The sequence below is a fragment of the Pseudoalteromonas piscicida genome (assembly GCF_000238315.3).
Lineage (GTDB): Bacteria > Pseudomonadota > Gammaproteobacteria > Enterobacterales > Alteromonadaceae > Pseudoalteromonas > Pseudoalteromonas piscicida.
Genome location: NZ_CP011924.1, coordinates 322,844 through 380,514, shown reverse-complemented (window position 1 = coordinate 380,514; position 57,671 = coordinate 322,844). Strand labels below are relative to the sequence as shown.

Genomic DNA, 57,671 nt, shown 5'->3' with positions numbered 1-57,671 from the left:
TTTCTGTAACGATAGTAATAAAGCATATTAACTACCCTGCTTTGGTGCTAAGGGAACAGAGCGAAATCCAACTTGTAAAAAAGGTTCAGGCTCATGACTTGTCATCAGCACCATGCCAGCGTAGTTTTGCGCAAGCTCAACGATATACTCGCAGCCTGCCGCGTCCAAAGCCGCTGTAGGTTCATCGAGCAATAAATAAGGGGTATTACGCATCAAAGCATTAATAAGCTGAAGCTTCTTTTTGTTACCAGAGGAGAGATCCGCGTAGCGCGTCATTAAAAAGGATTCAAACTGAAAGTCGTTTATAAGCTGCGAAGGAAAATCACATTGCCATGCGGTTGATGTGAGAGTTAATAACTCTTTTGCACGCAAAAAAGCAGGAAATGGAATATTGTCTGACGCAAGTGCAACAAGTGTTTGGCGTTTATCGATTTTTTTGCCTTGTAAAAGAATGTCGCCTTTGAACGCATCATCAAGCCCAGCAATCATACTCAGTAAGGTGGTTTTCCCTACGCCATTCGGCGCCGCTAAACAAATTCTATTATGATCAAACTGTTGTGAATAGTTGTCAAACAGTACCTCTTTGGAGAAACTTTTACTTAAAGATTTTATCGTTATCATCTTGCTCTACACTATAAATCCAAATAGGGATTTATATTTATGTTTAAAAATGTAGTTGTCATAAAACTTAACTTATTACAAAAGCCAATATTTATCACCTAGTTAGAAAGTAAAATGGCGAATACCACGTACCTTATTTTGTAACAAAGCCTTACATACTACATTTTCTAACATCTTATAAACATCATTAAGTAACCTTTCATTTTTCCATCCTATACTCTTGCTCCGAATCGCTTGAATAACGACCTATGTTCAAAATATTGATAAAGGAGATCAACTATGAACTTTCGTATCCTAACTGCAGCCACCCTATCCCTATTAGCGGTTGCCTGTTCGTCTGAAGATGTCGAGACCGCCAACTTCGGTTCTGACATCTATAAAAACCAATATAACTTGGTTAATGCCACCGATTATGAAATTGCATTTCACCTTGCTAACACTGAACTAGACGGTGATGAACGAAATGTCGCTGACGATAAATATCGCGTCAAAGTACTAGCTTCCGGTTCAGAACCCGTACGCATAACACACGAACATAACACCAACCGTGAAATCAGTTTTTATGCTGAGTCAGTCAACAAGCTTGGCATGGTAGAACAAGAAAAAATTAAGGTGAGTAATGACCGAGATTATCACTTTGTGGTAATGCAGGATAGCAACGATACCTTAGATATAAAGGTTGTTAGAAAGTCTAAAGATGATCACGATAATAAATTTACCGTACGAGTATTAGCTTCTGAAACAATGACATTAAATATTAACGGTTCAGACGTTGAATTTGATAAAGGAGAAGTCAGTAGCTGGTATCAAGTGGATGACTGTAATCAAGATATTATGATGGGTGATGAGGTTATAAGTCTTTGCAATGCATCGCTAGACCGCTCTTACTTACTCGTCGTCGGTGAAACTGGATTAATGAGCACCGTTTTAGAATACTAATTAATCACCGTCTTTGAGGCTGCCGATATTCCGGCAACCTCAACGGTTAGCCGTCTAGATTTATATTTATAACGCATTTTTTATTCACAAAAAATTCAACTTTCTGTCGAAATAAGTCAATTCTATTCATTTTCAGATCCGACCATACAAAATAGTGACATTTGTCATAAGTCAGTTTTATTAAACTTTCCACGTACAATAAAAATAGAGTTTTAGCTTTAAAAATCAATTAATTCTTTATATCTCATAGAGATAAAAAATAGCTATTAACAACTCCAAATTGCAATCATTTTATAACATTTCAATTATGTTAACGTTAGATTTAATTAACATTAAAATGTCAAATTTTTCGTGTTGACACCCTGAAAACTCAGGCTTAACCTAGCCGCCGTTCTTAAAACACAACAATCAAAAAATCACATTTAATATTTTTTATTTACAAATAAAATAATCTTGTAACAAAGATAGCGACAATAGTATCGCGACAAAGCCGACCAAGTTAACGGATTGGCACACACGGGACGTTGGTTAAGTAGTACTCGCCTCTAACAAGTATGATTGGGTTTTCTAAACAGTTTCCGGTCATACAAAAATATAAGCATTGTGAAAATCACAATCGGATTCATTATTTTAGTCAGAGTAGGAAAGTCATGAACCAGTACAACACAGAAAAGGAAGCAATTCAGGTCGAGAAAAAGCTCGGTAGTATTGTTTTCATCTCGCAAGATCAATCACTTTCTCTGGAGTCAGTGCAAGATTACGCAGCTCAGCCCTTATCCAAAGTAAAATTGGACGAGTTGGCATTAAAAGCTAGAATCGAGCAAAACCGTCAATACCTGGACAATAAATTAGCAAATCAAGAAGATATATACGGCGTGACGACTGGTTTTGGTAACTCAGCAAGTAACCGTATTTCGACTTCTCTCTCTGAAGAATTACAACAAAACCTCATTGCTTATCATGGCTGTGGTGTTGGTGATTACCTTTCAGAGTCTGATTGTGCCGCGACTTTATTGATCCGCATGAACTGTAATGCCAAAGGCTTTTCAGGCGTTAGTTGGGAATTGCTGGCGCAGATGGAAACCTTCCTAAACAACCGCATCATCCCAGCTATCCCTTCTATGGGTTCTGTGGGTGCGAGTGGCGACTTAACACCACTTTCTTATGTCGGTGCCGCACTTGGTGGTAAGCGTAAAGTGTACTATCAAGGACAACTGCGTGACACCGCTGAAGTATTAGAAGAGCTAAACATTGCGCCATACAAGCTAAAGCCGAAAGAAGGTTTAGCTATCATGAATGGTACTTCGGTTATGTCTGCTATCGCCACGAATGCGCTAAAAGACATCCGCCGCGGCATTGATTTAAGCTGTAAACTGATCGCGCTTTATGTCGAACTTATCGAAGGTCGTGCATCGCCATTCCATAAACGCGTACACGAACTTAAACCACACCGCGGACAGCAGATCTGCGCAGAAAAAATTCTAGAACGCTTAACTAACGTCGATCAGCGTTTAGGTCGCAGAAACCGCACCGATGACAACATTGAGTTTGGCAAGCAAGAAACATTCAGGTTACAAGATAGCTATTCAATTCGCTGCTCTCCGCAGGTGTTAGGTCCATTAATTGATGCTGAGATGTGGGCATCACAGATCCTAACGACTGAAATCAACTCAGTGAACGATAACCCACTATTTGATGATGAGAACGACCTTATCCTTAACGCGGGTCACTTCTACGGTGGTCACGTTGCAGCGGTGTGCGATACCCTCAAGCCACTTGTTGCAAACATGGGCGCGTTACTAGAGCGTGAATTAGGCATTTTGGTTGATGACCGCCTTAACGGTGGAATTTCTAACAACTTGGTTGCGCGTGAAGATCTTGGCGACAAAGCTTGGGTACACCACGGTTTCAAAGCAATGCAAATTACCTCTTCTTCTCTTGTTGCAGAAGCACTTAAAAATGCAGGCCCTATGTCAGTATTTTCACGCACAACAGAAGCACTTAACCAAGACATCGTCAGCATGGGCACTATCGCCGCACGTGACCTTCGTCGTATTGCAGATCTCATTAAGCCAGTTATTGCTATTCAGGCAATGGCGATCCGCCAGGCATTTTATGTTGACGGGAAAGATGCGAAAGCAGAGAAACTCAACGCACTTTCTCGCGAGTTTTTCGACGAAATTAGCAGCAACTTCCAACCAGTCATTGAAGATAGGCCGATGGATGTCGAAATCAACAATATGGTTAACGCCCTGTTTAATGAGCAGTAACCCTCTCTAAGTCATTTTTGAGATGACGATAACGCTATAGCTGGCAGCTTCACTGCAGCCAGCTAGGGCTTGTTGTTGCTCAAAAACCACTAATGAGACGTAAACTACACACCAAAGAAACTAAAAAGGATATAAAAATGAGTAGCTTAGAATCAATAACACAATTTATTAAACAAGACATCATTGTAGATAATTTAGAAGTGGTAGATAGCATTGATGAAATCGAAGATGATGCTCAACTTATCGGTGACGGTCTAGATCTAGACAGCATCGAGGTGCTCGATCTTGTGGTATCTATCGAGAAAAAATACAACCTTAAGTTCAAAGATTACCCAGAACAAACCATTCAAGAAAAAATGAAAAACGTCAGTACCTTAGCTAGCTTTGTTCACGAACAAGTTGAAGCACAAACAACAGCTGAAGCTTGTTGATCTGACCGTAACCATTTTCGCTTGGAAGGACACCATGCAAACATACAGTGCCATTCGTTCAACACTCATGCAACTGATTGAAGCTGAGTTAGAAGTAGATAAAGAACAACTAGACGTACTAAGTGACGACGCCAATTTAATTGAGGCGCCACTGTTTCTCGACTCGGTCGACCTTATGCAGTTATCTGCTGCATGTAAAAAAGCGTTCCAATTAAAAGACTTGGGCGAATTGAGCACTGTAACTTTGGCGACACTAACACGTCAAATAGCGTTAAACTTAACGCAACAAAAACAAGCAGCACCCTTGGAGACTTGGGCAGATCAAGTCACCTCTCTCAAAGAGACCGATTTACTAGCACTGATACAACGTAGTCTAGAGTGTGAGATCATCGGTCAGGCTCGCCTTATCAAAGACAGCACGCCCTGCGATATCATTGTGAGCACTATGGTGTTATTAGCGCACAATGTCACTCCGGTATTAAGTGCAAATGCGGCCGCGAACGCCAATGCGTTTAGCTGGCGAGAACTCACGCTTGCCAATCAAGAGGTAGAAGTTCCGTTTCATTCCATGACGGCATTTTTACAACAGCATAGCGATAAGACAATTGGCTTTGAAACGTCAGGCAGCACAGGCAAGCCACAAACTTGGCATAAATCCATCGCCTCACTCCATGCAGAAGCCGTCACCTTTGCTGACACTTTCTCGTTTGACGCAGTAGATTATTTCTGTGCCTGCGTTGATATCCGCCACATGTTCGGTTTTATTTGGGCATTTATGCTCCCTCTGCGACTTGGCAAACAGGTGTGTTACGAACTTGGTTCTACACCGGACTTACAACCAGTAAGAGATAAACAGGTAGGTGTGATCTTAACGCCAACTATGTTTGACTTTGTGGCCGATCAGTTAAGTCAAAACCACTGTTACTTAATAAGCTCAGGTGCACCATTCAAAGGTGAGAAAGAGCAAAAGCTTGCCGACCTTATTTCTTCCCTATCGCTTTCAATACAAGCTTTTGAGGTACTAGGCAGCACTGAAACCGGCGGTATCGGCTATCGTCCATTAGGCAACAACGAAACGCACTTTACTAAGTTCACTGCCGTCGACATTTATCAAAATGGCGAGCACAAAACCATGTTGAGATCGCCGTTTTTAGTGGCTAATTGTGAAGAGTTTGAGCTCAAAGATAAGCTGATTTTCAGCAATGAAAATCAATTCACACACGGTGGGCGCGCAGACCAAATATTTAAATATGCAGGTAAACGCTACTCGCTACAAAGTATAGAAAAAATCCTCCAAGAACGCTTTGTGGGACTTCGCCATCGCGTGTTTTTTATCGAGGACAATAACAATAATAAAGGGGGCGAGCTGGTCGCCTTTGTCGAAGGACTATCTTGCATCCCTACCCTTCAGGACATCAGAAGTTGGTTTAAAGATTTACCCACGCCGCAGGTTCATTTTTTGGCGCAATTTCCAGAAAACGAACTCGGCAAAATCACCCTCTCGGCACTACAGGAATGCGTACATGAATAATAAACAACAAACTTTCATTACTGGTTATGGTGTGCTCTGTGCAGCAGGCGAAAATCGCCAAGCGCTGCTAACTAGCATCAAGGAAAACCGCACTGGTATTGACCGCATTAATCGTTTCGACACACAGGGACTAACACACAATGTTGGGGCGCTCGCTATCAACTACGAGCACCACAGCGCAGAACATTTTGATATGGATCTGGCGAGCCAATACGCTATCCATGCCGTTACAGAAGCACTTGAGCATGCAAATTTAGCCTTAAATCAGATGGACAGTACCCGTGTGGCATTTATTCTCGGTAATGCAAACTGCGGTATGTTTTCATTGATGGAGAGCCTTAAAGGTCAGCACCAACTGGGGTTTAAGTTTTATCCACCACATCAAATTGCAACCGATGTCAGCCGCCACTTCGGTATTCAGGGCCCTGTAATGACTTTCACCTCGGCCTGTACCGCAAGTAGCAGTGCCATTGCTTTTGCTAAACAACTTATCGAAAACGACCAAGCAGATGTCGTCATTGCTGGCGGTGCGGATGCCCTGAGCGAGCTGGTTTACGGCGGCTTTCAGTCGGTACAGTCCTTGAGTCCTGAGCCTTGTGCTCCGTACAGCGAAAAAATGGGATTAAGTTTAGGTGAAGGCGCAGGTTTTTTAGTCTTTGAATCGCAAACACATGCCAATCAGCGTAACGCAACGCTGCGATATCAACTGCTCGCGACAGGGTCGAGCTTAGATGCTCACCACGCTACAGCGCCTAACCCCGAGGGCGATGGTGTACGCCGCGCTTTTACGCAGACATTGTCCTATGCGCCCGTTGCAGCAAGTGATATTGAATATATCAACAGCCACGGGACTGGTACGCCAGCAAATGATGGCGCAGAGCTAAAAGGGATCCAATCAGCCATTGGTGAACAGGCCATGCGCGACGTCTCGGTTTCAAGTAGTAAATCTTACTTTGGTCATACCCTTGGTGCCGCTGGTGCCGTAGAACTTATTTCAACTTTGGTCAGCCAGGATGAAGGACTTCTACCAGCAACACTGGGGGTCGACTCAATAAGGTCGTGTTGCCATGCGTATCAATTAGTGACCAATCAGGCCAGACCTCAGGTTGTTGATGTTTTTGCGGTGACTAACTCAGCATTTGGTGGCCACAACACCAGCATGCTACTCAGTAAACATCAGAAAACGTCGATTAACACGGCGTCAAAACCGGTGTATCTACTTGCTGCCACCAGCCTGTCTGATACTGAAGTATACAATGCTCGACAAAATAGCACCGACCACTTTGCTGAATTTAACTTAAAACAGCAGTTCCCTGCACTTTTCCAGCGCCGTACACCGTGTGTTGCACAATTTGCCTTAGGTGCTTGCCAATTTACCTTACAAGACAGCGATCTCAATTTAGCACAATTACCACTGCCAGAATTCGCAGCCTACTATGCTAATCCCATTGGCTCGCTGGAAACCTTAGATAAAAACCTCGCATCATTTCAAGATGGCATTGCAGAGCTAAAAAGTACGCACTTCCCCAATACCGTCGTCAATGCCACATTAGGGCAACTGGCGCTCGGCTTTGGCTTTAAAAACTCGGCCACTTGTGTGAGTGATTTAGGCAATGACTTTTTACATGCGCTTTGGAGCGCAGCACTTGATATGCGTGAAGGTCGAAGTCGATATGCGATGGTATGTAGCTCGCAAGACGATACTGCACTCTCGCAGCAAGTCTGGGCTACACATCAATTCCAAGCAGATATCGGTCATTTTTCCAGCGCAGCACTCTTGGCAACCAGCGAGGTGTTACCGGCAGGCTACCGACCTCTCGCAGAAATTATTGATTTCATTCAAATCAATGATGCGCAGCAGCATCAAGCACTAGACAGATTATTGGCAAGCAATGCTAGGAAGCTAAGCCAAGTGGGCAATGTCGTGTTAAGTACTCATCACGACGAAGCGTTTGCCACCATTGCAGCAAGCTTGGACAGCCATTTACCACAGGCTCAACTTATAAAATATCAACCACAAACCACGCCTCTACACAGTACAGAATTAGCAGTGCGTGCGCTAATGCATGCACTCAACACCCCAGCTGGTGATACCGAGTTAGATCAAACCCTACTCCTAAGCGTTAATCTCGCGGGAAGTATGACGGGATGTATTTTACGAACAGTAAGGAAATAAGATGACGACCGTGATCGAAGTGAAGAACTTAAGGAAGGTCTACAAAAGAACACGAAAAGTTGCCGTCGACGACGTCTCTTTTAGCGTTAGCGAAGGCGAATGTTTTGGACTCCTTGGGCCCAATGGCGCCGGAAAAACCACGACGTTGGAAATACTTCAGGGCTTGCGTAGTGCAACGTCAGGTGAAGTGACGTTATTCGGTCTTAATTGGAAGCAACACGAAACCAAACTTCGCAGCCTTATGGGTGGCGTGATGCAACACAATAACCTCTACGAAAAACTCAAAGTAAAAGAGTGCGTCGAGCTATTTGCCAGCTTTTACCCAAGCTACACGCCAATTGATACGCTGCTTGAGCGCTTCAATTTAAGCGAGAAAAAGGACGCTTGGCTAAGCGAACTCAGCGGTGGACAAAAGCAACGCGTATTTTTGGCGATGGCAGTGGTTGGCCAGCCCAAGTTGGTGTTTTTAGATGAGCCAACTACGGGACTTGACCCCACGAGTCGCCAGGAGTTTTGGCACATCATTAAAGATCTCAAAGAAGCTGGTACCTGTGTGATGTTAACGACGCACTACATGGATGAGGCAGAGTTCTTATGCGACAACTTAGCCATCATTAATTCAGGTCAAATCATAGAGTCAGGCGCGCCAAGCGACATTATTAATCGCACCTTTGAGACTCCGGTGATTAAAGAACCCAGAAAAGCCACACTCAACGACGTATTTTTGAAACTCACAGGTTCCACGATGGAGAGGGAAAGTTATGCCTGAGTTAAGTCAAACTAAGTTATATCCATTTTGGCAATTAATGATGGTCAATATTCGACCTTTTTTCCGTGATAAAGCGGTATTGCTATGGACATTCGGTTTACCTATTTTTATCGCCCTATTGTTGATCCAAGCCTTCTCCGGTGGACCAAAAATGTCTCCTATGAATGTGGTGGTGATGCATGGCGAGCAAATTGAACAGAAATGGCTTAAAGCGATGGAGGAAGATCCACTCGTTACCGTTACCCGCCTCTCACAAACCGATTCAATTGTGCTGGAAGACAGTTTTGCTTCTGCTCAGCTGGCGGAAGTGATCAGCTCACCAGGCTCAGTGCTACGTAAGCTGCAAAATGAGGTGAGCCCTGAAGTTTACCTCGCCCCCAATGCTATGTTTTCTACTCATAACTCCGATGAGTCGTTAATGGCACGTAACTATCTATTGCGTCTTAAAGCGCAAGCTAACGGCGAAGAGATGCGAAGCAATGTCATTAGCGTCAAAGGTTATCGTTACACTGACTGGTTGATCCCTGGGATCATCGTGTTACAAGTCCTTGGTTTAGCACTGGTGTCGATTGCCAACAGTTTAGTGTCGGACAGACAAAACGGCTTTTTTAAACGTCTACGCCTTTCTCCTTTCAAGCGCCGTGATTACATCATTGGGATCGTGCTCGCACGCTTATTCTTGCTGGTGTTCCAAATGCTGATTCTGTTCGTCGCCTTTCACTTTTTATTTGGTTACACGCTGCAAGGAAACGTGCTGGATATCATTGCGGTAATGGCACTCGGTTCATTTTGTATCTGTATGCTCGGCGTGTTGGTCGGCGCCCGTAGCCAACGGGTTGAAGTCTCATCAGGGATAGCTAACTTACTTTACTTTCCGTTGATGTTCTTATCAGGCATTTATTTCGACACCGCTAACTTTCCCACTCTACTGCGAGAAATAGTTTCGTTACTGCCAACCACTGCGTTTTTGGATGCACTGCGCTTAGTCGCAAACCAAGGCGTTGAACTGGCTGCGGTAAGTCGTCAACTGATTATTTTAGGCGTCACCAGCGTGGTGTTCTTCCTCATCGTTTACTTCTGCTTTGACTGGGGAGATGAAAAATCATGATCACCGATAACTTGCCGCATAAGGCACCATTTAAGTTTGCAGACAAGATAATCGAACATTCACCGGGAGAGATGATTGTTGGATTGAAGTTCGTCTCGCATAACGAGCCAGGCCTGCAAGGACATTTTCCGGATGAGCCTATTTTCCCTGGTGTGTTAATCATTGAGACCATGGCGCAGATCAGCGGCTTGTGCTGCAACAACACGCACAAAGGGGGCATGCTGTCTTCCATAGAAAAAGCCAAATTTAGTCGCCCTGTTCGCCCCGGCGAAATCATTAAAGTAACGGCAAAACTAGAAACTGAATTTGGTGCGATGGCGCGCTTTAAAGCACAAGCACATGTTGAAGATGAGTTGGTTGCAAAAGCCGAACTCACGATTGTTTACACGGATTAAGGAACTTGGTTGTGTTTACTGGAAAGACAGTAGTAGTGACTGGCGTATCCAAAGGGATAGGCAAAGGCATCGCACTCGCCTTTTTGCAAGGTGGTGCTCGAGTATACGGTATTTGTCGCACACAAACCCCCATCGCGGAGTTACATAAACCTGAGTATCAAGCTCGTTTCACTCAACAAAGCGGCAATATTACCGACAGTGAGTTCGTCAATTCCGCTATTCGCCAAGCGATAAGCGACACGGGTCGGGTTGATGTGTTGGTGAATAATGCTGGGATCACGGATGATAGCTTGTTCTCTCAGATGTCGTACGACGCTTTTCATAACGTGTTAGATATCAACTTCAAGGGTACATTGCTGTGTTGCCAAGCGGTATTGCCAGTCATGACTAAGCAAGGTGCAGGCAAGATTATCAACATGGTGTCGCAAAGCGGAATAAGCGGACGAGAAGGCCAAGCCAACTACGCGACCTCAAAAGGCGCAATTATTGGCCTCACTCGGACTATTGCACGGCAATATGGTCACTGTGGTATTTACTGTAACGCACTCGCTCCGACGTTTATTGCAACCGATATGATTGATGATATCCCCGCAAGCATTATCAACCCGGTGCTTAAGCATACCGCACTAGGTCGTGTTGGGAGTGTCAAAGAAATTGCCGATGCCACGCTATATCTCGCTTCTAGCGCCTCTAACTACCAAACTGGAAATGTGCTTCGTTTGGATGGAGGACTTGCGGTATGAATGCTCAAGCGTTTATTTTACTTTATCCAACAAGTGAGTTTGATAGCCACTTCGTTACCCATTTGCTGTCGCAAAAACATCCGTTACTCCTTATCAATGCAAGTGCTGAGGTGCTCGCGCATAATCCAGAAGCGAGCCATATCCAACTTAGCGCTCCCCTCTCGGAGTTAAATACCACTACATTACTAGATTGGTTTGAAATCAATAATAATCAGCAAGAAGTGATGGTACTGCATTGTGCCAATCACCTTGATGAAAGCAACCTACTCGAAGACATTGCCGTTGGTGAGCAAGTGATCGCACGCCTAGAAAGCGCATTTTCGGCACTCAGAGTCATCGCCGACAACCTCAGAATGAGTGGTGGAAACCTCGTCTTTTTAACGCAATCAGACACCTTAAATTACGAGTTAGAGGCCACCGCCAGTGTCTGTAACCACGCTCATAACGCATTGATGATGACGCTCGCGCGCGAATATCAAGGTAGCAAGCTGGCAGTTAACAGTTTTGTGTTACCGCTACTGGCTACCGATAGCAAAGCCGCAAGGATCCAAAAGCGCAACCTAAAAGGAGGCGTACTGGGTGCACGACCTGCGGTATACAGCTATCAAGACTTGGTGGAATACCTAGTCAACTTTATGAAAACCAACTCCATGCTCACCGGTCAATCCATCGCATTCACACCAACGCTGGAGCTCAAGCTATGATGCCGGTTGACTTATACTGTTTCCATCACGCAGGTGGCTCTTCTTTGTTTTTTAGGGAGTGGGCCAAACATTTACCTGCGCATTGGCAACTCCACGGCATCGACTTACCGGGCCGTGGTACTAAAGCAGGTATGCAATCTTTACGGGACTGGGATGAGGCACTTAGTCACCTAAGTAGTAGCGCGCAACTTCAGCCGCGTAGTGAGCGGCTGTGCGTTTTTTTTGGTCACAGCCTTGGCGGAATGGTGGCTTATAAGCTTGCCGATCATCTTGCTAAACATGCACTGACAACACCGGATTTACTCTGTCTATCTGGGTGTCGCGCGCCAAGTATTCCCTCGGCTACCCAGTACTCAAAATTGACTGACTCGGACTTGCTCACGACTTTATATCATCTCGACATGCTGCCTAAACATCGTTTAACGAAGGACGTAGAAGCGGTTGTGGCTGCCATGTTTAAAGACGACTTTATGCTAGCCGAGCAACCTGTCAGTACAGACATTACGTTGACGATGCCGGTCGAACTGATCCTCGCCACACAAGATCACTTGGTTAAGCCTGAGTCACACCAAGCTTGGTCCGAGTACTGCGAGAACCATTTTCAGCACCATTATGTCGATGGCGGTCATATGTATTTACAACAACGCCCAACGCTGGCGTGTGAGGTGATTGTCGCCGCTGTAGCGCGACACCTAACACGCTTGCAGCAAACAAAATACCAAAAAGCAAACTGGCAAAAGCCGTTGTGTTAAGGCGAAAAAACAAGGATCACGCAATGAACTCACAGTCCAATTCCGCCAATTTCAAGTCACTGACAACGAGGCAACTTCACGTATGGCAAGCCCAACAGCTTGATTTGGCAAATCCAGTATATAACATCGCTTGCGCGGTACAATTTACCGGCGGGCTCACAGCCGAGGCACTAGAGCAAGCCTTGGTGTTGCTATTTGCAAGGCACCCAGTTTTATCGAGTCGTATTGATGAGGCTCAAGGCGAACCACAACTCGAATTATTAGCCAGTGCCCCTAAGTTATTAGCCGTGCCTGATGAGATTGCCGCTTTTAGTGACTCTGTCACCGCCAAAACTTTAATTGAGCAAGCTATCGATATCACTAAAGAGACCTTTCAATTCTACGCTTGTAGCTCAGAAACTCGGTTGCTATTGACCATCAAAGGGCATCACATCAACTGTGACCAGTGGGCATTGCAAGTACTGATGAGCGATTTACTCGCATGTATAGAAGCGGTGCTTGATAACTCTGAACTTGATCTCGCCCCCCTTGATTATCAAGTGATGTTTGAAGAAAAGCCTGAGCGTGCAGCAACTTCACAACAGAGCGAACTCTATCCTATCGATTTTTACCAGAGTAATACTGAGGCACTAGCGCACCATTATGACGGCATCGCGTTTCGTGAAGAAAACCCAGAGGCACTCAAACAAGTAAAACAGGCAGCCTCTCAAGCTGGTGTTACGAGTTTTAGCGTCGTGCTTGCCAGCGTCTTTTTGACTTTATTTCATACCACTGGGCAAACCGATTTGACCATAGGGATCCCGATGGCTCGCCGCACCCGTAAAACACGCGCGATCTTAGGTCATTACTCAGACGTTGAAACGGTTTCTATTTGCGATATTGAGCAGTACACAGGTGCATCGCTTATCAGTGAAGTCAGTAACCAGCTCACCCAATTACTGCTTTCAGGAAATAATAATAAAGACGCTGCAAAGCATATTAATGTCACCTGTAACTACTTAGCCAAGCTAAAAAGCAATGGTATTCGTCCAGGGATCACCCCGTTGATGATTGGTCGCCAAGGGTACGAACTTGCTTTGGGCACAGCGGGAGATACCATTATCAAAGGGGTATCCATTGAGCCTGGTGTTTCACAATTTGATATCGAATTTACGCATTTTGAAACAGAAGGAGGCCTTTGTCGTAAAGTGGTCGCCGCTAAGTCTGTCTTTTCTCGCGTGGCAATGACACGGATCACCGATATTCAGGCGCGCTTTATTGAATTACTTACCCACTCTAGCGACCTTAATATTGCCGAACTGCCGGTACTGGATGAAGAAGAGCAAAAGCTTATCTTGGCGCGCAGCAATCAAGACAATGAAACGTTCTTTTCCGACACCACTTTAAATCACTGGTTTGAACAAACGGTAAGTAAGCACCCAGATCAAATCGCGCTACAAACCCAAACACAATCTATCGATTATAAAACCCTTAACGCCAGAGCCAACGCCCTGGCCTTGCATTTACGGGAGCAATATCAGTCTCAGTATCAACAACCCCTCACTGCCGATACGTTAATTGCGCTGTACATGCAGCCTTCTATCGAGATGCTGATTGCAATTCTTGCTGTCACTAAAGCGGGGGCGGCATATGTGCCGCTGTCTCCCGACCATGCCAGCGAGCGAACAACCTTTATTCTAAGTGATACCAACCCAAGCCTGTTGATCGTCGACGAGCAAGAGTATGCCGCCGCACAAGACAAATGCAGTTTGGCGGAGGTGGCTTGCCCATTAATTACGCCACTTAATGCTCAGCAACAAAGCGACACAGCACCTGTCATCAGCCAATCACCGCAGGACTTGGTATACATCATTTATACCTCAGGTACGACTGGCCAACCAAAAGGCGTGATGCAAACTCATGAAAACGTCGCTCGATTGTTCACGGCGACGGAGCAAGATTATGGCTTTGACCATCACGATACTTGGGTGCTTTACCATGCCTATACTTTTGACTTTAGTGTATGGGAAATGTGGGGTGCCCTACTTTATGGCGGTAAACTCTGTATTCCTGACAACAGCCTGATCCGCGATTTTGAGGCCTTTGCAGACTACTGCTCAGACAATCAAGTGACTGTGCTTAATCAGACTCCTGCCGCATTCTATGAATTTAGTGCAGCGGCACTAAACGCAAAATTGAATTTTGACAAACTGAGGTATGTGATTTTCGGCGGTGACAAACTCAACCCCGAAATGCTCAACCCTTGGTGGAACTGCTACGGCGATGAACAGCCGCTATTGGTCAACATGTATGGGATCACTGAAACCACGGTGCATGTAACCTATAAAGCACTCACGCAACAATCAAGTTCTAAAGCCTCTCATATCGGTAGACCCATATTAGATATGAAAGCGTACGTGCTAAATTCCAAATTGCAGTTGGTCGAACCCGGCGCCTGCGGTGAGTTATATATTGGCGGTGCAGGTCTTGCTCGTGGTTATTTAAACCGCGAAGCGCTCAGTCAAGAACGCTTTATTAGCAGCCCATACGCAAGCGAACAAGACATTCAACAAGGACGAGCCAGACTGTATAAAACCGGTGACTTGGCAAGACGCCTACCGGATGGTGAGTTGGAGTATATCGGTCGTAACGATAATCAGGTGAAGATCCGTGGCTACCGTATTGAACTGGGTGAAATCGAAAGCGTGATCAACCAATTGCCAGAAGTTGCCCAAGCGGTGGTTATCGACCGTACCTTACAAAATGTTCCCTACCTAGCCGCTTATATCAAGTTTAAGCCACAACATCACGGCCAAACTGCCCAAGTGAAAGCCCACGTAAGTCAAGCGCTCCCCAGTTATATGCAGCCAAAAACGTGGACTGAGCTTGCGGAAATACCTTTGACTGGCAACGGTAAATTAGACCGTAAAGCGTTGCCAGAGCCTGAATTGGTAAGCCAAAGCGAATATGTGGCGCCGCAAGACGAAACGGAAGCGCAACTGTGTGAAGCATTTAAAACTTTGCTTGGTGTTGAGCAAGTGAGCACCAAAGATGATTTCTTTGCCATCGGCGGCGATTCTATTCTCACGATTCAACTCGTTGCTTTACTCAGAAAGCAAGGCATTGAACTGCAAGTAAAAGATATCTTTGACTGTCCAACTGCAGCGGCGTTAAGTCAACGTATTGTTAGCGTACAAGCGACTCAACGAGAGATAACACAAGAGCAAGGCCTACTGAGCGGACGCTTTGAACTACTGCCAATTCAACAATGGTTTTTCAATAAAGCACTACCGGAGGAGAATCATTGGAATCAAGCATTTGCAATTAGGATCCCAAGCGGCTTTAGCCAAATTCAATTACAAGAGGCACTACACAGTTTAAGTGATCAACATGATATGTTGCGCACAACCTTTATGGAATTTGAAGGCCATATTACGCAAGAATATAACGATGTTAGTACGATGGCGCCACTCAACGTCCTTAACGGCAAGTCACACGATGTACAAGCAGAGCTCAACGCGCGACAAAGCCAGTTCGATATTTGTAATGGCCCACTTTGGCAAGTTACACATATCGAAGCGTTTTGCGAAGACTACGACCTGCTTCACTTTGCGCTTCACCACTTAATCATTGATGCGGTTTCTTGGCGGATCATCGCGCAAGATCTGCAAACTCTTTTAGCGCAAGGAGAATTGCTGAGTAAACGTACCAGCTATCGTCAATGGGTAGAAATGATGCAAGCGTACCCAGCAGCACACCCGCAAGAAATGGCATTTTGGCAGCGTTTAGCAACCAACTTGCCAAGCTATCCGCCAAGCATGGCTGCAACACCGTCAACCGCGTGGTTAGAGCTAGACGCGCAAACCACGGCCCGCTTAATACGTGACGCGAATGCAGGCTTCAATACGCAAGGTGAAGAGTTACTACTGGCTGCTTTGTGCCAAGCATTGAGTAAAACCTTTAAGCAAACTCAGCATGCTATCACGTTGGAAAGTCATGGTCGTGAAATGTGGCGTGATGATGCTGATATCAACCAAACAATTGGCTGGTTCACTTGCTTGTACCCGCTACGCCTAACTCAACAAGCGACACTAAGCGACACCATTATTGATGCCAAAGAAGCGCTACGCCAGATCCCAAATAAAGGTCTTGGTTTTGGTAGCGCTCAACTGCAAGACACCAGCTTAACGTTGCCAAATATTAGCTTTAACTACCTAGGCCAAATGGGTGGGCAAAGCGATGCGCTTTGGCAGATAGACAACCAACTGCAAACCGAAACAAGTTCCACACAAAACGGCTCGGATCTGATCCTCGATATCAATGCGCTGGTTCAGGGCGAGCAACTCAGGATCAAAGTGGATTCATTACTAGATGGCAATCTTACCGATGCCTTCGCTAATCACTTAACACAAGCGCTGCATGATGTATTAGATACGGCGATCGAGGCGAAAAAGCGCGGCGGTGTAAGCACCCCTAGCGATTTTGGCGCGGGCTCGCTTTCTCAGGAGCAACTAGCTGCACTGCAGTCCCAGTTAAGTGAAACACAACTAGAACAAACCACGACTCAGTCTGAAAAAACACAAGAATTAGAGATTTAAACCATGTTGAATTTATGCCAATCACTTGCAAAGGATAACATTGCGCTTTGGGCCAATGGAGACAAACTTAAGATTGTCCATGGTGAGCAAGGACTCAGCCAACAATGGGTTGACTACCTCAAAGCAAATAAAGCCGCATTATTAGATTACCTTGTATCGCAGCAAGTTTTTTCCGAGCAAGACTTTGAACAGTTACTAGCGGCTGAGCGTAAAAAAGCATCTGAGATCCGTGCCATCTTTGATGCTAACAGTATGCAAAAAGGTTTTATTTATCATCACCTTGCCCAACCAAATGACGATGCTTACCGCGTTCAGTTAGTCATCGATTACCATCAAGCACTCGATATCGATGCTTACCAACAGGCTTGGATCTTGGCATCAATGCGTTACCCTGCGCTACGTACTGCGTTCAACTGGGAAAATGAAATCATCCAAGTGATCAAAGGAGGAGCCGGATTTACCGCAAATCACTTCCGTTTTCACGACTTCAGTACGTTAGACCACATTGAACAACAGACGCGTATCGATAAGCTCATTCACGACGACCGTAATACGCCTTTCGATTTGACTCAACCGGGATTAATGCGCTTTGCTATCGTTAAACGCGCTGATGCACATTACACCCTAATTAAAGCAGAACACCACAGCATCAGCGATGGCTGGAGCTTTCCGGTGATGCTGCAAACCGTGCATCAAAACTACGCCAAACTAACCAAAGGCGAGCCGGTCATTGTTGAAGAAGAAACGGCTTACCTACAAACACAAGCGCGCTATCAGCAAAATCAAAAATCTAGCGATAGCTATTGGCAAACCCAAAAGGCACAATTTGGTGAGCCCAATGATATCAACCGCTTATTGAGTAAAAATATTGACCAATCTGGCTCGTCACAGATCCAAAAAGCGGCGGCGAGCGAATTAAAGCTCTCTTCAGAGCGCCATCAACAGCTCAAAGCATTTGCTAAACAACACGGACTAACGCTGAACGTCTTAATGCAATTTGCTTGGCATAAAGTACTGCAATATTACTGCGACGCTGAGCAAACCATAGTAGGCACAACGGTCTCGGGTCGTGAACTACCCATCGACGGGATCCGTGCCAGTGTTGGTTTATATATCAATACCCTACCTCTTTCCCTTGATTGGCAAGAAACGGCCAGTATTCGCACCCAGCTTACAGCGCTGAAAGAAAAAATTGCAGAACTTAACGGCAACAGCAGTGTTTCACTGTCGCAACTACAAGAGCCGAATGCTCGCCTGTTCAACAGTCTATTTGTATTTGAAAACTATCCGACGCCAGCGGGACAAGACGTACTCGAATGGTCATTCGATAAGATGATTGAAAAAGTAGACTATCCGCTCACCATCAGCATTGTTGAACAACAAGATATCTTGCTACTTAAGTTGAGCTTCTGCGAAACCATGCTGGCACCAAGCAAAGCACAGCGATTGCTCACCCAAATGACATTGGTGTTAGATGCCATTATTGCTGATGAAAACCAGCCGCATAGCCAAATTTCTTTGTTAAGTAATGATGAGCGAGCACCAATGGTTGAGATAGACGAGCATGCGGATTATTTGCACTCTACTATTCATGAATTGGTTGCTCAGCAAGCACAAAAAACGCCAACTCGAATAGCGCTAGTTGAAGGCGAAATGCAGCTGACCTATCAAGAATTAGAACAAAGCGCGAATAAGCTTGCCGCCTACATTAAAGATCATGTGGACGTTGGCGCTAGCCATCGCTTCGTTGGGCTTTTCTGTGAACGCTCTATTGCAATGGTAATCGCAAAACTGGCTATCCTAAAAGCGGGTTGTGCTTATGTACCGCTTAATCCTGATTATCCAGATCAGCGCATAGAGTATATGCTCAACGACACGCAACTTGGTTTGATTTTAACACAAAGCGAGCTGCGCCCGCGTATCGAAACACTCGTTGCAAGTTGTGATGCAGAGCCGAAAATTACCTGCTTAGATAGCTTGTCTTTGTCTGATGCAGCGCCCGTACTGTCAGGTGCACATGCACAAACCGAAGCCTATGTGATCTATACATCGGGTACGACCGGTGAGCCAAAGGGCGTGGTCGTTCCACACCGTGGCGTTGTTTCTTTGGTACAAGATACTGATTTAATTAACACGTCAGAAAACGACGTGTTTATTCACCTCTCTAATCCAAATTTTGACGCCGCAACGTTTGAAATTTGGACACCACTGATAAACGGCTGCAAATTGGTTGTAGCAAGTGCGCAACAAGGTGCGGATCCTGACAGTCTATCAAGGTTAATTAAACAGCACGGTGTTAGTGTACTTTGGCTAACGCGCACACTGTTTGATTCGCTGTATTTACAACAACCTGATATTTATGACAATGTCCGCTGCGTACTAACAGGCGGAGAGGCAATCACTCCAAGCATAGTCAAACGCATTCTCGCCAGAGATACGCGACCAGAGTTGGTGATAAACGCGTATGGCCCAACTGAAAGCACGACATTTACCACTTTCTATCCATGTGCCAATATTGATGGCCCGGTGCCCATCGGCCAAGCCATTAATCATCGCCAAGTATTATTGCTTGATAAACATCTTAATCCAGTGCCATACGGCGCGACAGGCGAGATATTTATAGCGGGTGCCGGACTTGCCTGTGGCTACCTTAATAAACCCGAAATGAGTGCTGCGCGCTTTATCGATAACCCGTTTGCAAGCACAAAGGCCAAACAACTCGGCCTAGATAAACTGTATAAAACGGGAGACTTAGGACGTTGGTCCGAGTCTGGTGTGCTAGAGTTTTTAGGCCGTAACGATCACCAAGTGAAGATCCGCGGGTTTAGGATTGAGCTTGCTGAAATAGAAGCACAGCTCAACGAATTGGCGCAAGTGAAAGTCGCCGCTGTGGTGGTATTCGAACAAGCGGGCAACAAGCAACTTGCCGCATACGTGGTGCCAGAACACGGCGAGTTAGACCTAAATGCAGTAAAACAGGAACTGGCTCAGGTTTTACCTAGCTACATGATCCCAAGCTACTTTGAAGTGATGTCGGCGTTACCGTTTAACAACAATGGTAAGCTGGATCACAAGCAATTGCCTACTCCAACCGTTGTGGATGAAGACAACTATCAAGCACCGAGCAGCGAATTAGAAAAACAATTGTGTGGTATTTGGCAGTCAGTCTTGGGGCTAGAACAAGTGGGCGTGAATGATGACTTTTTCAAAGTCGGTGGCGATTCTATTGTCAGTATTCAACTTGTGTCTGCGCTGCGTAAAGCTGGCTTTAACCTTCAGGTTAAAGACATCATTGACGCCCCAAGCGTGGCAGCGCAGGCCTATTTAATTCAACACGTTAGCACTGAAACCATTGAGCTTATCACGGAGCAAGGTAGGTTGAGTGGCGAATTTGCACTACTGCCAATCCAACAGTGGTTTTTCGATTTAGGGCTACCAAATCCACACCATTGGAACCAAGCATTTACCCTTAACTTGCCTGAACACATTGATTACAAAGGGTTGACTCAAGCTATTCAAGCGCTGAGCGAGCATCATGACATGCTACGTTGTCACTTTGTTCAGACCAGCAACGGGGTAAAACAAGCGTACCAAGCGGCAATAGAGCTTGAAGTCCCATTACTTGATGCAACGACTCTGAGTAAAGACGCGTTATTTAACGAATTGACCAAACTACAAAGCCAATTTGATTTATTCAATGACCCCCTGTGGCAGGCAGCGTTGGTGAAAACGGCCGAGGGAAGTCAGGTATTCTTTGCCTTCCATCATGCCATTATTGATGTGGTATCGTGGCGGGTGTTAAGCCAAGACTTACAAACCCTATTAAGTGGTGAAGCACTAACAGACAAGCTTACCAGCTATCGTCAGTGGGTGGATGCCATTGCCACCTACCCTTCGGCTCACCCTGAGCAAGCGTACTATTGGCAGCAGGTACAAAAAGGCTTTACTAGCCAACCCACTTACTCAGCACAATCACAATACAGCATCACGTTTGAGCAAGAAACGACCGCTAAATTACTACGCGATGCCAATCTTGGTTTGAATACTGACATTAACGACTTGCTTTTGGCGGCACTCAATATTGCCCTACACAGCACTTTTGACAGTACCGTTAATCATATTCAACTTGAAGGTCATGGTCGTGAAAATATAGATCCGCGCTTGGATGTGTCGCAAACTTTAGGCTGGTTTACCAGTATGTATCCTGTGCGCCTTGAACACCACGACGACGTTATTGCAACCATCGCAAACACCAAAGAAATGCTGCGCCACATTCCGGACAAAGGCGTGGGCTATGGCGCTTTTGTGCAAGCAGACAAAGTCAGCGCAATTCGCCCTCAGGTGAGCTTTAACTACCTAGGTCAATTGAATCAGCAACAACAGCAAAGCCGAGACTGGCAGCTGGATGATACTCAAGCAGGCTATGTGATGACTGAGGCAAACGCTCAGGCTGACAATGCACCGCTACTCAACATCAATGGCGCAGTTCGCGGTGACAAGCTTCACTTTGATGTGGTTTCGAGGTTGAACCAATCACAGTCGCTGGCATTTGTTGAGCACTTTGAAATGGCGCTTCATCAGGTCATTAATGCAAGCTGTGAACTAGCCGCGCAAACACCACAGCAAACCCCAAGCGATTTGGGATTAAGCGACTTGTCTTATGGTCATTATCAAGCGCTGAGCAAACACTATAATATCGAAGCACTTTACCCTGCTAATAGCTTGCAACAAGGTTTTATCTATCATGCTGTTAACTTCCCAACGGATGATGCCTACCGAGTGCAATTGGTCATGGATATTGAACAAGCGCTGGAGGTTAAACATTTTATTCATGCTTGGCGTTTAGCGTCGCTTCGCTTCCCTATTCTACGCACCGCTTTTGATTGGCAAGAGTACCTACTCCAAGTGGTGTGTCGCGACGCCAGTATTGATGACAACCATTTCACCATAGTAGATCTGTCATCCCTTGACGAGCACCAACAACAGCAAGCCATCAGCAAAGCTCAAGCCGAAGATCGACAAGTTCCGTTTGACCTAAGTCAACCGGGGCTTATTCGCTTCACCTTATTTAAGCGCAGTGAAAACCTCTACACACTTATCAAAACCGAGCACCATGCCATTAATGATGGCTGGAGTGGACCGTTAATGCTGCAAGCAGTCGCTGAGTATTATCGCCAGCTTTGTGCAGGGAAAACACCTGAGGTGCAAGCGCAGCAAACCTATTTAGAGGCGCAAGCTTATTACCTTAAAAATGCCAAGCAAACTCAGACATACTGGCAGCAACAACAAGCCGAATTTGATACCGCAAACGATATTAACTCATTACTCGGTGGTCAGTATGACTTGTCGCAAAGTCGAATCGTTGAGCAAGTGCAATCGCTGCAGTTTAGTCTTCAAGGCGAGGCGTTTAGGTCGCTACAACATACTTGTCAACAAGCTGGCGTAACCCTCAACGTTGCACTGCAATTTGCTTGGCATAAGTTACTGCAAACCTATTCTGGTGATAGCCAAACGATTGTTGGTAGCACAGTTTCCGGTCGTGAAATTCCAGTCAATGGGATTGAACAAGCGGTCGGTTTGTTCATCAACACCTTACCTTTAGTGGTGAATTGGCAAGCAGAAGCAAGCTGTAATGACATCCTCAAAGCCATTCAAAAAGGCGTCGCTGCACTCAATAGCCACAGCGATATGAGCTTGTCGAAGCTGCAGCGTGATGGTCAACGCTTGTTCCACACCCTCTTTGTATTTGAAAACTACCCGACTCCAGAAAATACTGGCAGCTGGAAGTTCAGAGAATCAATAGAGAAAGGCGACTATCCGCTTTCTGTGGTGGCCCAAAGCGAGCAAGACCGCTTAGACTTTGTGATGCACTACAACGGGGAATGGTTAAGCACAGCTCGGGCAGAGTGGATCCTTGACCAAGTACAAGCTATTTTAATTCAGCTTGGGGAGCGACTAACACAAAGCCATCAAAGCATTAGCTTGGTCAATAACCAAATGCAGACCACGCTCAGTCAATGGCACGACAACGCAGAATCGTTTGCCATCGATAAAGATTTGGCCAGCTTGATAGAGCAACACGCCGCTAACACGCCAAAGCAGACCGCCTTGTTAACCAGCAGTGGTGAAGCGCTGTCTTATGCCGAAGTGAACGGTAAAGCCAATGCACTTGCACAGCAAATCATTGCTCAGCATCCCAAAGCCCAAGCTGGCCTATTGCCTGCCGATACCCCTATCGCCCTCTACTTTTCTCGCAGTAGTGAGATGCTCGTTGCTATTTTGGCCGTGCTCAAAGCCGGTGGTGCCTATGTGCCTGTTTCACCAGATTATCCCGAAGCTCGGGTTGAATTTATTTTAACCGACACCAACACCGACTTAGTGCTAACGCAGGAGAGCCACTTGCCATCACTTAACCCTGTACTTGGAAAAGCCACTGCGCTCAGTGTCAATACCCATGCACTGGCGGTGGAGCATCAGAACTTAGTGCGTACAACCGCGTTGGCTAACTTGGCTTATATCATTTACACCTCAGGGACAACCGGACAACCAAAAGGTGTGATGCTCACTCAGCACAATGTGCTTTATTATCTTCACGCCATAACCTGCCAGTTAGGTGACAAGTATCGTAACATCGACTTTTCTTCTAACTACTGTTTTGACCTGTCGGTGACCACCACCTTATGCCCGCTCCTTGCTGGACAAACGGTATGTGTCTATGAAGGCGATATTCTTGATGCCGCCGCTTTTAGAGCTCACCTAAGTGCCGCGAATGTTGGCTTTGTGAAAACCACACCCAGTCTTGCCATGGCGCTATTGCCTGGCAGCGATGCTCATGTTGATACCCTAATGCTTGGCGGTGAAGCGCTGACTGAGCAGGCCATTGATGCGTTAAGCGGCCATGTGAACGCTATCTTCGATGAGTATGGCCCAACGGAAGCAACGGTCGGTGCGATGCTAGCGCAGGCCTACCCACGCCTTCATCAAGGCATAGGTAAAGCCTACCCTAACGTTAATCTTCATGTGTTATCTGAATCGCTCCAGCCCATGCCCATTGGTGCACCGGGTGAGTTATATATTTCAGGCCTTGGGGTTGCCCGTGGTTACTTAAACCGCCCTGAACTCAATGCTGAACGCTTTATTGATAATCCATTTAGTCACGACCCCGCCCATAGCAAGCTGTACAAAACCGGTGACCTTGCCCGTTTCCTAGACAACGGCGACTTGGTGTATCTCGGTCGTAACGATGAGCAGGTGAAAATTCGTGGTTATCGCGTCGAATTAGGCGAGATTGCCGCTGCTATTGTCGACCAGCAAGGCATACAAAACGCGGTAGTGATTGATGTACCTGCACCGCAAGGCAAAGCGCTGGCCGCTTACCTTGTTGCAGAGCCTGACCTTGAAATTACCGAATTAAAGCTCGCCCTAAGTGCTGCTTTACCTGAATACATGGTGCCCAGCCACTTTACCCTAATCGAACAGATTCCACTCACTGGTAACGGTAAGCTTGACCGCAAAGCACTCCCCACACCGGAGCTTCAAGCTGACAACCTCTATGTGGCACCGCGTAATGACTTAGAGACCCAGCTTTGTGAGATTTGGCAACAGGTACTTGGCCTTGAGCAAGTGGGTATTGAAGATAATTTCTTCAGTATTGGGGGGGACTCTATCTCGGCTATCCGGTTGATGAATGCTTGTAATAAAGCACTGGATTTAAACATCCCAATTTCAGCCCTGTTTGAGCATACCCATATTGCCGCAATCGTCGACAACTTAGAGACGTTGAGTGTGGATATCGAAATTAAAGCAGACTCCGGATCACAACAAGAACAAACTAATAGCATGAGGATTTAACCATGTTGTCATTGCTCGCTGAACTGAAAGATCACAATCTCTCAATCTGGTTGCAAGACGGCGGACTAGAGCTGTCATTTGGCGCGCAAGCGCCAGATGCTGCACTTGTTGCAAAGTTAAAGTCAAACAAAACGCAGCTAATGGATTACCTTGAAGCAAAAGCAATTTTTTCAAAGGATGCGTTTAATACACTGCCAGAATTAAACCGCTATCCGCTTTCGTTTGCGCAAGAGCGTTTACTCTTTATCGAACGGTTAGAAAATGGCACCAACGCTTATCATATTCCGTTTTTGGTTAAACTCTCTGAGCACACCGAGCTTGCACACTTAGAACAAGCGTTGAATATCGTGTTAGATAGGCACGAAGTCCTTCGCAGTGTCTATCGTCAAGACGAGCAAGGCCACGACTATCAAGAAGTGTTGAGCGCTTGTATTGAGATTACGCCCAGCCCTGTGGCTGACTTAGCTGCGCTTAATACGGCTGTTAAACAAGCGATCAGTACACCATTTGACTTAGCCAATGAGCCTATGTTCAAGGTTTGCTTTTGGACAGTAGGCGCTGAACGTTACGTGCTATTTATGTGGCACCATATTGCTTTTGATGGCTGGTCCACCGAAATCTTTATGCGTGAGCTACACCAAGCCTATTTTATGCTAGCTTCAGGCAAAACGCCTGAGCTACCAGCGCTTGAGTTACAGTACCAAGATTACGCAAAATGGCAGCGCGAGTACCTCAGCGGCGATACCTTAACTAAGCTTTTAGACCACTGGACTGATGCACTTGCAGGTGCTGAGCAGCTTGAATTACATTCGCCACTACCAAGGCCAAATGAATATCAATATCACGGTGCCGATCACCGTATTCATTTGGGTCAGGAACGAAGCGAAGCCCTAAAGGCCATAGCCAAAACGCAACAAACCAGTCTTTATGTAGTACTGCTCAGCAGCTGGGCATTGACATTACAAGCAACCAGCGGTCAGTCAGATTTAGTCATAGGTACGCCATCTGACAACCGTCACCTAAGCCAGACACAAAATCTTATTGGCTTTTTGGTCAATAGCTTAGCCCTGCCAGTTCATATTGATAACGCACTCGACTTTAATACCTTAATCCAACAAGTGCACCAAACCTTAAAAGCGGCAAAGGCGCACCAAGATCTGCCATTTGATAAATTGGTCGACGCCCTAAAATTACAACGAGATCCGTCTCGCCATCCGCTATTTCAAATGATGTTTGCGCTTGAGCAATTTAAAAATAATAGTGATGACAGCAGCCAACAGCTGTTTACGCCAGTGGATGAGTCACAAGTAAAAGCGCTTCATAAAGTGGCTAAGTTCGACATTAGTTTGCTGCTACAAAATGGTGACGAAGAAGTATTTGGTGATATTAACTACGCCACCGCACTATTTCCAAGTGACTGGATCGCAACTCTTGCTGAGCGCTTTATCAATATTATCGATCAAGTGATCGCCAGAACCGCACAACCACTAGCAAAAGTAGCCCTACAAAATAGAACTGAGACTGACACAATACGTGCTTGGCACAACAACGCCGAGTCATTTGCCACCGACAAAGATTTGGCAAGCTTAGTAGAGCAGCACGCCGCTAACACCCCAGAGCTTACAGCCTTGTTAACCAGCAGCGGTGAAGCGCTGTCTTATGCCGAAATGAACGGTAAGGCCAATGCCCTTGCGAAGCAAATTATTGCTCAGCACCCCAAAGCCCAAGCAGGCCTATTGCCTGCCGATACCCCTATCGCCCTCTACTTTTCTCGCGGTAGCGAGATGCTTATTGCTATTTTGGCCGTGCTCAAAGCCGGTGGTGCCTATGTGCCTGTTTCACCAGATTATCCCGAAGCTCGGGTTGAATTTATTTTAACCGACACCAACACCGACTTAGTGCTAACGCAGGAGAGCCACTTGCCGTCACTTAAGCCTGTGCTTGGAAAAGCCACAGCGCTCGGCGTGAAGGCGCTCGGCGTGAATGCGTTCGGCGTGAAGGCGCTCAGTGTGAGTACCCGTGCGCTGGCGGTGGAGCACGAGAACTTAGTGCGCCCAACAGCGTTGGCTAATTTGGCCTATATCATCTACACCTCAGGAACAACCGGGCAACCAAAAGGCGTGATGCTCACTCAGCACAATGTGCTTTACTACCTTCACGCTATAACCCGCCAGTTAGGTGACAAGTATCGTAACATCGACTTTTCTTCTAACTACTGTTTTGACCTGTCGGTGACCACCACCTTATGCCCGCTCCTTGCTGGACAAACGGTATGTGTCTATGAAGGCGATATTCTTGATGCTGCCGCTTTTAGAGCTCACCTAAGTGCCGCGAATGTTGGATTTGTGAAAACCACACCGAGTCTTGCCATGGCACTCTTACCTGGTAGCGATGCACAAGTTGATGCCCTAATGCTCGGTGGTGAAGCGCTGACTGAGCAGGCTATTGATGCGTTAAGCGGCCATGTTAATGCTATTTTCGATGAATATGGCCCCACGGAAGCCACCGTCGGCGCGATGCTAGCACAGGCTTACCCTCGCCTTCATCAAGGCATAGGTAAAGCCTATCCTAACGTCAATCTTCATGTATTATCTGAGTCGCTTCAGACTATGCCCATTGGCGCACCAGGTGAGTTGTACATTTCAGGCCTTGGGGTTGCCCGTGGTTACTTAAACCGCCCTGAGCTCAATGCCGAGCGTTTTATTGATAACCCGTTTAGTCACGACCCCGCCCATAGCAAGCTGTACAAAACCGGTGACCTTGCCCGTTTCCTAGACAACGGCGACTTGGTGTATCTCGGTCGTAACGATGAGCAGGTGAAAATTCGTGGTTATCGCGTCGAATTAGGCGAGATTGCCGCTGCTATTGTCGACCAGCAAGGCGTACAAAACGCGGTAGTGATTGATGTACCTGCACCGCAAGGCAAAGCGCTGGCCGCTTACCTTGTTGCAGAGCCTGACCTTGAAATTACCGAATTAAAGCTCGCCCTAAGTGCTGCTTTACCTGAATACATGGTGCCCAGCCACTTTACCCTAATCGAGCATATTCCACTCACAGGTAACGGTAAGCTTGACCGCAAAGCACTCCCCACACCGGAGCTTCAAGCTGACAACCTCTATGTGGCACCGCGTAATGACTTAGAGACCCAACTTTGTGAGATTTGGCAACAGGTACTTGGCCTTGAGCAAGTGGGTATTGAAGATAATTTCTTCCAAATTGGCGGCGATTCAATTGTCAGTATTCAGCTGGTTTCACGCTTAAGAGAAGCTGGGTTAACGGTACAAGTTAAAGAGATATTTGCCGCTCCAACTCCCGCGCGGCTGGCAAAGCTTATCAGTGCGAATGGCGACAAGAAGGTTACGATAAAAACCGAACAAGGCCAGCTTGAAGGCGAGTTTGATCTACTGCCTATCCAGCAGTGGTTCTTCGCAAATCAGTTTGCTAACCCCGCACACTTTGCCCAAACTTTCGCTACTGTGATGCCAAGTACAATCAGTGATGAGCGATTAGTTGCGCTATTGTCCGAGCTTGCTGAGCAACACGATGTGCTACGCCTTGTGTTCAATCAAAAGACGGCGCATATTACCCAGCAGTACCAACAAAATAGCACCATGGCACCTTTAGTTAGACTTGATGCAGACACACTCAGTGACGACGAGCTTGCCAAGCAATTAACCCGCTTGCAGTCACAGTTTGCGTTAAATTCAGGCCCTTTATGGCAGCCAATTCGTGTCAAACGCCAAAGCCAAGATGTATTGGTACTGGCCTTCCACCACCTGATCATTGACTTTGTCTCTTGGCGGATCCTAATTGAGGACTTAAATAGCCTTTATCAAGGCAAAAAATTAGCGCAAAAAACCTCAAGCTATCGTCAATGGGTTGAGACCTTAGCCCAATATGCACATGTTCAAGCCGAACAAATTAACTATTGGCAAGAAGTACTTGATACTTGTCAAACACACTTAACAGCGAAGAACACACCGACAAACCAAGTGATTAAACTTGACTCTGCATTTACACAAACGCTGCTGTTTGACGCTAATCAAGGCTACCACACAGAGCCTCGAGACCTTGTCGTCGCCGCACTGTCCCTAACTCTTGCTCATATCACTGGTAGTAATGATCAGGTTATTGCGCTTGAAGGGCACGGTCGTGAACACATCGCCGAAGATATAGATCATTCACGCACCGTAGGCTGGTTTACGTCATTATATCCACTAGCACTCCATGCGGGTTCTAGTCTCGAAAGCGCTATTGTAAATGCAAAAGAGCAGCTGCGTAAATTGCCAGACAATGGCGTTGGTTTTGGTCAATTCTATTTTTCCAAACAAGTGGCGGGGACTTTACCAACCGTTGCATTCAACTATTTAGGCCAAATCGGTGGCACAAAAACGCAGCAACCCAGTGGTGACTTCTACTTAACTGAAGCCATTACAGGTCAACCAGTCGCAAGCGAAAATAACGGTCATTACGTTCTTGATATCAACGCGGCAATTATTCATGGTCAGCTTGTCTTAAATTGCACCACGGCGTTGTCTGAAACCGAATTTGCCCTATTCCAAAGTCAGTTCACTGCCAGTCTACAAGCCGTGCTCGACACAGCATTGTATACCAAAGCGCTTGGCGCCAAACAAACGCCGAGCGACTATAACCTGACAGGCGTCAGCTTCGCCCACTTAGATGCACTGCGCACACGTTACGACCTAGCCGCGGTTTATCCCGCAACAAACTTGCAGCAAGGTTTTATCTTCCACCAGCTTAATAGTCCAGAAGATACCGCCTATCGCGTGCAGTCACAGATGCAGTATTTCGATAAAATTGACACTGCGCTTTACTGTCGTGCGTGGCAACTAACCTCGCTGCAATATCCAGCGCTGCGCTGTGCTTTTGATGTTGAAGAAACCATGCTGCAACTTATCGTGGATCACACCTGTGTTGATGAAGATAACTTTAGCGTGATTGATATCAGTCAATACTCAAAAGCAGAACAACAAGCACACATAGAAAAGCTTGCAAACCAAGTGCTAAATCAGCCATTTAATTTTGCAAGACCGGGGTTATTTACACTGCATTTGGTAAAACGCGATGAAGCGCATTATCACCTAATAAAAACAGAGCATCACAGCATTTGTGATGGCTGGAGTGGCCCGTTAGTTATGCAGACCGTTCACCAAAACTATACGCAATTACTACAAGGTCGAGAACCTGCTTTACAGGTGGACAACGCCTATTTAGATGCCCATGCTTACTTAAGAGATAATCAGGCCGCCACCAAAGCATTTTGGCAATATCATGTCGCTGATTTATCACAAGCAAACGATCTTAACACCCTGTTTAGTCACTCAACAGATTTAGAAACGCTCCGTCATAATCATGACCCGCAGGCGCTGCTTTTTGCTCTACCAAGCGAGACATTAAGTAAGTTGCAGCAAGCGTGTCAGCAACATTCTGTCACGCTCAATGCTGCGGTACAATTTGCCTGGCATAAGCTTATCCAGATCTATACTCGCGACGAATTTACTTTAGTAGGTACAACTATCGCAGGTCGTGACTTACCAATTGACGGCATAGAGCAAAGTGTTGGAGCTTACATCAATACGCTACCGCTTTATCTTGATTGGCCTACAGATGCCACCATCGCGCAACAACTCGAGAAGATCCAAACTGCCATTTTGGACTTAAATAGCCATGCGAATGTGTCACTTGCGTCACTGCAACAAGGCGGTAATCGGCTATTCCAAAGCCTAGTCGTTTTCGAAAACTACCCAAGCCTTGAAAATGAACAAGCAGAGGCACAACAAGCTCGCTGGCAGTTTGACGCAGCACCAGAGCAAGTTGAATACCCACTTGCATTGATAGCAAAGGAGCAAGGAGAGCTGCAACTTGAGCTGATGTACGACGCCAGTTTGCTTTCGCCAGCACGTGCCGTACAACTGCAATCTCAACTGCTACTTATCCTCAAGCAAGTCGCTGACAATACTCACTTACCGCATCAACACATTGAAATTGCCAATACAGTGGAAAAGACCCGTATTCTCAACGAGTGGAATGAAACCGAGCGCCAGTCATGTGGCTTCGAGAACTTCAACGACTTATTTAGTGAAAAAGTCGCCGTATTCCCGGATGCAACCGCTGTGGTCTGGCAAGATGAAGTACTAAGCTATCAAGCACTCAACCGCCAGGCTTGCCTGCTTGCCCAACAATTATTGGTGATTAAGGCTGAGATTTACGGCAACGAGTATCAAGGTGATTTCCCAGTCTTATTGCTGCATGAAAAACAGTTGGATTCTATCGTTGCGATCCTCGCTATTCTTAAAGCAGGCGGTGGTTATGTTCCTGTATCACCGGAATTTCCTGACTCAAGGATTGAATATATTGCCAAGGACTGTGGTGCGAAAATCGTGGTCACCCAATCGGGATTAATGGATAGAGTTGAGAGTACAACACTTGCCTCACTGACATGTGTACTCAGCGATGCACCAATGGAGGAAACAAACTTAGACCAAGCGGTATCGGTGAGCCCGTCTGATTTGGCTTATATTATCTATACCTCTGGCACCACAGGCAACCCCAAAGGCGTAGAAATCAACCATGAGGCACTATTAAACTATGCCACGGACGACCATTTTATCGACCCCACACAACTGAACAAGGTACTTAGCTTATCGAGTATTAGCTTCGACGCGTTTATTTTTGACTGCTTTGTCACACTCAGTAACGGCGCAGCGCTACACCTGATAGATAAACAGACTCAACTTGATCCAGAACGACTGATTGAGTACTGCCAAGCACAGCAGATTGATACGTGCTTTGTAACCACTGCGCTATTTAATCGTTTAGCTAGCGAAGACTTCTTCTTACACGCCGGACTTAAACAGATTAATTTTGGTGGAGAGGCGGTCGACTTAGCTATGGTTGAGCGAGTAAAGCATCAAGCGCCAGAGCTGATGCTTTACCACGCCTATGGCCCAACAGAGACCACCGTTTATGCGACTTGCTGCTTACTCAACTCTGTAAATCACGGAGCCCCTATTGGCCGCGCTATTGCCAATAAATCTGCTTACGTGTTGTCACCTGCTGGCAAAATACTTCCACCGGGCGTGGCAGGAGAGCTTTATATTGGCGGCGCGGGTATGGCAAGACGCTATTTACACCGTTCAGATTTAACCGAACAAGCATTCTTAGTTAATCCGTTCGCATCGGATAGATACCTCGCAAGCGGTTGGAACAAAATGTATAAAACGGGAGATTTGGTTAAATGGCGTGAAGATGGCTTATTAGAGTATGTTGGTCGTAATGATTTTCAGGTGAAAATTCGTGGTTACCGCATCGAACTTGGCGAGATTGAAACTGCGATTAAGCAACAAGCGCAAATTCATACTGCGTTTGTAAACGTGAATGAACAAGATGGGGTTAAACGTATCGTGGCCTATTTGGTCATGGCAAATACTGAGTCACTAGATGAGGCGAAGCTCAAGCAAACACTCTCTCACATGCTACCGAGTTATATGCTGCCAAGTGCATACGTCACATTAGACGCCCTACCGGTTACGGTTAATGGCAAGATTGATGCCCGAGCACTACCGCAGCCCGATTTTAGCCAAACTGAAACTCACCATGCTCCAAACACAGAACAGCAAAAGCATATCGCTAAAATCTGGTGTGCTGTATTGGGAATTAAGCAGATTGGCTTGGAAGATAACTTCTTCCATATTGGTGGTGATTCAATTATGAGCATTCAGCTTATGTCGGCTCTCAAACGTGCTGGCTATTCGCTATCGACCAAAGACATATTTACTTATCCAACCCTAGAAGCGCTTTGTGCATTTTTGGCAAATAATGAACAGGTAGAAATCGAGGCTGAACAAGGTGAGCTCAGCGGAGAAATCAAGTTATTACCTATCCAGCAATGGTTCCTCAACTCCCATTACCGTCATAAAGCGCATTTTAATCAGTCGGTCATGCTCGCACTTCCGCACAATACCGCGCTGGATACTTTGGAGCGTGCACTTGCGCAGCTGCATCAACAACATGACATGTTGCGCGCTCAGTTTAGCAAAACCGAGACTTGGCAATCCCAATATCAAAGCGTTGCTGCTTGTCCAACACCAAAGCTTATCCATTTGGACACTTCGGGGCTTGATGAGCAGCAAACCGCTCTGGCGTTGAGTAAAATACACGCCCGTTTTGAACTCGGTTCAGGTGCTTTGTGGCAACCGGTTTTACTCAGCGATGATACACCGCTAACTAGGCTTGTACTTATCGTTCATCACCTTGTTATTGATGGTGTTTCGTGGCGTATTTTGGTCGAAGACTTAAGTCGCTTGCTGCAAGGCGACACCTTAAGCGACAAAACCAGCAGTTATCGCCAATGGTCAGACGTTGTGGCCCTGCATCCTTTTGAACAACAAATACCGTATTGGCAAAATGTGCTAAGCACACAACAAAACGTACCTTACGGTAAATCACAACAGCGTCTTACGCATCAATTTGATACTCAGCTTACTGAGCAATTGCTACGCCTTGCTCCTGCTGGGTTTAACACAGAAATCAATGATCTCTTAATGAGTGCGTTTACTCGGGCTTGGTGCAATACCTTTGCTACAAACTATTGCCATCTCACGTTAGAAGGCCACGGCCGAGAACATCTGAGTGACCATATTGATACCTCAAGAACACTAGGCTGGTTTACTAGTATGTTTCCGGTTGCCCTGAAAAATGACACGGATTTATCGACGCTGATTATTCAAAGCAAAGAAACGCTTCGTGCCATTCCAGATAAAGGGCTAGGCTTCAGCGAATTGGTCAGACGTGGGGAACTTTCCTTCAATCAGTTACCTAAAGTTAGCTTTAATTACTTGGGACAACTTGATAGCAACAATGATGCACAAGATCAGGGCATACGAATGCTAAATGCACACTCAGGCGATGCCAGCAGCAAGGATAATCAGGATGAAATGGCACTCATCGTAAATGCCGAAGTGCGTCAAATGAAACTGCAAGTGAGCATTGCAAGTCAGTTAGATGAGACGCAAACCACCGCATTCATAGAGCAGTTCGATGCTGCCCTTCGAGCCGTCGTTTCACATTCGATTACAGCCGCAAATCCCCAAGGCATAAAAACCCTAAGTGATATTGAGATCGGCGTATTGGTGAATGAAGCCGATGCTCCTATTGAATGGTTTTTCTTCCCTCCGGGTGGCGGTGGTGCTGAGAGTTACTTGCAATCCATTGCTCCCAAGATTTCCGCGCCTTGTTATTGCTTCAATAACATCTATGCCGCACAGGAAAAACCAAAGGGCTCGCTCGCCTATGACTATTATCAGTTCCAAACATTGGCGTTGCAGTATGCTATTCATCTTAAAAAGCTAAAGCCTAGTGGTCCTTATCGGATTTTTGGTTGGAGTTTTGGCGCAACGCTGGCACTTGAGGTTGCCAAACTGCTGCAAAATGAGGGGGACACAGTCGAGCACTTGGTGTTCGTCGACCCTTGTTTTGACTATGCCACGATGCATGATGAAGTTTTTGCTCTACACCCAGAGTTCAGTCATCTTGAGCCCGATAGAATTAATTATCACTACCAAAATGATCCGGCATTTTCTAGCACCGCAAAGGTGACGCTATTTAGTGCTGGTTGTGCGGTTGAAGTGGCTCAGTCGGATAGCCTAGAGTTGCAACTTTCCAGTCATATAATCAACCGATACCTTGATAAGAATCAAAATCTTATCGAAGAAGCAATGCAACCCAGCCAGATTCAAGTGTTCACCATGAAAGGGTCGCATAACAGTTGGGTAAAAACACCGGACGACTTAATAAAAATGTCAGAAATTATGAACACTCTTTAACATTTTATTCGTTAATATAATGTTAAATTAGATTTCTAGAGTGAGGCATTAAAGGGAGCTCCCCTCTTCACTCTAGGATTAATTAATTGCCACATTTTCTCACAATATATGATTAAGGAATTACAAAATGGCTAAGGAAAATGTAGATGTACTTATTATCGGCGCTGGACCTGCTGGGACAATGACCGCTGCAAAGCTAATTCAAGCAGGATTAACCGTGAAGATCGTTGAACGTAGCCACTTTCCGCGCTATGTCATCGGTGAAAGTCTTCTACCACAAAGTATGCAGCATTTGGAAGATGCTGGATTTATGGATGCGTTAGTCGCACGCAATTACCAAAAGAAAATCGGTGCTAATTTTAAACAAGATGACTTCCAAGAGTTTTTCGATTTCTCTAAAAATTACACCGATGGCTGGACATGGACATGGCAAGTTCCAAGAGATGACTTTGACAATGTACTGGCTGAAGAAGTGCAAAAAATGGGTGCCCCTATCGAATTTGGCACTTCCGTAGTCGATGCCAACATGGATCTAGAAGAGCCTATCATTAAGGTCGTCAATGAGGCCGGTGATGTGCAGGAAATTCAAGCCAAATTCGTTGTTGATTCAAGCGGCTATGGCCGAGTACTCGCAAACCTGCTTGATTTAAATGAACCTTCATCAGCGCCAACTCGCGCAACTTTGTTTGCGCAATTTAAACCTGCTGATGGCATAGAGACTGGGGCTGAAAACAATAAAGTAACGATTCTGGTTCACGAAGAAGATGTATGGGTTTGGCTAATACCTTTCTCTGACGGTCATGTTTCAGTCGGTTTTGTTGGTAACCCTGAGTATTTAGAAAGTGCAGAGGGCGATGCTAAAACGCGCTTTTTAACCTACCTTGCTCGCGATCAACATGCATCAGCAATGTTGGACGGATTGGCGCTGTGTATGGAGCCAAAGGAGATCAAAGGCTACTCAAAAGGTATTAAACAACTGTTCGGCAAAAACTTTGTGTTAACCGGTAACGCCAGTGAATTCATTGACCCCGTATTTTCAGCTGGCGTTATGTTTGCGATTGAATCAGGCGCGCGCGCCGCTGATCTCATAGTCGCTCAGTTAAATGGCGAGGAAGCAGATTGGCAGCAAGATTATGAGGCGCATATGCTTAAAGGTATTGCTGTCATGCGCACCTACATTGAAGGCTGGTACGACGGACGTTTGCGCCGCCTATTTTTCTCAGACAACAAGCCTGAAAAAATTAAGAGCCAAATCACTTCTGTGCTTGCGGGCTATGTATGGGATGAGACTAACCCATTTGTAAACCGCAGCGAGAAAACCCTGAACCTGCTATCTGAACTCCATAACAACCCTGAAATGGCGTGATTTTAGCTTTTTAGACCGGCGTGGGAATAGTTTCTCACGCCACATAATATACTAACAAAGATGCGTTTCAGTAGTAGTGAAAGTAGTTGTGTGATGCCTATAGTTTCCCGAGCTGACGATTAAACAAAGTGGGGAATTTTGTTGTAGGCCGACCATAGATGTGGCACTTGGCGCTTTAAAGGACTTAGACAATGAAAACTAACTTTGTATACACTGCTGCACTTTCAGCGTTATTAACAGGCGCTGCACTTGCAACTCCCGCGCAGGCCGCTGAATATAAAACAATTCTAATTCATGGCTTTCAAGCGGACCAACTTAACCGCCCTAACAGTACCAACGTCGAGCTTGAGGGTGAAGAATACTGGTCATCTTTTTGGATAAACCACGCTGATGAACGTATTGATTGGCCTTCTTATGAACGCCTACAAGGCAAAATCGCAACAGATTATATTTGGCCAAAGCTAAAAGCATTTGCAGAAAATGGCACTTGTAATCCAGGCTGTGTCTTTGTTACCCACTCAACGGGTGATTTGGTTGCGCGCTATATCTTAGATAACCAAGCAACTTGGCTTGAAAATGCGGGCCTTCAACCACTTAATATCGTTGCTACTTTTGACCTTGCAGGTGCGGGTGGCGGAAGCGAACTCGCAGACACTGCTATCAACGCTGCGACTTCTGGTGGCGTAGTAGGTGAACTAACTCGCCAAGCGGTTGAGGCATGGCTTGGCAGCATGCCTGAAGAATTTGGTATCATGTGGGATTTAAAAGTGAATAACGCGCGACAAGTTGCTCAGTACCCTAGTGACAACGCACCTCGCCTACGTTTCGTCGCTGATGCCAGCGACTACTACGGCCTCACTTCAGGTTTCTTACCAGGTAATGATGATGGTGTTGTATCAACACACTCTTCTTGTGGTGCATCGACAAAAGGCGACTTTGGTAGTTGTAGTACAAACGTTGCTATCAACGGTCAGTTAGCCTCTCAAGATGATGCAGTGACTAGCTTTATGCCATACCACTACCCACTACTAATGAGCGCGGAATATAGCCACGGTAACCTGCCAGATGCTGGATACCAAGGCAAAGTAACAGCGGCCCGTACTCAGTTTAACGCGGGTTATAAAACGATTAGCTACAACACCTATGAAGAAACAACGGGTAGCTGGTTTTGGAAAAAGACTTACCGTTATGTTAGCGAGTCTAACTCACAAAGTTTTTCACAGTTAATACTAAACTCACTGTAACTTAACGGTTATTCTGCTAATTTCTATACCCAAGGAACTGCTCCATGCAGTTCCTTATATTAACCGAGTATTGCTATGAAAAAGTTTTTGTTGATTAGTGTCATTCTTATTGTGATCTGTATCACTGCAGGCTATTTTGCCTTGCAGCGCGAAGCTCTGCCCTCGCCTGAGTTAGCAGCCCCCCCACAAGTCACCACACCTATTTTGACACCAACAACAACGCCACCCGCCACCCCTAAAACTGCGATAACACAAAAACAATCATTGGTTGAATCACTACCACTGGCACAAGCTGCGCAATCAGCTGCGGCACATTATGAGTATAGTATTTCGCTACCTCCTTACTCACAGCCCCTTGGCAAAGGTGATTTTGATAGGCTCCATCCAAATCATTTCTATGCCGTCGAAATGCCAATTGAAGAAAACAACGAACAGGTGTCTTTATCGCTGAATCAATATCGCTTTGTGCACCCCGCTACTATCGAGATAAGTTTATCTGGTAGTCAATTTTCTAATGCAACTGCAACGATACTTGATCCTACATCACAGCAAACCTTATCCACCACCCGCCTCAAAGAGTCTGATGGTATTTGGCTTGGTGCGGTCGATGGCGAGACAACATGGCCTCAAGAGCTGAATGTCGTTGTGCGTGCCAAGCCAAGCTCGGCTAAGGCCGTGGCATTAACGGCAAGTATTCGCTATTACCAACCCAGCGCCACACTGCTCGCCATTGCTAAACCTTACCCCGAGCAAGCAGACTTGATAATTCCATTGCAACTTGAAGTAAAGCAAAGTGGTACTTATCGTATCCGTGCAAATCTATTTACTCGCGATGGCACACCAATCAGTCATTTGGTTGAAAAACAAAAGTTAAGTGAAGGGAAACAGGTATTCAACTTAAAAGCACATCAGTCGGTGCTTGCTCCTTTTTCAGCTAAATCCGGCCCATCCCAGTTCACGTTAAAAACATTTGTGATTGAGAGAATGTCGCCAATGCCCGGAGAGCTTGCGCAGTTTGGTGATAGCAAAATAACCGAATACCACATCACTGATTTCTACTTTGACGCACTGGAGAAGCGCCCATATAAGCCCTCGGCTGCCGAGCGTCAACGTCTAGGTTACTTGCAAAAAATGGCAGGTAAGTAAAGTAACTAACCTTTGATTCGGATAATTAGCATAAAAACAAACGGTGACCTTTTTTAGGTCACCGAGTTAGCTAAGCTATATCGCTTCAGCCGTCGTCTTAGGCTTCAGCTCAGCAATGCGATAAAACCCAAGTGCGGTGATAGATACTAAGGTCATGATGATAAACAGCATCATACCGGAGTAAAAATCTAATATAAGTCCGCCTAAAATAGGCGCTAATGCATACCCTAATGAACACAAGCCAGCAGCACCAAAATAGCTAGCTTTCAGGTTATCTGGTGCCAACCTGTCAATATAGACATTGATGTTAGTAAACATAATTGCTTCGCTCAGACTCAACACCATCATGGCTGCAATCCATCCCCAGATATTTTGCACATCATTCAAGACCATCATGACTTGTGAAATGATCAATATCACGCCACCCGCATAGAGCCTATTTTCAATACGCCAATTACGCATCAGATGTAGTAATGGAAACTGACAAACGATGATCACGCTAGAATTTGCGATGATTAAGCTAGAAATTAGCCAAGCCAGATCGGGGACCTCTGCACGCGTCAAATACTGCACTAGGCTAGAGTCACATTGCGCATAAACCAAATACACTAAAGTTGTAGCGATGAGCACAATTAAAAAGACTTTATCTTTTCGTAAGATCCCTAGCCACTTTGCAAACTTCGGCACTGACTGAGCGGCAGACTGCAAAGCGACAGTCTGCGCTTCACTCAGTTTAGGTCTAAAGTAAAGCAGCGCGAGCAACAAACCAATATACGAAATGCCAGTATAGATAAAACTAAACTGCTCACCATTAAGCCCTGCCCATAGCCCGTACAATGGTCCTAAAGCCGCTCCCACATTCACGAGAAAATAGAGTAAATGCAGTGCAAGCTCTCTGTCTTTTGCGTCGGCAAGTTCTTCAGTAAGTAACGCTTTACTAGGCGCATCCCAAAGCGTCCTAGGTAGACAAGCTAAAAACACTGAAGTTGCAAACAACCACAACGACTCAGCCACAGCCAACAGTGAAAAAGAAATCACACCAACAAACACTGCCGTGTAGAGCATTTTGGTGCGACCAAAGCGATCAGCGAGATTCCCCGTATAAAACCCCAAAAATACGGCAAAAGTCGCTGACACCGTCAGCAATAAACCGACCTCTGTTGCACTCAGTCCATAATTTTCGTAAAGAATAACAGCCAAAAAAGGCCATACCATGTAGTAACTAGCGCGAACGAAAAAGTTACCAACAAGCATTACCCAAACTAAAGGTGTAAAGTGCTTTAACCGCTCAATTGCAGAGCTATTCTCCATTGATGTTCCTTGATTATTATTGATTTACGCAGAACCCTAATTCCTAAACCTTAGTTTAGGTCAAGCGCTTAACTACATTCTATTATCTTGGATACTGGAATTTTATGAAGAAAAAATTTCATCCTTGAAATCACAAAGGGAGATAAAACTAACTCAATGAAGTTAAGCGTTAAAACTGCTTAACGTAGAACACATTTAAAAAATCAAGACCGGGGTTATGGTCGCTCAAACCTGCATTAGAATAATGCAGATATCGGATCCCAACTTTAGTACTGGGATTCAAATTGACACTAAGTCCAATGCGGTCTTCAAACTGATAGTGAACACCAATGTCTTTGCCCGCAAATCGAGTATCACTGACGTAGGTCATGCCAATCCCAAACTCAAAATTTACCGGCTTTCCAGCAAACTCGGTCAGTGGAACACTAAGCACTGGTGACAGTGCAATAGCAAACGTCGTGTCTGAGCGTTTTGGTTTGCCGTATTCCCAATAGTTGGTACTCAACTCAAAATAAACATAGGCACCTTCGCCAAAACCATAATCCGCTAAACTATAATGCAAGGGACGATACCCAAGCCGCAGTCCTTTTACATCCCCCTCTCCCATCACATAATCAACTGCAACTTCACTAGCATGTGAGTAAGTAGACACAAACAACATAAGCAAGAACAAAACTAAGCGCATAACGACTCCTCTACAACAAGGGCAATTTTACGCCGTTATTTAATTCTTAAAAGACACCAAAAAACCATATAATAATTGCCAATAAAGCACCAACATGGAATTTTAATGGGTACATTAATTTAACCAAAACCAATAACAAATTATGAGTTATACTGTTAAAAACGATCTTGAGAATGTGGTATGCAGTATATAATTGGGAGCGTTATAGGGATATTTAGTGTATTTAGTGCCTTAGCCGCAGCACCGACAAAAGTAGATATCTATACCGAGCATTTTCCTCCGTACCAGATAGAGCAAAAGAACGGCACCATTACTGGGCTTGCCACTGATATCGTACGCCTCATTATGTGGGAAGCAGAGCTAAGCTATCAAATTTATATGTTGCCTTGGACTCGCGCAAAAGCCTTCTCCAAAAAATCCCCTTATTCATTGCTCTACTCGATCGCCAGAACGGAGCAACGTGAAGAAAACCATGTCTGAATTGCGCCACTTTGTGAGCTAAAGGTCGCATTTTATAAGCGTGCTGATATCGCCGATCAGCAAGAGTGGGAAATATGGAAAATCAAACAACATGTTGTCGCTGTTGCGGCTGATCAACTTTCCGAAAACTATTTAAAAGCACAAGGCTTTGTCGCCGATAAGAACATGCTATCAGTGACTAGTTTGAGTCGTGCAGGTGAGTTGCTTGAAAGAGGCAGAATTGACTTTATTTTTGGTGCCGAAAATTTTGTAGATAGAATGGCCGCTAGAATGGGTTTAGTGGAGCAATGGGACAAAGTGCTAGAAGTCCCAGAGTTAAGTAAAACCCTTTATTTAACTGCCAACCCCAGCGCCCCTCCAGAATATATAAATCGGCTACGTGCCGCCGCTGAACGAGTGCAGATGCAACGAAAAAAGGTTGACGTCGGCTGCCCCATCGACGAGTAATTCATCGTTTGCTACTGAACTTTGTAAGTCGCTGTGATAGCATTTTTAAATTGTATACTTTATTCAAAAATAAAAATGAAAGTACTCACAGGAATGGTATTACTCGTGCTCTTTGTAGCATGCGAAACGTACGCGAGCCCAAAAATCATCAACGCGGTTTCACGCTTTGGTCACCCTCAGGTAATGAAGCCCGCAGACAAGTTTGGCCATAGTCCCTATTCACCACTTTTTGATAACGGCGCATGGCATGGTCACTTACTTCCTGATAGCGCTGCGGAATATGGTGGTTTCACGGGTAACGCGATTATCACCGAAGAGTATTTAACGTATTTATTTGAACGTATTGAGCGTCTACAAATTTTTCATGGTGAGACCAAATTGCAATTTGATGCAGCGCAGTACAGCCTGCCCGGAGAGCTGGTGCAAACGCTTAAACATGAGCTCGCGACGGTGACGATCCGCTTACGCTTTGTAAGTGAGCGTGTTTCTCTTATTCAAACCACTATTCATACAAAGCAACGACTGACTTTAAAATTAGATGGCAAATTACTCCACCAGCTTAATGAACAACAAACACTGGACCAACAATACCCTAAGCTCGCACCAACCATGATTGCCAGCAAAAGTGGGATCAGTACCACTTTTGGTCGTGTTCGCGATCCGTGGGCGCTTTTGACCTCTGGTAGCAACGAGTACTCAATCACCCGCACAATCCCTTTCAAAAATGAGGTGAAAAAAAACCGTTATTATAGCGAGGCGCAAACCTCAGGTGATCTACAGTTTTATACCGCGATCAGTTATGTCCACAATCAACAAGAACGCATACGAACAGCAAAAATCGTTGCCAAAATTCTCTCATCCCCAGTTACGTATTGGCAACGCTCTAAAGCTCGCTGGGCAGGCTATTTAGCACGCTACCAAACCTTACCACGAGATAAACAAACATTGGCGATAAAAGCTGTTGAAACCCTCATTGGTAACTGGCGAGCACCTGCAGGGGCAATCGCGTTTGATACCGTATCGCCTTCGGTCACTGCTCGCTGGTTTTCCGGCAATTTAACTTGGCCTTGGGATAGTTGGAAACAAGCATCAGCACTGAGACTATTTGCACCAAATTTAGCCAAGGCTAACATTGATGCCGTGTTTTCCTATCAAATAGCCGCTAACGATCCTGTGAGACCCCAAGATAAAGGCTTATTACCCGATTTAATTGGTTATAACCTGCCACCAGAACGCGGTGGCGATGGCGGTAATTGGAGCGAACGGAATTCAAAACCCTCGCTGGCCGCTTGGGCGGTGTTGAATACCTACCATGCCAGCAAAGACAAAGCTTGGCTTGCACAAATTTACCCTAAACTTGTCGCCTATCGCGATTGGTGGCTGCGCAACCGTGATCACAACCAAAATGGTATTCCTGAATTTGGTGCAACCATAGATAAACACCATAATAACCAAGCGGGTGAATTATTATTCTATCTACATGAAGGAAAGCAAAAGCATGCCCGCTTTGGGCTAAAAGCCTATCGCGATGCGCAAACACAAGGTAAACAGATAAGTATTCCCGCACAGACCGCAGCGTCATGGGAGTCTGGAAGAGACGATGCTGCTAACTTTGGTTTTATCTCACCACAGCAGCTTGAGATCTATGTGAAACAAGGTGGCGATGCTAAAGACTGGCAAGTCGAATTTGCTAGCAATATGGACGCCCAAGACCATCTGCTTGGCTACTCTTTGATGCAAGAATCGGTTGACGGGGCCAGTTATTTTTATTCTGACACCAAAAACTTGAGTACCATCGCCAATATCTTAGCAAAACTACAAGAAGCCAACACCTTTTCAGCACAAGCAAAGCAAATCGCCGATTATATTAACCGCTGCATGTTCGACGATAACAGCGGATACTACTACGACATTCGCATTGCCCCATCACCGCTTGAAAATGGCTGTGCAGGGAAACCAATCATTGAGCGTGGTCGCGGCCCGGAGGGTTGGGCTCCACTCTTTAATCAAGTAGCAACAGCGTATCATGCTAAACGCGTCTCTGAGGTAATGCTCAGCCCCGGTGAATTCAACACCTATATTCCTCTAGGCTCTGCATCCCAGACCAATCCTGCATTTGGCGCAAACATCTATTGGCGTGGTCGTGTCTGGCTTGACCAATTGTATTTTGGCTTGATGGGGCTAAGTTATTATGGCTATGAAACTGAAGCGAACACTTTGCTTCAGCGATTTATGCAAAATGCGGATGGTCTGCTGCAAAACGCGCCTATTCGCGAAAACTACAATCCACTCACCGGCGAGCAGCAAGGTGCACCGAACTTTTCATGGAGCGCGGCCCATATTTTGCTCATGATAGAAGCATTTGAGATGGACAAACCCAAAACACCAATTAAAGAAGAAAAGCTAGTTTCGCAGCAAATCACTACAAATTAGCCGAAAATTTGCTAGCAATTCAGTGATGATCCGTCTATATTTTTTAAATGATACAAAAACAAAATTAGACGGATCGCAATGAGTTGGTTTTACCGTATTTACCACTTTGCCCTAAAGTGCATTGTTATTTTTATCGGGATCCCGAACCCCAAATTACATCAGGGAAAAACGGGGTTGTTAGACGCCATTGAGGCGCTGGGGTTAAAAAGTGGAGATAACGTCTTAGTCGTGACCGATCAAGTGCTGCTCAAACTCAACTTGCATCAGGTTGTGGAAAACACACTACGTGAGTCAGAGTTTGTCACGCATTATTACGCAGATGTTTTACCCAACCCAACCATAGCAAACGTCGAAGACGGTCTAAAGGTCTACCAACAGCATCAATGTAAAGCAATTATCGCGCTTGGCGGCGGCTCGGTACTCGACACGGGCAAACTGATCGGTGCTCGGGCTGTCAAGCCAAACAAACCGGTGACTAAACTCAAAGGGTTATTTAAAGTCTTAAAACGCCTACCGCCGAATATCGCGATCCCAACAACAGCAGGAACCGGCTCGGAAACCACTGTTGCCGCCGTCGTTAACGATCCTAGTAATCACGCCAAATATGCCGCGACTGATTTTTGTTTAGTGCCACACCATGCCGTGTTATTACCAGAATTAACCACTAGTATGCCCGCACATATCACCGCGACTACGGCAATTGATGCACTAACCCACGCCATTGAAGCACTACTGAGCATTAACTGTCTTAAGTTTAGCCGCGGCCGTGCTCTTGAAGCTTGTAGAGCCATCTTTGAATATTTACCCAAAGCACAACAAGACCCACAAAATCTTGAAGCAAGGGCGCAACTACTACTCGCTTCCCATTACGCAGGACAAGCTTTTACCAGAACCTCTGTCGGCTACGTGCATGCAATTTCACACCAATTGAGCGCTCAATATGGTACGCCGCACGGGCTTGCCAATGCGGTGTTACTCATGCCCGTGCTAACCTGGTATGGTGAGCGCATTAATCAGCAACTCGCGCTCATCGCCAGATACTGTGGATTAACCTCGTTAGACTATCCCGTCGAGCGCCAAGCAGATGATCTTTTAGAGCACATTAAGCGCTTACTGCTTGATTTACATATCCAAACCACGCTCACCGAAGTACTCCCTGATGATGCAGCACTACTCGCAGAGCTGGCGCTAAAAGAAGCACATCCGGATTATCCGGTGCCCCATTTTATGGATCCCAGTGCCTGCCAGCGCATTATCAAAGGTATCGCTCCTACGCCTTAATAAGCACTTCGTTTAGTGTTTGGATCCAAAGAAATTTAAAATAAAACTAATTTTTTTCATAATCTTACAACCAACTTTTAAGCAAAAGCACTAAAAACATAAAATATATTAGCGAACAATTCAAAGCCAACAAACGCAAATAAAAACAATTCTCAACAATCATTTTTAATGCTAGTATGCGCGACTTTTGAAAAGCAAACTGGTGTATTTTGGAACGTTATTACTCAGAAGTATTAAGTTATATCGCTCGTTCAGTGGGGTGCAAAGACAAAGCTCAAAATATAGTCCAAGAGGCGTATACCCGAATACTAAGTTATAAAACCAGCAATCCAAAACGGGATAACACGCAAGAGCGCGCACTGTTTTTTAAAGCCGCGAAAAACATTGTGATTGATCAGTATCGCAAAAATCAAACCGTTGCTGAGCCCGACGACTTCGAATTAGTCGCGCCAAGTTATTATGAGCCCGAGGCTAAGCTTGCAAGTCAACAACAACTGGCATTACTTAATCGAAGTATCGACTCCTTACCTCTAAAAACCAAGCAAGCATTTGTGCTCTATAAATTTAAAAACTTAAGCCAGCCACAAATAGCAGAGCAAATGGGGATATCTGTCAGCATGGTCGAAAAACACTTGGCAACTGCCATGCTTGCTTGCCGTAACGCATTACAAAAACAATAAGAGAATCGCAATGGACCGTCATAATGTATCAATACAACAGCAAGTAAACCACTGGCTGGAACTCGAAAGGCAAGGGCTCAGTAAAGCGCAGCAGCAAGCGCTCAATCGTTGGCTTGGTGAGAACCGTGCGCACCAAACAGCCTATCAAGAAAGTAAACAGGTTGAGCGACTGTTATCGCAATTTTCAGAGCAAGACATTGCACAATTAGAGAATCCAGTTACACACTCTAAACTTAAATCAAAGACAACTCAGCGGTACTTCGCCATTGCTGCATGCTTTGCACTTTTTGCGTTGAGTTTCGTTGGTTATCAAACGTGGTTCTTTCAAGTAAACAAAGACACCTTTCACGCCAGCTATCAGTCACCTCGAGGCGAATTACGCACAATCTCACTGCCCGATAACTCTCTACTGACCTTAGATGCCAAAACTTCCCTCGCTATTGATTTTGATGGCAATCGGCGCAGTAATAAGCTACTCAGTGGACGCGTATTGTTTGACGTTGCCAGTGACAAAAGCCGACCATTTGTGATCAGTGCCGGCAGCACAAAGATTACCGTATTAGGCACCCGCTTTTCCGTGGATAAAAAAGCCAATAGCATTCGCATTGTGGTGGACCATGGTCGTGTAAACGTGCAAAGCCAACATCAGCAAATAGAACTGAGAAAAGGTCAAATGGCGGTTGTGGATAGTGACGGCATTACTAAGACTGAGTTTGATCCAAACCTCAATCTCGTCGATGCATTTAAGCAAGGGCGACTCGTGTTCGACAATGCGCCACTCAGTGAAGTATTTGAGGAATTTAAACGACATCATGCGATAAGTTACACCTTAACCGCTCAATCAACTGAGCAATTGGTAATTTCGGGTACTTTTTTAGCATCAGAGCTCGAAAGCTTTTTAAACTTATTACCACACGCCCTGCCAGTAGAAGTTAAAAATACTAATAATCATGTGGTTATAGTTAATTCTCGATGACAAGATAAAAATATTCAGATTTTTATTGAGGAGTTCTCATTCTCATTCGTTTTCATCTTAGGTAATTTATTTGGACGCATCATAATGAGAACTCGCACTGCTTTAAACACAAGACTCACTCCCTTAGCATTTGCACTCGGGCTTAGCCTGAGCCTGCCTGCAACCGCGCAGAGTCAAGTTGCTATATATCAATTTAATCTTGCGCAGCAACCTATTAGCCATACCTTAACGCAGGTAGCTGAGGCTGCGAGTATGAATCTAATTGCCGATGCGAAACTATTAAATGGCCTGCAAGCCCCAGCACTCAAAGGGGAGGTAAGTTTAACCGAGGCACTAGAGCGTACATTGAAAGGTAGTCCGCTAATGGCGAGTATTATCGACAATAACATCGTTATTAAAGCGGCGATTAGCGAGTTAACGCCAGCAAAAGGCCAATCCAATAACACTCAGGCTAAGCACAAGCAAACACCAAATCCGCAAGATAATATTGAAGTCATCACTGTCAAAGGCGATAAACTCAATCTTAATCGTGAACAGATTGCTCGAACCAAAGGTTTATCTAACTCGGATATTTTCTCAACGTTTTCAGGTATAGAGGCAAACAATATTCGAAACGAAGCTGGTGCGCTTGATATCGGTATTCGTGGAGTCCAAGGCGAAGGACGAGTACCAATTTTCATCGATGGCAGTTTGCAATCAACGCACACAAACCGCGGCTATATGGGCTCGTCGGATAGAACCTATATCGATTCAAACCTGATAAGCTCGGTCAATGTTGAAAAAGGCGCATCGGCCAAAGCATCACCATTTGGCTCTGGCGCAATCGGCGGAACAGTCAATATCCGCACCTTAGGCACGCAAGATATTCTCCAAGACGGTAAGCGTTATGGCGCTTTGGTTAAGGTTAATACGCATAACAACAATAGAACACCTGAAGTACCGGAAAGCTTTGGCCTGCAAAGTTATTACGAGGTAAGCAACCACAATGACACGCTCGATTTTGCAGGCGGTGGATTTACGCTAGCAACCGCCTACCAACAGGATAACTTACAAGCGGTGCTTGCTTACAGTAAGAAAAAGGTCGGTAACTACTTTGCCGGAAAAAATGGCTTTAACGATTTCGTTGAGTCTAAAGAGTACATTCGCTGGGTGCCTTCAACCGAGCATGGAAAACAGTATGATGAAGTCACAGAAGTCATTCTGATCCCACCACCCGTTAACCAAAATGGCGAAGTCGTCAATACAAGCTTTGAAAGCGACTCATATCTTGCCAAACTAACTTATGCATTTACGGACGAACAATCATTAGAGGTGAACACACGTTACCATAAACAAGAAGCAGGAGAAATGCTGGCCACCTACTGGTACAAACAAAGAGCCGGCGACACCAAGTTTTGGAAGGTGATCGATGAGCATGGCCAAGAGCAATGGATGTCCGAAGAAATTCCTGAAGGCGTAGAAACTATGCCGCAGTGGGCTCCGGGCTCTGCTCTGGTCAATAGTACTAGCGCACTATACCGCTTTTTACCAAGTAATAACTCATTAGTCGACCTCAGTGTTAACGTTTGGCGTACCAGCGCGAGGTTACAACAGTACAATGCCCTTGGCAGTAACCTAGGTGAAAATGCAGGGCAATACTTCCACCGTTTTAACAACAAACGCCACGGGGTAAGTGTATTTAATACCTCCGCATTATCGCTTGCAAATACGCCTGTGACATTGACATACGGGCTATCTTGGCAGGCTGAAGAGTTGTCGCCTCATAGAGACTGGAAAAACAACTTTAAGCGCCCATGGCACTCTGATGATTTCAAATTAAAGTCAACTTCACGACACGGTAAGCAAACAAAACGAGCGTTATTTGCAAATGCCAATATCGATCTTGCACCAGTAGAGCTTGCACTGAACGTAAACCTTCACGACTCGGTGAATGAGGACTATCAAACAGGAGAAAAGCTTACATTTGATGCTAAAGCCGATGTGACCGTACAAGCAAATTATCAACTGTTTGATAATACTGCCATTAAAGCCAAATATAGCAACGCATATCGTATGCCAAACCTGTACGAAACAACGGTTTCTAATGAGGTGTTTTCTTACTCCAGTGATTACCCGATCACCCCCGAAAAAACGAAATCGTATGATATTGGTTTTGAGAGTGATTTTAGCAACTTACTCAATCACGGGGATAAGCTAATTATCTCGGCGGAGTACTTCTACACTAATATTGAAAGTATGTTGGCTACGGGCTTCTTACCTAAACCCGATGCACCTTCATGGGATCAAAAGTTCACTTTTACCAACTATGATAAGTTTGAACTGCCTGGCACGGAATTTGGTCTTCATTACCAAAGCGACTTATTTTACAGCAGGCTATCTTACACAAAGTACACCGACGTCAAAATGTGCTCGCGCTTAATGGCTGAAGCTGTAGGTGTCGATACTTGTAATTCCACTGGCTTCGCGGGGAGTTTAACACCGCTTCGTGTGCCGCCTGAAAAAAGCTATATCGCAACGCTTGGTATGACACTCTTTAACGACACAGTTGATACGGGTTTTACTTACAAAAAGCACTCTGAGAAACATCATCCAGGTGGCTTTTTGGCAGGGACTGGGGTAACTGCACTTGAGTATATTCCAGCAGGCTATCAGCTCGACTTTTACCTTGATTATATCTTTAGCGACAGCATCAAAGGCAACCTAGCGATCACCAACTTGACCGATCAGTATAAGGTTTCAACCGGCTCAATCGTTGCGATGCCTGAACCTGGCCAAACCATTTCGATTGGCTTAGAACTCAAACTTTAATCAATACTTAGGCGCTGTAATTTTGCTTAAAGACAGCGCTATATTTTTACATCACCTTGGAGCATCAATGACTACCGTTACCTCTGCACCTTCTCGAGCGCAAAACTTAAAACATGCAACTGCAGATACCCACGACAATGTAGACAAATCTATTATGGCGCAAGACCCATTCGCCAATACACAAAGCTATCTCGATTTCTTACGACTACAGTTTTATTTTTTAAAAGATGTGAGCGCCCTATATGAACATCCAGAGTTGTTAGCGCTTATTCCTGATTTGGCCGCGCGTCGCCGCTTAGGTTTGCTTGAACAAGACTTTATCGACCTTGAAACCACCATCCCTGATCCCTATTTAAGGCCAGAAGTAAGCAGCAATACCGATGTCGCTTCGGCACTCGGCTGGCTATATGTAGTCGAGGGCTCAAAGGTAGGTGCAGCCATGCTGGGTAAACAAGTTGGGGCCAAGCTCAATTTTGATGCGCAGCACGGCGCTCGATATCTAGCAGGTCCAGGAGCTGGTCGCGGCAGCGCTTGGCGAGAGCTTGTGCAAATCATAGACTCAATTGAACTAAGCGAACAGCAAGAACAGGCGCTAATTGAAGGTGCTCGCCAGGCGTTCACCCGTTTCCAAGCATTCCAGGCACACGTTTATTCATGATGTTTAAAGCCGCCTTAGCCAACTATAAAAAAATAGCCCTACTGCTATGCGGATACCTATTTGTAGCCCTCGGTGTTATTGGTATTGTTTTGCCCGTCATGCCAACCACTGTATTTTTTATTCTGGCTTTGGCGTGCTTTTCAAAAGCTTCTCCTAAGCTGGCTTTGTGGCTGCTAAATCACCCAAGGTTCGGCGCTTCATTAACGCAATGGAAGCAATATAAGGTTATTCCACTTAAGGCCAAAATCATGGCAACACTGGGCATGGCTGCAAGTTATGCTTTACTTATTTTGCTCTCCCCAGCGGCTTGGCTGGCCTGCGTAGTTGGCAGTATAAAGATCGCAGTGATGTCTTATATTTATTCCAGACCATCAAAGCGTTACTAAGTAACCTGTGCTTCGGATAATTAATGCCTTTCTAGCAACCAGTTTTAGCGCTAACTGCGTTAAAAACTTCTTATCTAGAGTAACTAAATAGCAAAGTTTCCACCTTGCCTACATGGATGCAGATACCTTGGCGATTGCAGGACGCGTTAAAGGGTGTTATCGACAAGGTTTTCTCGCCTCAAAATAGATTATTAAATTCAGCGAATTGGCACTATTTGCAAGCCAAGTTTTACTCTATATTACGCCGTGTTCTAGACGCTTAATTAAACTTGAAACCTGCGCAACACCTTCATTGTTCACAAATAGGCTAAGCGGTTTTCTTCCGTTAAGCCATATCGCTGGATTATTCACAAAGAAGATAACAGAATCCCAATCTCCTTCGAAAAGCGTCAAAGCTTCATCAAGCACCATTATCATCTTATAAAAACGCTGGCTCTGTGAGCGAGAAAACTTATTATTCTGCGCGATTTCTATCAAACTTGATGGTGATATACCCATCGCCTTCGCTAAATCAAACTTATCAAGCTTTAGCGATAAGGCAAGATCGGTAAAAATGGAGAACGGAATACTGTCTTCCAGACGTTTGTTGGGATTCACTTCGCTCGTTAAGCCAATCTCATTTAATATTGTTTGGAAACTATTTGTTGCTGGACTACGATGCTGCATATACACCCCAAATCAAATAATGCGGATGAATATAACAGAAATATTAACAAGCACAACCCATTCTTTAACCAATATTATGCAATAGAACAAACTAAATTACACTTCCGATAATACTAAGATTGTTATTCCAAAGTTTCAATAGCGCATACTATCCATATGTCTTTTAAGAATAAGCAACATGACTAAATATAAAGTTAATTTAGAGAACGCCTCACAATTTAAATCGCTCCACGAGAGTGGCTAGGCGATGCGAGAAGCTACTGAGCGACTCGCTGCCTTTCGCCAAGCTTTGCATCGCCTGAGCATTATCGTTTGCGGTACTTTGCGCATCTAGCATCACCTGCTCAATTTGCTGACAATCCGTCGCTTGGTGATCAGCTGCTTGGCTCACTTCTTCACTTAACTGCGTAACCTGTAAAATAGCGTTGGCAATTTCATCCATGGCACTGGCTAGTGCCTCACTTTGTTTAACACATGAGGCAACATCACGCTGGCCGGAATTGATGGCCTCAGAGGCGGTATGTGTATCTTGTCTCAGTGCTGCGATCATTTGGTTAATTTCGTTGGTCGACTCTTGTGTCCTAGACGCAAGCGTTCTAACCTCATCGGCAACTACAGCAAACCCTCTTCCCTGCTCACCAGCTCGAGCCGCCTCTATTGCTGCGTTTAACGCCAACAGATTGGTTTGCTCAGCGATAGATACAATGGTATCCAAGATACTACCGATGTTCTCGCTATGCGTGGTCAACTTGGTCATGCTCTCTACCGCTTCACTCATGCGTGTGCTGAGCGATAGAATATGTTGTTTGTTGTCTTGCGTGTATTTACTGACCTCGGTTTTATGCTGGTTAGCGGTATGGATGCTCGCGAGGCTTTCTGACGAGCGCTCGGAAACCGCCAAAGCGCTAGCTGAAATACTTTGCGCTAAGCGATTGGCATTATCCATGCGGCGCATTTGCTCGGTCGCATTATTGGCTATTTGTTTACTTTCGCTTAATGATGATTCCGATAGTCCTTCTAACTCATGAACTTGGTTATTGATTGACTCTAGCAAAGCACGAAGATTGTCTTTAACCTGATTGATATTATCAATTAACTGACCAAATTCATCATCACTGCGCTTACTCATTTGTTTCGAAAAGTCTCCAGCAGCAAGGTATTTGAGCATTTTATTCACCGCAGCCAACGGCCCAAGCATTGCCCGGCTGGTTGAAACCGAGATAAACGCACCTAAAGCAATAAAGACAATTACCAATAAAATGGCGGTATTTTGCGCTCGCTCGATAAGGGTTTCAGCATTATTTTGAGAACGATTAAACGCCGCATTAGCGCTTTGCTGCATTTTCTCAAGCTCAGTTAAAATGGCAAACGCATGCTGCTCTGACTGCTTGTATAACATCGCCGCTTGTTGCTGCTGACGCAGTTTCTCTTGTACCGCAACATAAAGATGACCAGGCTCACCCAGCTTTTCTCTGAGCTTAGTCATACCCTCACTAAACTGATTTAACAAATCATCTGCATCCATGCCATAGGCTTGGCGCTTCAAAAACGTTAAGTTATTTTCAATATTATCTAACAAGAACAGCATGCCTTGCTGATGTTGCTCTACTTGCTCGAGGGTTAATCCGCTGATCCGCTGACTGTTGTTTTCCAAGGTAAACAACATGTCGTCAATACGAACGCCGGTGCCGACCATTTCTTCCAACTGCCGTGTTTTGTCTGTCTCGATTAACTCAAGATCCAGCATGGCATTGCTGGCCTGTTCTTTATCCTGTTTCAGTGCTTGATATTGTGATTGGATCCGTTGCTGCGCTTGTACAACATCAGCCTTGGCCTGCAACATTTGTTCTGCGGCACGACTGAGCTGCTCACCCAGCGCCAGAGTTTGCTTTAATGGTGTGACAAATTCAGGCATGGCTTGCGTCAATGACGTTAAGTGTTGCTGACGCTCAACATACAGTTGCTGCTGTGTGGTAAATTGCTGTCGAGCCCGATTAATATCTTGCTCGCTTTCGAGGGTATAAGCTTGGGAAATCAATTTGCTGAGCTTAAGCTGCTCAAGTTGCAAGGCGTCAGCACTGCGCTGAATAGGCAAAGTGACTTGCCCCATATTTTGATTAGCAGACTTTATTTGCGCCAATGCTAAATAGGCAAGCACGCACGCAAGTAACAGCAGCACGCCTAATGCACTAAAGCCTAAAGTAATTTTTTGTTTTATTGTTAGTTTACTTAGCATAATGTCATTGCTCTATTTTGAGTAAACAAACTATGTTACAAACGAGATAAAAAACCAAGTAAATACTCTAAAAATTACCAACATACCTTTTAAAAAGGTAGCTTCAAATTTGCGGTTTTGCTTACTTAGTTTTTGATTTTATTTTTAGTTTTAACGATCATAACAGTTAGAAGATGTATTATTTAAGAGCATAACAAGATGAGAGAAACCGCAATCAACGAAGCAAAGGCCTTATGCCAAAGCCATAGGAGCGCATTTTTATCTACCTTCTCTAACAATCAAAAAGGCTTTCCTTTTTCTTCTATCGCTCAGTATGTTTTTCTTGAAGATAATCACTTTTACTTCTTTATTAGTGATATCGCCCAGCACACCAAGAATTTAGCCAAACACCCAGCACTTTCGTTTATGGTGCTTGGTGATGGCGCGGTTGAAGATGTTGAAAATCCGCGAGTTACTATTCTTGGGCATGCACACAAACTACCAAGAGTGGATAGCGAAAACCTGATTGCACAATTCGTAATAAAGCACGAAAAAGCTCAGCAATATGCCATGCTCGGTGATTTTCACCTATGGCGAATTGAAGTGGCTAGGGTTCGATATGTAGGCGGTTTTGGCCGTGCATTTTGGCTAGAAAAGCAGGAGTGGTACTAAACTGCAAAAGCGTGTTCATACTCGCTTTCTCGTCCATGCGGTTGCGATTGATTGGTCATGTCAGCCAAGGTTTTGCGCCAGAAACCGCACGAACTTTCAATCTTATCTTGCATACGCACTTTCCAACGGCCTTTGTATACCGACCAAATGTGTGCCATAAACTCAGTGGCGTAACGCTTTCTGCGCTCGGCAGGAGTAATATAAAGCGCACTGACTTCAAACTCTCGGCGGTTTGAAATACCAATTACGGTAAAGCCAACCAGCTTACCATCTGCATAAAAGAGATAGGCGATATTGGTTGCGCTACACAGTTCAAACGAGCCCACTTGCTTTTGATAATGACTCGCTTCTAGCAAATGTGTAAAAGTCTGCTCACTGTATTTATCAACTCGAATTAACTCTAGTTCAACCACTTTTTTAATCTCCCGCTTGGTGTACGGTTGATCATGCTTAAAGTTTGTGGGCGAATTGTGAAGTTTAAAAAAAACACCAATAAAGTATTGTAACAATTTAATTTTATTTGAATTTTAGCGGCTTGACCTTTAACCAAATTTCCAGCGCAATCACCTTTTCACTTGGCGAGCCTTCATTTTCTCGTGAAATTACTTCCGGATAATGTTCTATTAAGGGCGCATCCTCTGGCTCGTATCCGCTTTGTGGCAGCCACTTTGCGAAAATATCTAATTGGAAACTCAACAAGTCTTTAATTGCTCCACGGTAATCAAAAATTGCGTATATTCCCGCGCTGAGCACATTGAGTTTATATGGCCGAGTCACCGCAGATTTTAACTCATCGTTAATCACAATTGCGCCATCGTAACGCGCTTTATCTAGTGGCGTAAAAACGGGATTATCATGACCAAAACCAAACTTTTGTACTTGGCTATAATCCAGTCCGTGTGCACTAGCCCACGCTGCAAGCTGCTGCCAACAGGCGCTTATTCCTTGCAATTGGTAGCCTTGTGACGCGCGTAAAGTACATAAGGATAGCTGTGAAATAGAGTGTAGTTTAACCGGCTGAATAACACTGTGTCGCTCAGCTCTTAAAGCGTGTATCCGGGTAAGTTGTGTCGTGTTAAGTGCCGGCTCAATGTTATTTTTTGCCACCAGCTTACGTAGTTGTTCTGTTTTTCGCACACTTGAAGGAGTCACACCAAAGTGCTCTTTAAATGCTCGCGAAAAGTTTGCACTGCCAGAAAAACCAAACTGTAGCGCAATATCTGTCACACTGTACTCTTCGGCTAGCAACAGCATATTGGCCGCGCGCTCCAACCTCACGCGATTAGTGTACTGGCTCAAAGATTCACCAATCACAGCTGCAAAAATGCGCTGGAAATGAAACTTAGAAAAATGGCTCAGGCTCGCCGCTTGCTGTAATGAAAGCGGCGACTCTGGATTGCTATGCACCCATTCAATGACAGGTTGTAACCGCCCTAAATATATCTCTTCAGCGCTTAACTTTTGCTCAGTTGATTGATGCAAGCTGTATCTCTCCCGATTGGCTCTTAGCTTGTTGATAGTGCCGCCAACACAGTTTAAGTGTTAACCCTGCCGCTATAAAATCGGCCCCTACAAGTGCCATAAATACACCATTTAAGCCAAAGTAGTGCGGTGCAATAACGATTAATGGAACTAGAATAAACATCACCTTCAAGGCGCTGTAAAAACAAGCGCGTTTGGCATCACCTTTTGCTTGATAAAATCCAGACGCTAAAATTACCACACCAAACAGCGGCATCCCCCAAAGTGCTGAGCGAAAAACGCGCTCTCCTATTTCGAGAAATTCACTCGCCTCGGTAAACAGGCTCAGCCATAGCCTCGGCAATCCCATCAACCCTAGCGTCAATAACAGCACAAATCCTGTCATACCTAAAAAAGCAATACGCGTACACGCTCTTACTCGCCCACTATGTCCTGCCGCTAAGTTATAGCCGACGATAGTTTGAAATGCGATCAACATTGCAATCGCGGGTAGAATTGCGAAATTAATAATACGTCCCAGCATGCCGTGGGCTACTACCCAATTTTCGTTTGCAAAAGACAACAGCTGCCAGTTAACCACCGCAGTTTGCACGCCAAGGCAAAATTGCGTGATTAAGATAGGCATACCGATTGCGAGGATCGGTAGCCAAGCACGAGGTTTCCAACACACCTTAATCGCAAGCAAGTCAGTACGCTTTCTTTTGAGCTGAAGCGCAATAACCAAAGCCCCCAATTGCGCTGCGATTGTCGCATATGCCGCACCTGCAACCCCCAAACCAAATTGCGCGATAAATAGATAATCAAGCAGTATATTGAACACAGCCGAGACTAATAACAACAGCATCATCAACTGCGGTTTACCCTGACCACGGAACATATCAGCCACAATTGGCAATAAAACTCCGCTAATGGCACAAAGATATAACGGCTGTAAGTAGCTAAGCGCATCCTTTACAAAAACCGCTTCCACTTGCAAAAGTGATAAAAGCTCAAGTGGATAAAGCCAACCAAGTATCAAGAATACCACGCTAACTATACCGCCAATTATCAGTCCATGACCGATAACCTCCGCGGCTTTATCCATTTGCTTTGCACCGATTAATCTTGTAATTGTGGCCGCCATACCTGCAGATACCATAGCGGTTAGCGCTATCATTAACACTTGCAGCGGGTAAACCATGGCCACAGCGCCAAATGCCATCTCTGACACATAGCGACTAATAAACCAGCCGTCGACCAAGGCATATAAACCCACAACGAGTAAACCGATACAAATGGGAATACAGGTTCGAATAAACAGCGCTAATATGGGCATCTCGGCGAGCTGCACAAGCCCTAATTGATTTTTATCTTTCATGTAAACTAATCCTCAGTTGCCATAACATGGCAAGATAAAACTACTTATATGGAGAGGTTACAAATTCCAAACAAAGATAAATATTCAAATATTGCGAAGTTGATGAAATTGACGCACAAAAACCGGCATAACAAAAAATCCCGCTACGATAACATTCTTTTACAACTCTATTTTGTTCCTAAGTTAGTATATTTTGTAACCGCTACTTCTTTGATTCACTTTTGAAAGGATTTTACTATGCGTTTAGGATTAACTATTGCAGTTGCAACTATTACCCTACTAACTGGTTGCGGTGGCTCTTCAACTGACTCACAAGACCAAGCACCACCGCCCAAAACGGTCACGCCACCACCCTCTCCCACAGAAAACAAACTCAATATCACGGCACTGGACCAAAACAATCATGTTTACTCGAGCAACTTGGGTTACACCACGACTTTGGAGCGCGTCTTCAACTTAAAAGACAACAAACTATTAGTGCTCGGAGAAACATCAAGTGTTGAAGAACTAGGTAATAAAGAAGGTTTTTATGCGATCACGAACCTAGATGGCCAAACTTATCAATATGAACAAACGCAAGAAGGATTTGTTGATGCCTGTGTTTTTGACTCAGGAGAATACGTCATAGGCAGATTTAAACGTGAAGATACTGATCGGTTCAGTGTA

General features: G+C 45.1%; 37 protein-coding genes (2 of these 37 running past the window's edge). 28 read left to right on the top strand and 9 right to left on the bottom strand.

The window, feature by feature from the left end:
* A protein-coding gene (locus PPIS_RS01815; RefSeq protein WP_010369390.1) for a DUF6136 family protein crosses the window boundary here: on the bottom strand, nt 1-26 show its beginning. 1,048 nt of this gene lie to the left of the window's left edge; the window shows 26 of its 1,074 coding nt (coding positions 1-26); its start codon is at nt 24-26; the stop codon falls past the left edge of the window.
* A gap of 1 nt (nt 27) precedes the next feature.
* On the bottom strand, nt 28-621 hold the full coding sequence (locus PPIS_RS01810; RefSeq protein ID WP_010369393.1) for an ABC transporter ATP-binding protein: 594 nt from the start codon (nt 619-621) through the stop codon (nt 28-30).
* Between the two features lie 279 nt (nt 622-900).
* On the opposite strand from PPIS_RS01810, the gene PPIS_RS01805 reads away from it, so the two are divergent.
* From PPIS_RS01805 to PPIS_RS01725, 17 genes are all read left to right on the top strand, one after another.
* Nucleotides 901-1,560, top strand: a complete 660-nt coding sequence (locus PPIS_RS01805; protein WP_010369395.1) for a hypothetical protein — start codon at nt 901-903, stop codon at nt 1,558-1,560.
* Nucleotides 1,561-2,210: 650 nt separating this feature from the next.
* Nucleotides 2,211-3,830: an HAL/PAL/TAL family ammonia-lyase gene (locus PPIS_RS01800; RefSeq protein ID WP_010369397.1), complete on the top strand. Its 1,620-nt coding sequence runs from the start codon at nt 2,211-2,213 to the stop codon at nt 3,828-3,830.
* Nucleotides 3,831-3,967: 137 nt separating this feature from the next.
* Nucleotides 3,968-4,261, top strand: coding sequence for an acyl carrier protein (locus PPIS_RS01795; protein ID WP_010369398.1), 294 nt, complete (start codon nt 3,968-3,970; stop codon nt 4,259-4,261).
* A 34-nt stretch (nt 4,262-4,295) separates the two neighbouring features.
* On the top strand, nt 4,296-5,792 hold the full coding sequence (locus tag PPIS_RS01790) for an AMP-binding protein (protein WP_010369400.1): 1,497 nt from the start codon (nt 4,296-4,298) through the stop codon (nt 5,790-5,792).
* On the top strand, nt 5,785-7,968 hold the full coding sequence (locus tag PPIS_RS01785; protein WP_010369404.1) for a beta-ketoacyl-[acyl-carrier-protein] synthase family protein: 2,184 nt from the start codon (nt 5,785-5,787) through the stop codon (nt 7,966-7,968). The genes PPIS_RS01790 and PPIS_RS01785 overlap by 8 nt, the downstream gene beginning before the upstream one ends.
* 1 nt (nt 7,969) lies before the next feature.
* On the top strand, nt 7,970-8,737 hold the full coding sequence (locus tag PPIS_RS01780) for an ABC transporter ATP-binding protein (RefSeq protein ID WP_010369407.1): 768 nt from the start codon (nt 7,970-7,972) through the stop codon (nt 8,735-8,737).
* Nucleotides 8,730-9,845, top strand: a complete 1,116-nt coding sequence (locus PPIS_RS01775; RefSeq protein ID WP_010369409.1) for an ABC transporter permease — start codon at nt 8,730-8,732, stop codon at nt 9,843-9,845. Before PPIS_RS01780 ends, PPIS_RS01775 begins: the two co-directional genes overlap by 8 nt.
* Complete coding sequence (gene fabZ, locus PPIS_RS01770; RefSeq protein ID WP_010369411.1) at nt 9,842-10,240, top strand: 3-hydroxyacyl-ACP dehydratase FabZ; 399 nt, start codon at nt 9,842-9,844, stop codon at nt 10,238-10,240. The genes PPIS_RS01775 and fabZ overlap by 4 nt, the downstream gene beginning before the upstream one ends.
* An 11-nt stretch (nt 10,241-10,251) precedes the next feature.
* The gene (locus tag PPIS_RS01765; RefSeq protein WP_010369414.1) at nt 10,252-10,983 is read left to right on the top strand and encodes an SDR family NAD(P)-dependent oxidoreductase; all 732 of its coding nucleotides are present in this window, start codon (nt 10,252-10,254) and stop codon (nt 10,981-10,983) included.
* Nucleotides 10,980-11,687: a hypothetical protein gene (locus PPIS_RS01760; RefSeq protein ID WP_010369417.1), complete on the top strand. Its 708-nt coding sequence runs from the start codon at nt 10,980-10,982 to the stop codon at nt 11,685-11,687. The genes PPIS_RS01765 and PPIS_RS01760 overlap by 4 nt, the downstream gene beginning before the upstream one ends.
* On the top strand, nt 11,684-12,439 hold the full coding sequence (locus tag PPIS_RS01755; RefSeq protein ID WP_010369421.1) for a thioesterase II family protein: 756 nt from the start codon (nt 11,684-11,686) through the stop codon (nt 12,437-12,439). The genes PPIS_RS01760 and PPIS_RS01755 overlap by 4 nt, the downstream gene beginning before the upstream one ends.
* 23 nt (nt 12,440-12,462) lie before the next feature.
* Nucleotides 12,463-17,016 (top strand): non-ribosomal peptide synthetase, encoded by a 4,554-nt coding sequence (locus PPIS_RS01750; protein WP_010369425.1) that lies wholly within the window; start codon nt 12,463-12,465, stop codon nt 17,014-17,016.
* Between the two features lie 3 nt (nt 17,017-17,019).
* The gene (locus PPIS_RS01745; RefSeq protein WP_096040860.1) at nt 17,020-24,867 is read left to right on the top strand and encodes a non-ribosomal peptide synthetase; all 7,848 of its coding nucleotides are present in this window, start codon (nt 17,020-17,022) and stop codon (nt 24,865-24,867) included.
* A 2-nt stretch (nt 24,868-24,869) separates the two neighbouring features.
* Entirely contained in the window at nt 24,870-34,712 is a 9,843-nt protein-coding gene (locus tag PPIS_RS01740; protein ID WP_096040859.1) for a non-ribosomal peptide synthetase, read from the top strand.
* Nucleotides 34,713-34,839: 127 nt separating this feature from the next.
* A complete protein-coding gene (locus tag PPIS_RS01735; RefSeq protein ID WP_010369433.1) occupies nt 34,840-36,078 on the top strand; it encodes an NAD(P)/FAD-dependent oxidoreductase in 1,239 nt (412 codons plus the stop codon).
* A gap of 191 nt (nt 36,079-36,269) precedes the next feature.
* Nucleotides 36,270-37,322: a hypothetical protein gene (locus PPIS_RS01730; protein ID WP_010369437.1), complete on the top strand. Its 1,053-nt coding sequence runs from the start codon at nt 36,270-36,272 to the stop codon at nt 37,320-37,322.
* 75 nt (nt 37,323-37,397) lie between these two features.
* Nucleotides 37,398-38,468 carry a hypothetical protein gene (locus tag PPIS_RS01725; RefSeq protein ID WP_010369440.1) on the top strand — a complete coding sequence of 357 codons (1,071 nt, stop codon included), beginning with the start codon at nt 37,398-37,400 and terminating at the stop codon, nt 38,466-38,468.
* A 75-nt stretch (nt 38,469-38,543) separates the two neighbouring features.
* Here PPIS_RS01725 and PPIS_RS01720 read toward each other — a convergent pair whose 3' ends face one another.
* Together PPIS_RS01720 and PPIS_RS01715 are read right to left on the bottom strand one after the other, a co-directional pair.
* Complete coding sequence (locus PPIS_RS01720; RefSeq protein ID WP_010369441.1) at nt 38,544-39,779, bottom strand: MDR family MFS transporter; 1,236 nt, start codon at nt 39,777-39,779, stop codon at nt 38,544-38,546.
* A gap of 169 nt (nt 39,780-39,948) precedes the next feature.
* Nucleotides 39,949-40,464: an acyloxyacyl hydrolase gene (locus PPIS_RS01715; protein WP_010369444.1), complete on the bottom strand. Its 516-nt coding sequence runs from the start codon at nt 40,462-40,464 to the stop codon at nt 39,949-39,951.
* Between the two features lie 180 nt (nt 40,465-40,644).
* Between PPIS_RS01715 and PPIS_RS01710 the strand changes: the two genes are divergently transcribed.
* From PPIS_RS01710 to PPIS_RS01670, 9 genes are all read left to right on the top strand, one after another.
* Nucleotides 40,645-40,944: a type 2 periplasmic-binding domain-containing protein gene (locus PPIS_RS01710; RefSeq protein ID WP_010369447.1), complete on the top strand. Its 300-nt coding sequence runs from the start codon at nt 40,645-40,647 to the stop codon at nt 40,942-40,944.
* Between the two features lie 165 nt (nt 40,945-41,109).
* Entirely contained in the window at nt 41,110-41,391 is a 282-nt protein-coding gene (locus PPIS_RS01705) for a hypothetical protein (protein WP_010369450.1), read from the top strand.
* Nucleotides 41,392-41,484: 93 nt separating this feature from the next.
* Nucleotides 41,485-43,824, top strand: a complete 2,340-nt coding sequence (gene ygjK / locus PPIS_RS01700) for an alpha-glucosidase (RefSeq protein ID WP_010369453.1) — start codon at nt 41,485-41,487, stop codon at nt 43,822-43,824.
* Between the two features lie 78 nt (nt 43,825-43,902).
* Entirely contained in the window at nt 43,903-45,105 is a 1,203-nt protein-coding gene (locus tag PPIS_RS01695; RefSeq protein WP_019647281.1) for an iron-containing alcohol dehydrogenase, read from the top strand.
* A 209-nt stretch (nt 45,106-45,314) separates the two neighbouring features.
* Complete coding sequence (locus PPIS_RS01690) at nt 45,315-45,785, top strand: sigma-70 family RNA polymerase sigma factor (RefSeq protein WP_010369459.1); 471 nt, start codon at nt 45,315-45,317, stop codon at nt 45,783-45,785.
* Nucleotides 45,786-45,795: 10 nt separating this feature from the next.
* Nucleotides 45,796-46,761, top strand: a complete 966-nt coding sequence (locus PPIS_RS01685; protein WP_010369462.1) for a FecR family protein — start codon at nt 45,796-45,798, stop codon at nt 46,759-46,761.
* An 84-nt stretch (nt 46,762-46,845) separates the two neighbouring features.
* Nucleotides 46,846-49,569 carry a TonB-dependent receptor gene (locus PPIS_RS01680; RefSeq protein ID WP_010369465.1) on the top strand — a complete coding sequence of 908 codons (2,724 nt, stop codon included), beginning with the start codon at nt 46,846-46,848 and terminating at the stop codon, nt 49,567-49,569.
* A 67-nt stretch (nt 49,570-49,636) separates the two neighbouring features.
* A complete protein-coding gene (locus PPIS_RS01675) occupies nt 49,637-50,227 on the top strand; it encodes a biliverdin-producing heme oxygenase (protein WP_010369468.1) in 591 nt (196 codons plus the stop codon).
* Nucleotides 50,224-50,613: a YbaN family protein gene (locus tag PPIS_RS01670; protein ID WP_010369471.1), complete on the top strand. Its 390-nt coding sequence runs from the start codon at nt 50,224-50,226 to the stop codon at nt 50,611-50,613. Before PPIS_RS01675 ends, PPIS_RS01670 begins: the two co-directional genes overlap by 4 nt.
* A gap of 234 nt (nt 50,614-50,847) precedes the next feature.
* Here the strand turns inward: PPIS_RS01670 and PPIS_RS01665 are convergent, their stop codons facing one another.
* Both PPIS_RS01665 and PPIS_RS01660 read right to left on the bottom strand, forming a co-directional pair.
* Entirely contained in the window at nt 50,848-51,279 is a 432-nt protein-coding gene (locus tag PPIS_RS01665; RefSeq protein ID WP_010369474.1) for an antitoxin Xre/MbcA/ParS toxin-binding domain-containing protein, read from the bottom strand.
* Between the two features lie 211 nt (nt 51,280-51,490).
* On the bottom strand, nt 51,491-53,515 hold the full coding sequence (locus tag PPIS_RS01660) for a methyl-accepting chemotaxis protein (RefSeq protein WP_010369477.1): 2,025 nt from the start codon (nt 53,513-53,515) through the stop codon (nt 51,491-51,493).
* A gap of 198 nt (nt 53,516-53,713) precedes the next feature.
* Between PPIS_RS01660 and PPIS_RS01655 the strand changes: the two genes are divergently transcribed.
* Nucleotides 53,714-54,166: a HugZ family pyridoxamine 5'-phosphate oxidase gene (locus tag PPIS_RS01655; RefSeq protein WP_010369480.1), complete on the top strand. Its 453-nt coding sequence runs from the start codon at nt 53,714-53,716 to the stop codon at nt 54,164-54,166.
* On the opposite strand, the gene PPIS_RS01650 is transcribed toward PPIS_RS01655, so the two are convergent.
* From PPIS_RS01650 to PPIS_RS01640, 3 genes are all read right to left on the bottom strand, one after another.
* Nucleotides 54,163-54,579, bottom strand: coding sequence for a GNAT family N-acetyltransferase (locus PPIS_RS01650; RefSeq protein WP_223229711.1), 417 nt, complete (start codon nt 54,577-54,579; stop codon nt 54,163-54,165). The two genes, PPIS_RS01655 and PPIS_RS01650, sit on opposite strands and share 4 nt — an antisense overlap.
* A 103-nt stretch (nt 54,580-54,682) precedes the next feature.
* A complete protein-coding gene (locus tag PPIS_RS01645) occupies nt 54,683-55,648 on the bottom strand; it encodes an AraC family transcriptional regulator (protein ID WP_010369486.1) in 966 nt (321 codons plus the stop codon).
* Nucleotides 55,632-57,005 carry an MATE family efflux transporter gene (locus tag PPIS_RS01640; RefSeq protein ID WP_010369489.1) on the bottom strand — a complete coding sequence of 458 codons (1,374 nt, stop codon included), beginning with the start codon at nt 57,003-57,005 and terminating at the stop codon, nt 55,632-55,634. Before PPIS_RS01640 ends, PPIS_RS01645 begins: the two co-directional genes overlap by 17 nt.
* Before the next feature lie 237 nt (nt 57,006-57,242).
* On the opposite strand from PPIS_RS01640, the gene PPIS_RS01635 reads away from it, so the two are divergent.
* Nucleotides 57,243-57,671, top strand: the beginning of a protein-coding gene (locus tag PPIS_RS01635) for a hypothetical protein (protein ID WP_010369491.1). 1,026 nt of this gene lie beyond the right edge of the window; only the first 429 of its 1,455 coding nucleotides appear in the window; the start codon lies at nt 57,243-57,245; its stop codon lies beyond the right edge, outside the window.

Excerpts from the sequence above, each read along its gene's own strand:
- PPIS_RS01810 (WP_010369393.1), bottom strand. The coding sequence starts at position 621 with ATGATAACGATAAAATCTTTAAGTAAAAGTTTCTCCAAAGAGGTACTG.
- PPIS_RS01805 (WP_010369395.1), top strand. The coding sequence starts at position 901 with ATGAACTTTCGTATCCTAACTGCAGCCACCCTATCCCTATTAGCGGTT.
- PPIS_RS01800 (WP_010369397.1), top strand. The coding sequence starts at position 2,211 with ATGAACCAGTACAACACAGAAAAGGAAGCAATTCAGGTCGAGAAAAAG.
- PPIS_RS01795 (WP_010369398.1), top strand. The coding sequence starts at position 3,968 with ATGAGTAGCTTAGAATCAATAACACAATTTATTAAACAAGACATCATT.
- PPIS_RS01790 (WP_010369400.1), top strand. The coding sequence starts at position 4,296 with ATGCAAACATACAGTGCCATTCGTTCAACACTCATGCAACTGATTGAA.
- PPIS_RS01785 (WP_010369404.1), top strand. The coding sequence starts at position 5,785 with ATGAATAATAAACAACAAACTTTCATTACTGGTTATGGTGTGCTCTGT.
- PPIS_RS01780 (WP_010369407.1), top strand. The coding sequence starts at position 7,970 with ATGACGACCGTGATCGAAGTGAAGAACTTAAGGAAGGTCTACAAAAGA.
- PPIS_RS01775 (WP_010369409.1), top strand. The coding sequence starts at position 8,730 with ATGCCTGAGTTAAGTCAAACTAAGTTATATCCATTTTGGCAATTAATG.
- fabZ (WP_010369411.1), top strand. The coding sequence starts at position 9,842 with ATGATCACCGATAACTTGCCGCATAAGGCACCATTTAAGTTTGCAGAC.
- PPIS_RS01760 (WP_010369417.1), top strand. The coding sequence starts at position 10,980 with ATGAATGCTCAAGCGTTTATTTTACTTTATCCAACAAGTGAGTTTGAT.
- PPIS_RS01755 (WP_010369421.1), top strand. The coding sequence starts at position 11,684 with ATGATGCCGGTTGACTTATACTGTTTCCATCACGCAGGTGGCTCTTCT.
- PPIS_RS01750 (WP_010369425.1), top strand. The coding sequence starts at position 12,463 with ATGAACTCACAGTCCAATTCCGCCAATTTCAAGTCACTGACAACGAGG.
- PPIS_RS01745 (WP_096040860.1), top strand. The coding sequence starts at position 17,020 with ATGTTGAATTTATGCCAATCACTTGCAAAGGATAACATTGCGCTTTGG.
- PPIS_RS01740 (WP_096040859.1), top strand. The coding sequence starts at position 24,870 with ATGTTGTCATTGCTCGCTGAACTGAAAGATCACAATCTCTCAATCTGG.
- PPIS_RS01735 (WP_010369433.1), top strand. The coding sequence starts at position 34,840 with ATGGCTAAGGAAAATGTAGATGTACTTATTATCGGCGCTGGACCTGCT.
- PPIS_RS01730 (WP_010369437.1), top strand. The coding sequence starts at position 36,270 with ATGAAAACTAACTTTGTATACACTGCTGCACTTTCAGCGTTATTAACA.
- PPIS_RS01725 (WP_010369440.1), top strand. The coding sequence starts at position 37,398 with ATGAAAAAGTTTTTGTTGATTAGTGTCATTCTTATTGTGATCTGTATC.
- PPIS_RS01720 (WP_010369441.1), bottom strand. The coding sequence starts at position 39,779 with ATGGAGAATAGCTCTGCAATTGAGCGGTTAAAGCACTTTACACCTTTA.
- PPIS_RS01715 (WP_010369444.1), bottom strand. The coding sequence starts at position 40,464 with ATGCGCTTAGTTTTGTTCTTGCTTATGTTGTTTGTGTCTACTTACTCA.
- PPIS_RS01710 (WP_010369447.1), top strand. The coding sequence starts at position 40,645 with ATGCAGTATATAATTGGGAGCGTTATAGGGATATTTAGTGTATTTAGT.
- PPIS_RS01705 (WP_010369450.1), top strand. The coding sequence starts at position 41,110 with ATGCTATCAGTGACTAGTTTGAGTCGTGCAGGTGAGTTGCTTGAAAGA.
- ygjK (WP_010369453.1), top strand. The coding sequence starts at position 41,485 with ATGGTATTACTCGTGCTCTTTGTAGCATGCGAAACGTACGCGAGCCCA.
- PPIS_RS01695 (WP_019647281.1), top strand. The coding sequence starts at position 43,903 with ATGAGTTGGTTTTACCGTATTTACCACTTTGCCCTAAAGTGCATTGTT.
- PPIS_RS01685 (WP_010369462.1), top strand. The coding sequence starts at position 45,796 with ATGGACCGTCATAATGTATCAATACAACAGCAAGTAAACCACTGGCTG.
- PPIS_RS01680 (WP_010369465.1), top strand. The coding sequence starts at position 46,846 with ATGAGAACTCGCACTGCTTTAAACACAAGACTCACTCCCTTAGCATTT.
- PPIS_RS01675 (WP_010369468.1), top strand. The coding sequence starts at position 49,637 with ATGACTACCGTTACCTCTGCACCTTCTCGAGCGCAAAACTTAAAACAT.
- PPIS_RS01670 (WP_010369471.1), top strand. The coding sequence starts at position 50,224 with ATGATGTTTAAAGCCGCCTTAGCCAACTATAAAAAAATAGCCCTACTG.
- PPIS_RS01665 (WP_010369474.1), bottom strand. The coding sequence starts at position 51,279 with ATGCAGCATCGTAGTCCAGCAACAAATAGTTTCCAAACAATATTAAAT.
- PPIS_RS01660 (WP_010369477.1), bottom strand. The coding sequence starts at position 53,515 with ATGCTAAGTAAACTAACAATAAAACAAAAAATTACTTTAGGCTTTAGT.
- PPIS_RS01655 (WP_010369480.1), top strand. The coding sequence starts at position 53,714 with ATGAGAGAAACCGCAATCAACGAAGCAAAGGCCTTATGCCAAAGCCAT.
- PPIS_RS01640 (WP_010369489.1), bottom strand. The coding sequence starts at position 57,005 with ATGAAAGATAAAAATCAATTAGGGCTTGTGCAGCTCGCCGAGATGCCC.